Here is a 57671-nt window from a genome sequence, read left to right on the forward strand (position 1 = left end):
GATAAAGAGATCGAGGTGAAGACGGGCAAGTCCATCGCCAGGATTCTCGCTGAGGATGGCGAGGCGCATTTCAGGCATCTTGAGGTGAATAAGATCAGGCAGTCGCTCGAACAAGGGCCAGCGGTGCTCGCAACTGGTGGCGGAGCGTTCATGATCAAGGAAGTCCGGGATCATGTCGGCGAGAAAGCGGTCTCGATCTGGCTCAATACCAGCGAGGACGTGATCCGGCGGAACCTGAAGCACAACACCAGGCGTTCGAAGATGCAAACCGCCGACCAAGACCAGGCCGTCACAGAGCTGATGCACTTGCGCAATCCTACCTATAAGCTTGCCGATCTAACGATTGCCCTGCAGCACCAGCGGGATCTCAAGAGCGCGAATGTTTGCGTGACCGCGCTGCATGCCTACCTTTGCGGCAAGGAGGCGCCGGGCCTTGGCTCTGCCGGACAGATAGCCGATCGGATACTTGTGTCAGGAGCGCGGGACGATGCAGAACAGCGGGCGGAAAATACGGGCAATCAAGCCACGTCGAGCACGCAAGGCGTCAAGGTCCTCACTGATCCTTTCGCTGCGTCGCGCGCAGGTGAAATCCGCCGGTATGCCCTTCAGGATGAACAGATTGGCGATGCTGATCACCAGCAGGAACAGCGCCGAGATGCTGGTCTCGACGCCGCCGTCAATGCTGTGAAAATCCTCGAGGCGACCGGACACGTCCCTATGACACGCTTCTCCACCAACGGTGAGCCCACCTCCACGGCGCGGGAGCCGGACGGGCGCATTCTTCCCACCCCTCACGCTCGAGTTGCCCAGACGGATGAACCGGCCTCTGGCTCGGGCAGCGCACCGCAGGATCGGCCGGCGCTCGGCCCCACCGATTGGCTGACCGACGCCCATATCACTGCGGATTACGGGCTCCTGGGCCAGGAGTTGCAGGGACGTTCTCCGGATCTGGCTGCCCGGACGCGCCTCGTGGATCCCCTCATATCATATCAACTGCGCTTGATCCCCGAGCGCGATGCACTCGGCGAATTCCAGCGCATAGTCCATAATCAGAATGAGGAGGATACGGCCGACTTCCTGTTCCTGCCAGTGAACGATGGCCGTGCTGGCGTTCCTGATAGTGGCAGCCACTGGTCGCTGCTGCTCGTTGATCGCCGCGACCGGGAAAACCCGGTCGGCTATCACTACGACTCGCTGGGAGCGTACCACCGCCCCATTGCAACGGAGTTCGCAGCAAGGCTGGGCGCCAGCCTGCGGCCAGTGCGCATGGCCAAACAGCACAACGGTTATGATTGCGGCGTCTTCATGCTGGAGGCCACGCGGGAGCTGGCTCGACGGTTGGCGCAAGAACCGCGGCTGCGGCGCGAGTCCCTGCACCTCGACAATCTGGTCGCCGATCGCCAGGCACTCCAGGAGCGGCTCGCGCGAATTTGATGACGCGCTCGGGCTGATGGAGCTGGCTGGGGGCGCTCTCGCCGGCACCAGAGCCGGCCCAGAATAGCCTCCTCCTGAGGGAGGCGATTTCTGCGATGAGTTGTCCGGCGATGAAACGAAATCAAGTGGCCACGTCAAACTGTTTGGCGTGCTGTCGGGGATTGAGGTTGGTATGCCCTGTTTTTCTCGTGGCATGGACCGTGGCGCCATTCAGGATTGGCTCCGTCACGCCGTCCAGCCCCAGCATGGCGGCCTCGATGACGCTCGACATCGGCCCCGGGACAGGTCCCGCGCTGGAGCTCGGTCCGGAAACCGGCCCGTTCATACGGGCGCTGCTGTCGCGCGTGGGGCGGGAGAAGGTTCTGACGCTGATCGGATCCGCCCCGGATTTCGCAGCGCTGCTTAAGCGGCGGTTTCCCGCTGCCCGGATCTTCGAAATGGATGCCGTCGGCCTGCGCCATGTATCGCTGTTCCAGAGGCCAGTGTTTGGTGCCGCCGTCACCGGGCTGCCGTTCCGCCGACGCCGTATTGGACCAGCTTGTTCACAATGCCTATCGCATCGAACTCAACGGCGAGAGCTTGCGAAAACAGAAAGCCGTGACCACCAATCAACTACCCTGGCTTGACGCACACAACCGGTTCAGGTCAAAAACCTGCACGATCCAGGGGCACACTAACCGGACCGCATTGAAAGGCTTGAAAGATAAATTCTTGCGGTGGTGAGAAAGGACGACAGCGCTCGCCGCCTGAGAAGAATTCCCGGCGTGGTGCCGAAGCATGAGGGAAGCGATGGCGCTTGTAGCCGGCCGGCGAAGTGTTCATGCACGTGCATATATCGCGACGGCTCCTCACGGTGCGCCACCATGAGATCGCCCCCTCAGCCCAAACGGGGATCAGCCCTAAGCCGCTCCTGGAGTGCCTGGCGATCGGCGACCAGATTGTCGAGGTGCAGGGACCCGTGCCGCAGCCGCGGTTTTTGCGCCAACCGTCGAGTCAGCTCCCGCGTGGCCTCCAGCATGAAGACGCCGCAATCATAACCGTTGTGCTGTTGGGCCATGCGCACTGGCCGCAGGCGGGCGCCCAGGGGCCGAGCGCTAGCCGATCCTGCGGTGCGCTGCCCGAGCCAGAGGCCGGTTCATCCGTCTGGGCAACTCGAGCGTGAGGGGTGGGAAGAATGCGCCCGTCCGGCTCCCGCGCCGTGGAGGTGGGCTCATTCGGTCGAATCCGGCACGTGTGAAGCCGCCGGCCGCCGAGCGACCGAGGTCTTCGTCGACCGTCTCGATGCGAGACAATATTGCAGGGCGCTGCTCTCACGATTGTGGAGGACCTGATGGGCCGAGGATAGCCGAACATACAGGATCGCCTTGCGCTCCAGATGATGCGGCCTGATCTTCTCAGACATCATGGCGCGCCTCCTGTCGTTCCCGAGCGAGGTCGCCGTTGGCGTGGTCGAGGATCAGGCGGATCATCAGCTTCATCAGCGTCCGGCGCGTCTCGGCGGGCAGCGTCTGCCATTGCGGCGTCTTGCTGCGTCTCGACAGCGTGCGGATTGGAGAACAGATCGAACTGGTACCTGGTGAGCTGGCGCGGCATGGACATCTCCCCGATTCGCGTCGTGAGCGCCCAATGCTGCGCTCGAATCTCGCATTTGCGATGGGGTGCCCGAAGCGGGTGCTACATCCTGCAGCAGGGTCGCCAAGGCGCGTAGCGCAGCAATATCGACATGGGAGCGGCGCCAACCTGCCAGGCGGCACTAGCCGCCCGATCAAACATCCAGGCTGGAATCTCCAGCCACCGATCGGATCCCCGACCAGAGAGGCTGCAACGGAAACCCTCTCTACCAGCCTTCTCGACCACCTCATGAATATGGGCCAGGCTCCCGGCCCAAGGATGCCACGGGTAGAAAAGCTCGTGCTCCGCGATCCCGTGGGCGTTCTGTCGTCGTGTTGTCTAACGAGGTGCGCCCGCATGGGGCGATCGGGCACAAGGCCCCGATCTCGTTGCTTAATCCCGATGGCGCCGCCAGCCCGCCATCGTGAGAAAGCCGGGAAACTCTACCTTCCGGCGGTCTAGAGAATGGTATCGGGGTAACGAAAACAAATACTCTAATTGCTGATGGATGAAAGTTCAGCCGCAGGTCATTTTAAGCGAGGCATTATAGACGAGGCACAATTAACCCCAAACCCAAAGCCAGCCAAAGAAGCCACCCTCCGGAAAGTTCGGATGCTTCTTCAGGAGTTAACTCGGTTACTCCATAGGTTGACATAACGGTTTTCATTGTTGTCTCCCTTTCGAATGAGAAGATAAGTCAGTGACGACGGTTGGCAACTCAGGCCGTCGCGCAAAGGGAGTAGCAAGAGTTGCGCCAACGTTAGAGAAATAAAATCTGCATTTATTCAACGGCTTCTGAGAGTGCGGCGGCGCGCCCGCCGAACAAAACCGTGTCGCGGACGCGACAAACCCGACTGTAGAACTGGACGACGCAAGCGTACTCGGGCGAGCGGCAACGAGTAAATGGTACAAGTCCAGAACAATGAAGAGGTAGTGATCCGTCACTTGTCGCCCGCATCATCCGCTCGACCAGGATGGCGGTGTTGGCGCCAATCCCGGCTGCCTGACGGATCAGGTTCGCCGGTTTCGTGTTGGCGTAGCGCTGGTGCGCCTTGGGGATGTGCTCGTTGACGGTGGCCGCAGCGCTGCCGACGAGATCGGCGCCACCCTTGAGACCGCCAATCGCAAGCGAAAGCATCGCGAAGTTGCGGGTCCGCTTCGCCGGCGCTGGGGTTTCCGGCTCTTTCGGTCTGCACCGAGCCAACGTGTTGGCCAATACGGAGGGCGCCGTTCTTCAGCCCACTTCAGGATAAATACGAACGCGTGGACCGCCGTCCGTTTCTACGAACTCGCCCCTGTAGGGCACGCCGCGGATGTTGAAATACGTTGGGCGCCCGGGTTCCGGCATGAGGTGCTCACCCTCTAGTGCTCGAGCAAGGTAGTTCGGAAGCAAGCGTTCGCGGTGCTGCCATCCCCCGCGGATAAGATACCCAAGATCCGCTACACCCTGACTGGATGGCCCAGCTTCATTTATCTGCCGAGAGGATGACGCGGCTTCATCTCCCTGCCTGGCGCGAGGATGATGGATGAGACGAACGTCGCTGCGCCCTGCGGGCCCCAGCGTGACCGAGTACCGCTCACCGTTGATGTCGACCCGCCTTGGGCCGAACTGGTTTGGCAGGAGGTTGACGTTCTCCAAGACGTCTATCAGGATAGCCGAGGCGGATTGAGAGCCGTGGCGCCAGCCCTCGCCCACAACAGGCCCAATATCCGGCACCTCCTGCGGGGGCGTTGGTGGCCCGACGAACGAGGGCTGTCTGGTATGGCCAGGCACATAGTCATGCAGTCCATACGGTGTGGGTGGACTCAGATTAACGAGGGGCTCAAAGTCGCCATAGAAGTCTGACGACGCACCTGCGGCAGACGATGGTGTCGCTGGTTCTTGCATATACTCCCTGAACCAATTCCAGGCTCCCTCGCTTGGTGCGCCTGTGGATGGTGTTGCGGGACGCTCTTGCGAAGAGCTAGGCTGCGGGCCGCGGTGTGGTGCAGGCGACCATGATGCAGGTTCTTGCATATGCCCCCTGAACCAATTCCAAGCGCCCTCGCTTGGCGTGCCTATGGATGGTGTTGCGGGACGCTCTTGCGAAGAGCTAGGCTGAGGGCCGCGGTGTGGTGCAGGCGACCATGATGCAGGTTCTTGCATGTGCTCCCTCAACAAAGTCCAAGCGCCCTCGCTCGGGGAGGCTGGCATTGGGGGAAGCTCTTGCGATGACGCGGGCTGCCGAGCGGGAGTTAACCCCAGCATTTGGTTTGCATCGAGCACCTGTTGGTATCGCTGGAGCCTGAGCAAATCGGGCTTGATTTTGGTGTCCTCCGCTTGTTGCTTATACTCCTCAACATCTTGGGCGAGCCCATGGGTGAAGAGTCTGCCAGCCATGGCGCCCCTGCCATGCCCCTGCAGCCAATCACTCAGTCTGGAAAGACGACGAGCCTGTCTGTCGACGGTGTCCGGCTCAACCCTGCCTGTCGCCTTTTCCGCTGCAGCCCACATGTCGATGAGAGTCGCGTCTGCGGAATAGGGAGCCAGGCGGTGGCTGCTGGTCGACAAGACGTTTCCGGCCTGAACATCCCGAAGTTTGTTTAATGCTGCCTTGGTGCGCCTGGTACCGCTCTTGCAATCCGTCGCGTAGGCTTCCAAATCGCGCTCCAACCCAGGTTCGAGCTGAGGGTTGCCAAGCCTGCCCGCGATTGGCGCCCTCCCGTTCCTGCTAAGCCAGGCGCTGAAATTGCGCACGTCGGCTTGAGCATTTCGAATGGTGCCGTCGCTCATCCGGCCTGTGGCTCGGCTTCGAAACTCTTCCAAGAGCGCCTCGTCTGCGTCAAAGACACCGCGTATGCGGGACGGTTGCTTGGCGTGATACACTCGAACGCTCGTTGAAACGACCTCTTGCTGCACTGGAGCGCCAAACGCCTTGTCGCGGTGGCTCCCGCTGAACGCTTTCCCCACACCTGACTTGATGCGCGACCACAGTCCGCGGTTCTTGCCTTTCTTCGTCTGGACTTCGGGCTGCGCCACAGGTGACGAGGTGTAACGTGCGCTGCTGAACGGATCAGGACGAAGACTGGACTGCGGCGGCACTTGGCTCGTCCCTCCAAGGTGAGCTTGGGGGATGTCGACGCTGTGGCGGCTGCCGCTGAAATAGCTGTCACTCGGCGTAAACCGAGGCGGCGTCCGCATGGAAGCGCCCATGTCACGCCAGGCCCCTCCACCGCGCTTTCCGGAGAGTGCATCAGGCGAGCCATCCTCACCGGAGCTCTCATCAGAGGAACTGAGTTGCAACTCGCCAAGCTGCTCCTCAAAGCTCGTTCGCTGGCGCGCATGTTCCGATTGCTGGCCCGGCGGCCGTTGATAGTACGCTCGCGCGAATGCCTCCACATCAAAATCGAACAGGTTGAAGTTGTTGTTCGTTCGTTCCATGACACCTCACAAATCCGCACGGCAAACTGAAATCTGGCGCACGTCAAAGCGCTGAGTAAGCGGCGAAGCCTTCGGCCGATAATCCGGGTATCGGAATCTGAAACCAGCACAACGATGAATCGTATTCACCGCGACCAAGGCTACCGCCAGCGACCCTTACGCAGCATCGCCGCCTCGCTTCGAGGCTCCCATGCTAGGCGACGTAGCTGTTGACAGGCTGACGAGCCTCAGAAAATTGTCCGGGACGCCTGCGGCATGTCGCCGTTCCCGGCCAGGAATCCCTGTCACGTACGCTCTGATCTGGGTCGGATGGTGCGGCGATTTCTATGAAATCGATGGGTCCTGCAGGTCGTGCCTTTGGGAAAAGTGATGGCGAATCCTGGTGACAAATATGCTTTGCTTTATGCGCTCGTCGATCCGAATTTCACCTTGCCCAAAGAGCCAACGCGCTTCGAAGACGCAGGCAAGGTAATGGCGCTTGCGCCTGTGGGCAGACCGGATCGCCCGACAGCGACGAGCAGAAGCTGATCGATTTCCTGCTTCCAAGCGATGTGCCCCCGCTGCGCAAGGAGGATTTTCGGGATTCGCCCTACTACAACATTGGCGTAACCCATCAGAAGCTTACCAACCTCGCTAGGCGGGTTTCGGACGCCATCTTCCATCCGTTCCACACTTTCGCAAAACAGGAAGCTGGCAAAGGGCTTCCCGCTGCTGATTTCCGGCGGGTGTGGATTAAACTGCGAGTGGAATCGGCGTTGGCTCCGAAACGTATCTTTTTTCCGATGTTTTCATTCCGCTATGTACAAACGATACAGGCTCGGCGATTGGGACCGCGGTCGACGCGATGCGGCATTTCACCGGCAATGCGAAGATCAAATAGACCGTCTCTTCAGGCCAGCCTTTCACACTTGATGAAATTGACCGGGCTCGAGGTCCATCCACTCGACTACGGCCAGGTAGCCTCGGCGTTGCTCAGCGACAAGGTGATCGGCTGGGTGCAGGTGAATTGCGAAATCAGGCCACGGGCGCTCGGCAACCGGTCAATACTCGCGGCGCCTTTCGACTCGCAAAGGCAACCCATGAGCGTTTAAACCGCATCCAGAACCGGGAGGGTTTCCGCCCGATCGCGCCGGTGTGCCTGGAAGGGGACGTTGGGCTCCATTTCGACTTGGCACGCCCCTCGCCCTATATGCTTCTTTTCCACAGGGTTCTCGATAGCCGATTGAGAGCCGTCACGCACGTTGACGGCACAGCGCGGGTCCAGACCGTTTCGCAGGAGCAAAAACACCTGTTTCAGTTGCTAAATTCGTTCAAGGCGAAAAGCGGAGCCGGTGGACTTTGCAACACATCGCTGAACTTCAACGGTGGTGGCTTCATCAATCATGCATGCAAGCGACTTGCTGGCCTATGCCCGGGCATCAGGCCTCGACAGATCGCGATCAACGATGCCTTTTATCTTCTTAAGGAGGCCGCCCCCACGTCGTCGAGTGGACGGAGAAAGACCGTGAAGCGGGGGAAAAACATCCCTCCGAGCTGTCGCGGAAAATGGGTGATTGCGGTTTGAGAAGAGCGGGGTATCGAGGCGGGTGGTTGAAGCTTGCCAGAGCCTCACATGGCGAGGGTTAGGTTAAGTGAATGCATTAGGGCGGTACCGGCCTAATCGTATGACGCGGCCCGTTTCCGAGCTCGGTCAACCTCCATCCGGTCGCCGCTCTTGGCGGCTTCCGGAACCCGTGACGTCCCCGCCGGGACGGTGGTTGCGGCGACTTCGGTCAAACGGCTGACAGCAGTTCATCTGCATCTCGTGGAAACGTTGAGGCCCCCGCCGCGAGCATTATCATGAGGCACTCGACCTCGGAAAGGACCATGACCCCGCGATGGCAGTGCGAGATCGGATTGACAGCTCCGCACTGAAAGGGCCGTTTGACATACAATTCAAACGACGTGACAGCGCCGGGGGTGCAAGTCAGGTGACGGACAGCTTTGACGTGTACGTTGCGGCGGCAAGCGCGCGATGACCGCTCGCCTAGCAGACACAGCTAAGGAGAAAGACATGGCAATAATCCGCGGCACAGAAACCGACGATCATTTGATTGGGACGCCCGAGAGGGACTACATCCGCGGCCTGGGTGGAAACGACTGGATTTCCGGTGCCGCGGGCGCCGATAGTCTGGAAGGCAATCAGGGAGACGACACGCTTTTTGGTAACGCAGGCGACGATGTTCTGTTCGGTGATGAGGGCAACGATGCTCTGTACGGCAATGATGGCAGCGACACCTTCATCTTCAACAGCGGGGGCGGCAAGGATTCCGTGGGCGACTTCACGGTAGGGCAGGACAAACTGTACGTCGCGGAAGGGATCAACGACGTTGGTATTCACACGATTCAAGATCTTGCCAATCGCGTCCAGGAGGATGGCCCGGCCTCCGCGGTCGTTGACCTCGGAAAGGGTAATTCGATTACGCTCACCAATGTAAGTGCTAGCGACGTTCAGCATCACCCGGAAAAATATTTCTCCATCATACATACCGCCGATCTATACATCTGACTTTCTCGGCCAACCTTTCGGCCGAGAAACACGGCCGGGCACGGCGATCGCTATGGCACATCCTTTTTGCCTGCGGGGAGTCGCCGTCGCCCATGGCCAGTGCGATCACGGCTTCAAGGCAGTCCTTGCGGATGAACTCGTGGCGCCCGGTCGGGTGATCCTTTCGACAGAAGAGTAGATGAGTAGATATGGGCGGCTGCATTTCACGACTAAGCATACGGCGCGAGACCTCTCGGGATGATGGACGAGCCCAGGAAGCCGAGTTTGCTGCTCACGTAGATTCCGTGCGATCGAGTCCGCCTCGATCCAGTATTGAACAGGAGCACTCGTCCAGACCATCTCACGACGCCGATGACGGAACCGCATCTTGCCGTATTCGTCCGGCCCGCGTTAACGAGAAGCTCCAGCTGCTTGGGCAAACACTTGAGCGTGCCAGCCAAGCGGGAATTTCGTCCAGTCTAGTGGAATACGGTCGGCAAGTGGCTCGCTATCTGTCTGCCAACCTCCAGCCCGACGAGGAATTGTTGTCCCTTGATGTCGACAATATCGATTGCCTAGCGGATAACTATAATAGGCGCTACCCGGACCTTAATCTTAGGTATATGGGCTCGCCCGCCGAGTTTCTCGGCGCATTGGCGGACCGATCATCGGATGGTGCATGGCGCGCTGTCGTGCGGTTGGCAGACGGCGAAATGCACCACTTTGCTGCTGATGTTCGAACCCGCGCCGCAGCAGGACCGACGGTTATCGTGATGGAGCCGGCCGACCTCTATACCTTCGTCACCCCATACTCCAGATTGCGACGGGAAACGCTACAGCAGCTGGGAACGGAGCAGAAGTGGGCCTTTATCGGGGTTGGCGCGCAGAAATCTTCCAGCGATTGCCTGATGTTCGGCATGCAATTTGCGCTAGCGTCATACCAAAAATCGTCAACCTTCGATAACTGGCATGAAAATCTTCATCGGCATGGAACGATTGCCAACGAGGGGGATGTTTCCAGCGACTACTTTCCCTCACCCGACGCCATGTTGCAATATGCCGAGATAAACCTGTTTCACGGAGAAAAGTTGCTCCCGGCGCTGTTTTATAAGCACTCCCACTCCAGCAGAGTGATCGATGAGGTTGCAAGCAACCAACCTGGTATCAGAGACGAAGATGTGAGCACCAGCAGGCGCGACCCCAAAACGGAGTCGTTGGCCGGACGGCTCGAAGCCTTTGCTGTCCAGCGGGGCTCACGAGAATACAGCACATCTATCGAGACGTCGAGGGCGACCAAGATCCGCACGGCATTGGACAGGATGTTATCCGACTAGGTTCCGTGGACAAAGGTTGCTGACGAATCCGGGTTTTGCTTCAAGGCGCCGATGTGGAGGTAGCCTTGGGCGAACGGATCGGAGTGTCGGTCGAAGAGTAATCGCTGGTTGGGCCGCTTCTATCGTCTGGGCGGGGACGCAGGTGCCGACCGGTCCAAGACAGCCGGCTCTATTTCGAGGGTATGATGTGGATGGCGCGGACGGGATCGCAATGGCGACACCTGCCGGATGAATATGGCAAATGGAACAGCGTGTTTCGCCGCTGCCGACGATGGGTCGAGACCGGGCTTTTCGATGCCATGCTCGAAACGCTGGCCGAGATGGTCGAGCGAGACGTCAGCGCCGATATGATCGACAGCACCATCGTCCGGGCACATCATTGTGCAGTTGGCATAAAAAGGGGACTCAAGAAACCGAGACGCTTGGCCGATCGCGTGGCGGCTTCACCACAAAACTTCATGCCCGATGCGATGCCAAAGGCCGCCCGCTTGGCTTCGTTCTGACGCCCGGGCAGACGCACGATACGCAAGGAGTTGCCCCCTTGTTCCGGATGATCGCCGGCTTGCCGCCCAACCGCCTGATCGCTTCATGTTTCCACCCAAGCACAGCTCCGGGCTCACTCTCATCGAGGGCTTCGTCTCAAAGTTCGCCCGATCCGCCCTTCGTTACATCTGGGTGGCATCGAAGCACCGGCTCTAGCAGCGCATCATGGCAGGCATTGAGGACGTCAATCGCCATCCTGTCATTCACACTTGGTCCTACAAAGTCGCCGAAGCCGCTTGATATGATTCAATTCTTCGAAACGCTGAACTAGGCTTTCCCGCTTGCTCCAAGACCCTCAAGGCATGGAGCAACCTCGCAATCTCCTGGGATAGCCCCAATTGGAAAACATCAGTTTGCATCAAGGAGCGAAACAAATATGCATCGTCGGGATCTGATCAAAGGGTTCCTTGCGCTGAGCGCATGCCCGATCTACGCCCAGGCCGCACGCCCGGCGAGCACCCATTGGGGATATGCGGGCTCGGTCGGACCGGAGCACTGGGCCGATCTGGATAAGGAGAATTTTGTCTGCTCGGCGGGCACGCACCAGTCACCGATCGATATCGCCGGCGCGGTCAAGGCGGATATTCCGCGCATCGTCATCGGTTGGCACAAGGGCAGCGGCGGAATGGTGAACAACGGCCATACCATTCAAATCAATATGCCGGAAGGCAGCACGTTGGCCTGCAGGGATCGCGTCTACGAACTGGTACAGTTCCATTTCCATGCGCCGAGCGAGCATCACGTGGCGGGCAAGAGCTTCCCGATGGAAGCGCATTTCGTACATAAAGACACACAGAGCGATACTCTGGGTGTGCTCAGCGTCTTTCTGACGCCAGGCGCGAATAATGCCAATTTTGCCCGCCTTGCTGCGGCCTTTCCGGTGCGGCCAGGCAAGGAGATAGCAGTCGACGAGGTCGATCCCAACGGGCTTCTGCCGGTTTCGCTCAGCTACTGGATCTATGAGGGATCATTGACGACACCGCCCTGCACCGAGAGCGTCGAGTGGATGGTGGCCATGGAACCGGTCGAGGTGGACGCGGCGGACATCAAGCGCTTTACGACGCTCTACCCGTTGAATGCGCGGCCGATCCGTTCACCCAATCGGCGATTCATCCTGGGCCACAACTAAAGCGGCCCATAGCGGTGCGGCTACGCCACGCAGGGTGTGGTGTGAATTCTGAAAGGACTGCGACGTGACTTCACCTGCGCGTTCCCTCCCAGGCGATCCGCCGCGATTTACCCTCGCAACGGTTTTAGCGTCGTTCCAGCTGGCCTTCGCCGGCATTGGCTTGATGAGCGGTGTCGTCAATATCCTGGCGCTGACCGGCTCGTTTTTCATGTTACAGGTCTACGACCGCGTGATCCCGGGGCGCAGTATGCCGACGCTGGTCGGGCTGGCGTTGTTGGCCGGCATGCTGTACGCGTTCCAAGGTGCTCTTGAGCTAATCCGGTCGCGCCTGCTGGTGCGCATCGGCTTGGCGCTCGACGCCCGGCTTAGCAATCAAGTCTACTTGGCCCTGATGCGTTTGCCGCTTCGGACCAAACTTGATGGCGACGGCCTTCAATCCCTGCGCGACCTCGACCAGGTGAGATCGTTTCTGTCGAGTGCCGGACCGACCGCTTTTTTCGACCTTCCCTGGATGCCGCTCTATATCGGACTCTGTTTTCTGTTTCATTTCTGGATTGGGGTGACGGCGCTCGGCGGTGCAGTTGCCCTTTTCGCGCTGACCATGCTGGCGGAGATGTGGACAAGGGAGCCGACAAAAACGGCCAGCACCTATGCGGCAGTACGTAATGCTCTCGCTGAAGCCTCGCGGAAAAATGTCGAGGTACTCCAGGCGATGGGCTTCAGATCGCGCATTGCCCAGCGCTGGTCTGTCGCCAATACCGCATATCTGAACGCACAGTCCAAGGCGAGTGACGTGGCCGGAACGCTGGGCACGATTTCAAAGATTCTGCGTATGGTGCTGCAATCCGGCATGCTGGCCATCGGCGCCAGGCTCGTCATCCAACAGGAGGCGACCGGCGGCATCATGATCGCCAGTTCGATCATGATGAGTAGAGCGCTTGCGCCGATCGAACTGGCGATCGCGCATTGGAAGGGCTTTGTGTCGGCGCGTCAGAGCTGGAGCCGCCTGGCGAGACTTCTGGGGTTGCTTCCGGAGATGCAGACTACTGTAGTCCTGCCCGCACCCGCAGCTTCCCTGTCTGTCGTGGGTGTGAGCGTCTCCCCGCCCGGCGAGCGCCGTGTGGTCGTGCAGGATGCGAGCCTTGCTTTGATCAAAGGCGCTGGCCTTGGGATCATCGGGCCAAGCGCTTCCGGCAAATCCTCTCTTGCGCGAGCCATCGCCGGCATTTGGATGCCAGTTCGTGGCACCGTCAGGCTCGATGGCGCAACGCTCGATCAGTGGGGGCCGGAAGATCTCGGGAACCACGTTGGCTATTTGCCGCAGGACGTCCAACTCTTCGATGGGACGATTGCCGAGAACATTGCCCGTTTCGATCCGCAAGCAAGCTCTGAAAAGATACTGGCAGCGGCAAGGGCGGCCGGCGTCCACGATCTAGTCGTTCATCTGCCTGAGGGATACGACACCCGCATCGGCGAAGCGGGGTCCGCGCTGTCAGCCGGGCAACGGCAACGCGTCGCATTGGCTCGCGCGCTCTACGGTGACCCGTTCCTCGTTGTTCTCGACGAGCCGAACTCAAATCTCGATGCCGAAGGCGAGTCCGCATTGACTGAGGCGATCCAAGGCATTCGCAACCGAGGTGGCATCGCCATCGTGGTGGCGCATCGGCCGAGCGCCCTGGTCAGCCTTGATCAGATTCTGGTGATGGCGAATGGCCGCGTTCAGGCTTTTGGTCCGAAAAACGACGTACTGAACAAGGTTACCCGTCCGGTCCAAACGCGGGGGCCGCTGAAGGTCGTTTCGGTACCCGAAGAGGCTGGGGCATGATCGCGGACCGGAATGCCACGGCCGGACATGCCATCCGGCGCTATCTGCTCGCGGGTGTCGCGACCTGCATTCTGCTCGTGGGCGGAGTTGGAAGCCTTGCCGCCGTCACAGAAATTTCTGGCGCCGTCATCGCAACGGGAACGCTTGTAGTTGATTCAAACGTAAAAAAGGTGCAGCACCCCACCGGCGGTGTCGTCGGCGAAATCCGCGTCCGGGAAGGCGATGCCGTAAAATCGGGCGACGTATTGGTCCGCCTCGACGCAACGCTTGCCCGCACCAATCTCGCAATCGTCGCAAAGGGCCTTGATGAGTTCGAGGCACGCCTTGCCCGGCTCGAAGCAGAACGGGACGGGCGCGAGACTATCACCTTTCCACAACAGCTCGCATCAAGGGAAAACGATCCGGCCATCGCCCGCATCATGGCCGCAGAGCGATTGCTGTTCGAATTCCGACGGCGGGCGCGGATCGGCCAGAAGGCACAGCTTACGGAGCGCATCGCCCAGCTTGCCGAAGAGATTTCTGGCCTGACCGAGCAAAAGGGCGCAGATCAGCAGGAAATCGAACTGATCGGCACGGAACTCGAAGGCATTCGTAAGCTCTGGGAGAAGAAATACGTCTCGATCCAGCGGATGACCGCGCTTCAGCGCGATGCCATCAAGCTGGAAGGTGAGCATGGCCAACTGACCGCTTCGATTGCACAGGCGAAGGGACGCTGTGCGGAAATCGAGCTTCAGATCGTCCAGATCGACCAAGACCTCCACAGCCAAGTAGCGGCTGAACTCCGCGAGGTCCAAGGACGGATTTCCGAGTTTGTCGAGCGCAAGGTCGCAGCCGAAGACGAACTAAAACGCGTGGATATCCGAAGCCCGCAGGACGGTATTGTGCATCAGCTTGCCGTCCACACGGTCGGCGGCGTCCTCTCCGCAGGAGACCCAATCATGCTCATCGTGCCTGTCGCTGACAAGCTCACCGTTGAGGCACGCATCGCACCCCAGGACATCGATCAGGTTACGTCGGGCCAGAAGGCAGTCCTACGGCTTTCCGCCTTTAATCAGCAAACTACACCGCAGCTCACCGGCGTGCTTACCAGAATATCCGCCGATCTGACCATCGACGAGCGATCGGGTCTGGGTTTCTACACGGCGCGTGTCATGCTGCCACAGGAGGAACTCGCCAAGCTGAATGGCTTGACGCTGGCTCCAGGCATGCCCTCGGAGGTCTTCTTTCCAACCGCTGATCGCACCATGCTGTCGTATCTGGTTAAGCCTCTTTCCGATCAAGTACAGAGGGCTTTCCGCGAGGAGTAGATAGTGGAAAAGCAGGTCCCGACCTAAGAGGCGCTTCAGGCTTAAGCGCGAACAGCGGTTTTTTCACCGTCAGCTTAAGACGCTGGAGGGTGTTGTCACGGTAAGTTCCCTCTGCGTGAGAAGCCTTGAGGCGTCTTAGTTTTCAGGCGACGCAGGCCGCAATTTTCCAGGAATCGAAAGCCTCGAGGCGATGGTAGCGAACTGTATGTGCAGCACGGCGGCGGGACGGAACTGAAAAGCAGTTGCCGGTAGCTGAGTGCTGGAGGCGAAACGTTGCAACGCTCCCGGCGATCGGTGGTCTTGCATGTTTCGTTCCCGTTTTCGAAACGACAGATGGCTAGCGGGCATCCACGACCGCCTGCAGCCACTCCAGGGAAGCCGACCCCTGGTACCGGATCAGTGCTTCCACCACGGCACGTCCGACAGCCTAGCGTCGAAGATGGTTATCACGCGCCCGCCAAGAAGCGTAAGGAACCGCTGGCAGCCCGCTCGACCATACCGGCGGCGCTGTCCAAGGCATCAGCCCAGGTTTCGGCATCTAACTGGCAGTAGTCCTGTAAGAAACGCAGTGACCGCAGGTGCTGGACTACCACAAGCCACCGCAGGGAATTGCCCAGCTCGGCGTCGCCTTCCGCCTGGCCATAGCCAGCGAGGAACGCTCGCCACAACTCGGCGGCGCTGTCGCCCGCAGCCAGTTCCAGCCACCAGCCGATGGTGGCCAGATCGAGCTGCTGTGGACCAAGGCCGCAATCGTCGAAATCGAACATCACAATCTGATCGCCAGCCCTGTGCAGGTTGGCCATCCGGAAATCGCCGTGGCAGAACCCTGCAGGCCCACCCGCCCGGCTCACCCCTTGACCCCGCAAATCGGCCACCGCAGCCACCAGCCTGGCGCGCTCAGCGGCGAAGCCGTCCTCAATCTGGGCGATAGTCCGATCAACCTCCGCCTCGGACACCAGCTCGCGTTGGAGCGCGCGCGCGGCCAGCTGCGTCTGACCATGCAGGTCGGCCAGCGCCGCGCCCGCGGCCCGCAGATCGTCGGGTCGCTCGCGCATTGGCCGGCCCGCCGCCACCTGAAACACGGCCATTGGCCGGGTGCCGAACCCTGGTACCTGCAACTGCGTTAGCAAGCGCCCCTTCTGATTAGCCACCGCCCTCGCCACGTCCAATCGGTCAGTGGCCACTACCGCATCGAGCACCGCAAGCTCGGCCGCTATCTCGGCTTCCAGCCGACCTTCGGGCCGGTACAGGCGAACATAGGCCACTGGCGCTCCCTCCGGCCCTACAGCAAGCGTCCAATTGACGCCACGGACAACCGTGCGGACCTCGGCCGAAAGGCGGTAATCCGCCTCCAAAGAGGCGGCAACGACCGGTTCCACTGTTGCCCTATCGTCCGTCGCCACCGTCACGTCGCCTGCCGCACAAATCGTTCCAGCCACAGGAAGAAAGCCAGCGGCGCGCAGGGCGCTTCCGCGCGGGTTGCCGTGACCTCCGCCAACAGGTCCAGTACCGCCCGTTGATCGACCAGGCCGAAATCCGCGAGCGCGCAGTCTTTCAGCTGCGACGCAATACGGTCAGCCTCTTGGGCGATCAATTCCGGAAGAACACGAGCGAAAGTCTCCTTTGCGTAGTTGCAGGGGAATATGCCAGCATTTAGGCTCAAATTCAGGTAGTTGCGCATTGTCGTTCGCTGGAACCGGGCCGCCAGTGGGAGCGTGTGGCAGTATTCCATCAGCCGCGGATCACTCAGCGGATTGATTGGCCACAACCCACGCCGCAGCAGGTACGGAGCTCTGCACACATGCGCCAGTAGCGTCGGCATGGAAACCAGGCTCGTGGGCGCATCGAACAACCGCATCGAGCGTGCTGCCGTTAGGGCGCGTGGTGTAAGAATGCTTTCGGCGTAGGAACCGACTTCGGCGATCATCGTCTCGCTCGCCACGCGGGTGTGGGCCATTTCGCCGGCGAACAGCGGGAACAGTTCATCGCCCCCTATCCCCGTCAGCACGTACTGCGCGCCTTCGCTTCGCGCATCGGCCCAAATCGCCTCGAAGGCTTCCAGGTAGAACTCGCTCAACGGGTGCTCCTTCGGCCGAGCGTCTGGCCGCAGATCGAGGCAGGGCAGGAAATCGGACATGTTCACGGTGCTATCCCGCAGCTCAAGCAGCGCGATGATCGCGTTGCGCCTTTCGACCTGGGCATGCCGGTGCTGGCCATCCAGTAGGATGCCTTTGCTGGACTGCCTGCCCATCGTGTGACGCGCTGCGGCTGCGACTGCCGCCGAGTCCATTCCGCCACTCAGCTCAATTGCAGCCCGGCCTGCTTTGATCGGCCTCATGGCCATGACCTCATGCAACAGCTGGCGGAATCCGTGGTCAGGATCGAATGCGCTCTGCGCTTCCGTGGGCCCGACCACTTCCACGGCTTCCGGATAGCAGTACCTTGCCATTCTGGGAGCAACGTAGATCGAAGCGCGTTCCGTCAGCATGGTGACGCCGGCGCAGATTTGCCGCGCCGAGTAGAAGGTGCCGAGCGTCAGGTAATGCGCTGCGATTTCGGCATCGAGCGCGAATGGCACACCCAGGAAGTCGGCAAAATCCCATGACAATAGTACCGCATCGTCCTGGGCTCGAAAGTAGATCGGCGCAGACCCCAGAACGCCGGCGCGAATGCGCATCCGGCATTCTTCTTTCACCACTTCGACCATCACATAGTCCAGCGGCCAGGCCACACATTCCTGGTAGAGCTCGACATAGGCGTCGAAACCGACGGCCTGGGCTGGCGCCGGTGTGGTCACTCCGGTTGCTCGCTCACGTACAACGGCGAACCATCGGCCGTCGGTCGTGACCAGCACCATTTCCAACGCTGGATGCTCAAAAGCCTCGATCCAGCTCCCGCCGAATTCCACTCGGCCCGCGCGTAGCAACACGCTGCCTCTCAGATCCTGTAGCCTGATTTCCGCCTTCAACACGGTCGTTACTGTCGTTCTCCCAAAATAGTACCGTCCGGAAGGGGCGGCCTTGAAGCGGCGCTTAGAGGTAGTACATTAGGGTCGCGCTGTCGCCTGGCAGGCGGACCTTCGGTAGCAGCGCCTGGACGGCGATGGACTTCTTCATCGGAAGATCGAGGTTCTGTTCGTTCATGGCGACTTTCCATCTGGTAAGCCGCCGGGATGGCGGTAGGTTCTGTTTGTTCATGGCAAATCTCCATCTGGAAAGCCGCCGGGATGGCGGCATGTGTACATACCTCGGCGGCAGGGCGGGCCGTGCGAAACTTTTGTTACGTTTCCACGACGGCGGAAGATGGTTTTGTTGCAACGGCTGAATAGGAGCGCAGAGAGGCCCGATGCGCGGTCAATCAGGCGGCGGGGATTTCGAACTGCTCGGCCAGGGATGGACCGGATTGAAGCCGCGCGGCGCCTTCAATCCAGTCCGGCGTACGGTAAGCATCGCGATAGTCGGAGAGGACGATCGGAGCGCTGGCATAGTTGAAGATAGACGGCCCCATGGATCCCCATGGGGTATTCTGAGCCACCACGGGTCCGTCCAGCTTCATGAACCGGACAAGGTTGCTGTTGCGAAGAACGGGCAGCCATTGAGGCGTTCCCTGATTTCGCGCGTCGCTGATCGAACGCCAGCCCGGCTTTCAAATGGCGGTCCGCTCCACAGCGCACCGCTGATTGGGCCGTCCAGGATCTCGAACAGGCCCGTCGATCTTTCCGAATTCATCGCGCCAAGGCTAAGCCCGTGCAGATAGAGTTCAGGACGCGAACCTTTGGGCAAGCTCGTCCAGTAGCCATAGATCTCCGTGTAGAGGGCGCGCGCCGTTTCGGCGCCGTACTCCGGTTGCACTAGAAGCGACAGCGGGCTGCTCAGGTAGGAATACTGGACCGCAACGCTGGCGACGTCACCGTGGCAAAGGTATTCTAAGGCTTCCATTGAGGCGGGGTCGATCCAGCCCGTACGAGTCGGCATTATGATAATGAGCGAAGCGCAATTGAAGCCGCCAACGCGTTTCAGCTCATCCAGGGCAAGCTTCGCACGGGCTTGAGGATCGGCGGTGGCGCCCAGGGCCAACATACAAGCGAACCGGTTCCTGCGAGGAACTCGCGGCCGGCTCGGCCGAGTTGATCCCATTTCACCAACGGGGCCGTACTACCGGTCTTGTCGCTATCGACGGGCTGAGGCCGGTCAAGCTCGAGTAGTGCATCGAGTTTGCTTCACGACGAATCCAGAATGCGGAACACGGCACGGAGCAGATCGTCGCTTGCAAGCGACCCGACCACGAGGGCTGCAATGCCGAAGCCGACCACATTTGCCACGCGCCGGGTTACGAAACGCCTTGAGGGCCGGACTTCTGGAATTTCGAGATATCGCCAGAGCCAACGCCCCGCGACACCCAACCCAAAGCCCAAGGCGAAGCAACCGCCGGCACCCGTTGCGTCAGATATGTCCGAGGGATCAAAGTGGGCATCAGGGAAGCGGCAACAAGGTGCCAAGCACCAATCCCCGGCCGGCTAGTGACTGAACAGTCTTGGTGATCATCTGGACCAACGGTCTGCGGAATGTCTATACCGATCAATAACCCGTACCAGTCCCCGAAGCCAATCCGGTGACGTGGTGAAACTGACCGCTGACGGTCTCGGCACCCTGCCCAACCAGGTTCTTCGCCGGACATTCGAATGATTATTGAGGAGGAACTCCATGACCCGCCGTATCATCGATCTCTCCATCGCTCTCGACAATGAAACGCCAGCGGACCCGCTGCCGATCCGCCCCGCGATCACTTATATCGGGCATCGCGAAAGCGCTGAAGGCATGGTGAAGTTCTTTCCCGGACTCGGCGTGGATCAGCTGCCCGGTGGCTATGGCTGGGCGGTGGAAGAGTGCAAGGTCAACACGCACAACGGCACCCACCTCGATGCGCCATGGCACTATCACCCCACCATGAACGGTGGAGAACGGGCAATGACCATCGACGAAGTACCACTGGACTGGTGTATGCAGCCGGGTGTGAAGCTGGACTTCCGTCATCTGCCAGACGGTTATGTGGTGACCGCCGCCGACGTTGAGGCCGAGCTTGCCCGCATAGACCACACGTTGAGCCCGCTGGAAATTGTGCTGGTCAACACTTCGGCCGCAGCCGCTTATGGCAGCCCGGCCTATCTGGGCAAGGGATGCGGCATGGGCCGCGAGGCCACGCTTTTCCTGACCTCACGCGGCGTGCGCGTGACCGGCACGGACGCATGGAGCTGGGATGCCCCCTTTCCCTTCACCGCCAAACGTTACGCTGAAACCGGCGACGCCAGCATCATCTGGGAAGGACACAAGGCGGGAACCGAGATCGGTTATTGCCACCTCGAAAAACTGACCAACCTCGACCAGCTTCCGGCCAAGGGCTTTACGATTACCTGCTTTCCAGTAAAGATCAAAGGTGCCTCTGCCGGATGGACGCGCGCGGTGGCCCTTCTCAAAGAGGGTCCGGCCATGGCGCCGCAGGGCACTCCGTAAGAAAATTCGACCATGTGACGTTTGACCATGGCGCGCGGCCCGAGTCCGGAAGCGTATCGTTGTCCACGATTTGAAGGTTGCACCGTATATACGTGCCCTTTAAGGATCGGGGTAGAGCCCTGTTCAGACTGGCGCTTCAAATCGAATCGATGGCCGTCTCGGTCGGAATACGCAGCAGGTCATCGCCCGAAAAGGATTGAACCAAAGCATAGGGAGACCGAGCTGATTCTCACTCAAACCCACACTAATGATTTCGCGTCATCTGATACTCTAGGGGGACGTATTTCGTTCGCTCGCGAGCTTACCAAACTTACAATGGCGCAGGCTGCAACTCGACTTGGTGTCGAGACGGCATGCTGGAAGGCCTGGGAATGCGACCGCGCCGCGCCGCAATCCAATCGCCTTGCCACAATGGCGGGCATCCTGGGCGTGAGCCCCTCATGGCTGTTATCGGGAATGGGCGCCGGTCCATTAGAGCTGGAGTCGAATGACGATGCCGCCCTGCTGCGAGAGCTGCAAATCGCCTCTGCTGACGCAGTGACCCAGCAAAGACGTGTGCAAGAAATCGTTGCGTTACTCGGGTCGGTGCGGGCGAAGGGAAAAGGTGCGGGCGGCGTAATCTTTGTCTGATTTGCAGCTGCCGCGACAGTTGGTCTGATGCCGAACCATACCATGACGAGCAGCCATCTTTTCCGGTTGACGGAGCTGCCATTGATGCGTTGGAACGTTATGATCAGCTTGACGACGACGTCTGCACTCAATTGATCGAGATTGGCTCCGCGAGCCCAGATCATGCCTTGAGGGTGCAAGCCTTTGGAGTCGCAGCGGCAAGGGTAGCGCCGTAGCCCGACGAGCACTTTGGACATTCTCTGAGGCAGTTCCGCGTAGCTGGCGAAATGTTGACGCCATTGATGCCTTGGCGAGAGTTCCCTTTGTTGAGCCGGACATCGTTTCGTCCGTCACCCTAGACGATCTCGTGCGGCAACCGGCGCCTATCGCAGCGTCGAAAACGAGCGCGTCGTCGTTCAGCAATCGACCGTTGACGGTGTCCGCCCCCTTGGCCCTGAGTTTTGGGGCGACGGCGAGCAACCGGTCCCGCGCGGCGTTCGAGCCCCGCCGAGAGATCGATGGCGCGCAGCGCCCCGCGCGCCTGGGCAGAAAGCAGAGCTTTCGCACGCTCGGTTTCTGTCTCAATGCCCGTCACCGGAGAGCTCGTTGCCGATCGACGCGGGCGAGCGCTCATGCCTAGAACGCCTCGGTGCCCAGGAGCGGGACGGCATACTGCCAGCCCAGTTTTTGGGCGAGTAGCGCGTCGGCAAGCCAGGGTCCCATGGCGCGTGGCAGGCCGTGGCCCTCGACGACCGCGTAGGCGCCGGTCAGCATCCCGACCGCGCCTTCGGTCGTGGCGAGCCGCCGCAGCGCGTCCGCCAGATCGCTGACCGCCGCTTCGTCGCGGGCGAAAGAACCGAATTCCTCCAACACTGCGGCGAGATTTTTCTTCGTCAGAAGCTCCTCTGCGGGCCGCGCCGCCACCACGGCCGGCGCGTCACGCCGGCCCTTTTTTCGTCGCGGCGGACAACCGTATCCAGCATGGCGATGGCCGCGCCGGTGGCAAGGGCAGCATCCTAAACGGTTTGCGTCGCCTCGACCGCCTTGCGCAGCCGGCTCGGCACGGCGACAGCCGGGTGGCGGGCTGCGTGACGTGACGGCGCCGGGGCGATTTCGGGCGCAGAATCATCGTTGGCATGATGGTTCATTGCGGAGGTTAGTACACCACAAATGGCAGCAATCCGCCGCACCTGTCGCGGCACAATCGGCGCAGGGGAACACGAAGAAAAAGAACCGGCGGACGGTGTGGCTGCTCGTACATCGCGAAGGAATTCCTTTGTCGGAGAACGTCGGGTAGCCGACAACTGCTGTCGGGTTTTGAAGATTGTTACACGATCAGCCTTCGATGATGTCGTGTTGTACTCCATTGTATACTCCGTGGATAATGTGCTCCGGCTCTCTCCGCGCAATTGGCACGATTGTTGAAGCTCCCAAGTCGCAACGCTAGACGAAAATGGGATTGGCGGCGTTCCGGCGAAGTGTCCAAGTGATTTCTGAGCACCGCAGGGCGGTTGACCGAAAACTGCAGTGGAGACCTACGATGCAAACGCTCACATCGATCCTGTCAGGTCCGCGCCGGCCGTTACGTTTTGGCGGCGACAAGCTAGCCGATGCTATCGCCAAGACTCTGGAAGAATTTCCGTCGAACACCGCTGTGCACACGAACGAGAATGGCGACATAAGCTATAAGGAGTTGGGCATATCCGCGGCCAGTCTTATGGGTCGATTCGAGACCGTCGGCGTCCGTCCCGGTGACGCGGTGATTGTCAGACTTCCTCGATCAGTTGATCTTGTCACCGTCATTCTTGCAACCCAAATGCTGGGCGTTGCCTTCGTGCCCGTTGATCCATCGAATTCAGACGAACGGTTGGACCATATAATCCGCAACACCGACGCCAAAGCGATCGCTAGTTCGGATCCAAGCGGTTCGATGCGCGTTGAGCGTCTTCCGACACGCGGTGGCATCAACTCAGCGTTCTCGAACATAGCATATATCATGCACACTTCGGGAAGCACGGGGATCCCGAAAGGGGTACCTGTCTCCCAGGCAGCCCTCCTGAATTTGCTCGATTGGTATATCGAAATGATCGACTTTTCGGAGGGCAGCAGCATTTCGCAACTTACGCCACCAGCATTCGACGTCTCAATCCCCGAGTTCTTTGTACCGTTTGTGACAGGCGGGACAATTGTCTTGCCTAGTACGCAACTGCGAGCGCAGATCATTCAAACAATAGAATTCCTAACTCATAGCCGCACGAACGTCATTCAGATGGTACCAACACTGCTACGACGCTTCGTCGGAACCCTTGAACGTCTCCCCTCTTTGGCGGAGCGGTTCACCGATCTCAGATATGTGGTATGTAATGGTGAAGCCTTGCCGGACTCGGTTAGACGGCGTTTTTACTCGATTCTTCCTGACGCTACGCTTGTAAACACCTATGGGCCAACGGAGTGCTGTGTCGCGGTTAGCTATCACTACTGCCGTCGTGATGATACAGAGCTTCCGATGTTCATCGGAAAACCAACATGTAACGTTGATTTCTATGTTCTTGACGAAAGCAACTCCAACGTTGGTTTTGAAGTTGAGGGCGAACTCTTGGTGGGTGGTGTGCAAACGTCCCAACGTTATGTGGCGGACGAAGCACAGTCGAAACTTCGCTTTATGCCATTTATGACCGCTAACGGTGAACAAGTGCTGTACCGCACTGGTGATTATGTCGTGGCATCAGAGGAAAATGGATTGAGGTTTATCGGTAGAAAGGATGATCAGATCACCTATCGAGGAATCCGGCTGGAAAAAGGGGAGATTGCCAGCGCGATTGATCGGACCGGCCTTTGCTCAGATTCAGCGGTGGTCGTGGTAGATAGAAACGATGACACGGGGCAGGATCTGGTCTGCATGGTGACACCTGTCAGCGCCAATGTGGATGAAGTTCGCCAGCGGCTGTCGGATACCCTGCCGAATGATCGTGTTCCGAGGCTCGTTGTGCCTCTTGCCGAGCTTCCGTTAACTGCCAATGGAAAACTGGACCAGCGCGCGCTTGACAGAACAGCAAAGGAGGCGCTGAGGGCAGCCTTGGGTTGTGCGGTACCCCAGAAAGAACATGCAACGAGGTCACCATTAGACCATTTGCTGGAGGCGGTACACGCCGTCACGCGAAAATGGGTATTACCCAGCTCGATAGTGCGGGAGTGCAATATTGATTCACTGGATTTTCTCGAAGTGCAGATCAAGTTGGCTGAAACTGGCCTTATGTTCTCCGACGACGTGTATCGCGAGCAAGACCTGTCGCTTGAGGAGTGGGCAAGGCGAATTCAACCGGTCGATCACCGTGTCAAGCGAAGTGAGGATTTGACCCCTCCTATTGCCTCAGCGAGGAATGTTACCGAGCGCCGTGGGGCCAGCGATTCATCGAACCGCGATCGAGGATGATGTCCAGCCATTTTCCATGCGCCAGGCCTTCACAAGCCGCTGCACCATTCTCAGGTACTTTCCTTGAAGCGCGAAGGGTCGATCTTTGTCAGGGGCATTGGCCGCCTCGATCGTACTGATGTCGCGCAGGTGCAGTTCCTTCACAAGCCGGTCCTGGAGGTTTGGTTGGCCTGTGGGGTGCCCGAGTTCATGGCGGACTTCAACACACGCTTCGGCAGGGAGCCCCGCAATCCGAAGATGACCGCCATTGTTGTAGCCAGCCTCTAACGTGCCCGAGCAATCGTGCCAATCCAATGTCAGGCGAATCTTGGTTAGCGGTGCGCATTGCCTCAAGGAAAATGTTACCGCGCGGGTTCGTTGCCTCACCTAAAATGTTACCCGTGAAGGCGCGGGTCGCCATGATGCCTTCACCAGGAGGGAGGCATCATGAAGACGAAGTTGACACATGCCATGTGTATGGAACGCGCCAATGCAGTCAGGGATCGCTATGCGGCCGAAATGACTCGGGACAAGCGCAGGATCTTGGAGGAGTTCATCGCCGCGACGCGGTATCACGAAAAGTCCGGAATCTGTGCCCTGAGCACCTACCCGGAGCCGAGGCATCGCCAGACCCGTCAACGCCCGTCGCTCTATGATGAAGCTGCTCGGGGCGCCTTGATTGCGCTATGAGAAGCTTCCGATCGAGGTTGCGGCAAGCGGCTCAAGGCACTGCTGCTCATTCGGTACCGTCGGCTTAACTCGGTTGAAGCGTGCGGAGGCTCGAGGGCCGTTTTCACCCCGCCGTCGGCATAATCCGACTCCATGTTTCCATGGAGGCCGTTCGAAGTTTGCGTTACTGGGCTGAGGTGAGAAGGTTGCGCGGATAGTGGAAGAGATTTGCTATCGGTTCAACCTTTGTGGGAGCGATGTTCCACGTCGGGCATGAGTTCGTTCTTTGCCGCGCCATATCAACGAAGCTTGTCTGTAGTGGCGCGATGCCATGTTGCTTGAGCAGCTTGTGCAGCAGCCTCAGCGCACCTTACGGTCTCTTCGGCTTTGCACAAGAGCGTCGAGAACATGGCCGTTTGCATCGAACGCTCGCCACAGCCAGTGTTTCCTGCCCTTGATGGAAACGACCATCTCATCAAGGTGCCATTTGTCGGCCAAGGCGCCTTGGACATCCGATGGATCTGGCGGGTATATGCGGCTCCGAACTTGCCTGCCCATTCGCCCACGGTCTGGAAGGAGACCGTGATGCCGCGAACGGCGAGCATTCGACATGGCGAGGGCTGAGCGGAAAGCGGAAGTAGAGCCACACCGCATGGCTGATGATTTCAGCCCGAAAACGATGGCCTTGTAAAGATGACTGGCGGGGTCGGCAGGACGTTCCGTCATGGCGCGACCTACGACGCCAACCTTCGCGCCGAGTTAAGGCGACGGTACCGGCCTCCCCTATTGGGGCACACGGTCAGGTGGCCTGCCATCATGCCAGGACAGGACAACCGATAAAGAAGGTGTCGCCAGTCTGACGTCAGACGACGGTACTTATCCGACACTGTTCTGTCGCCTTTGTTGGGTCCGCGACACCGGCCTATTTCGCCGAGCTCTTGTGGCCTCAGCTAATCCGCTGAAAAGCAATCACAATGTTTTTCTTCTGCTGGGTCGGCCAGATTGGCACGAGTTTTGCGGCTCCTTCGTTGCGAGCCGGGAGCCGCCGACCGACCTTCATTCGTGGATGACACCCCGATCGATGGAACGAAGAAAGAAAAGCAAAATGTCAAATCCGCATCAGATAGATGGGACGGGGGCCTCGGCGAAACCGCCCCCGACAAAAGGCTCACCGCCCTTGTCGACCCTTGCGCAGGAAATCGTGATGGCCGGCTGCGAAGGCCCACCACACTCGCCTTATCCTGAACTCGAAGGCGTAGATAAGTTCGGCATCTCGCCGCGCGGTATGCCTAGGCAGTTACACGTTGGCCGATCTTGATAATCAAGTCGGGCTACGCCGCGGAGGACGTCGTCTACATGCCGTCTTACGTCATTCGCTGCCCGCAGCGCCTGCCGGTCACCTTCCGCCCTTCCATCGCTTAGAGAGTGAAGTGCCACCATGTCCGAACAACCCTTGCCGACGCTGCCCATGTGGCGCGTCGATCACATCGAGCCCTCGCCCGAGATGTTGGCGCTAAGCGCCAACGGTCCAATCCACCGCGTGCGCTTCCCGTCCGGGCACGAAGGCTGGTGGGTGACAGGCTACGACGAGGCCAAGGCGGTGCTGTCCAACGCGGCGTTCCGGCCCGCGGGAATGCCGCCGGCGGCATTCACCCCGGATTCGGTGATTCTCGGTTCGCCGGGGTGGCTGGTCTCGCACGAGGGGGGCGAGCATGCCCGGTTACGCACGATCGTGGCGCCGGCCTTCAGCAACGGCAGGGTGAAGCAGCTCGCGCAGCAGGTCGAGGCGATCGCCGCGCAGTTGTTTGAGACGCTGGCGGCCCAGCCCCAGCCCGCCGACCTGCGGTGCCACCTCTCCTTTCCGCTTCCGGCCATGGTCATCAGCGCGCTGATGGGCGTGCTCTACGAGGATCACGCCTTTTTCGCCGGGCTGTCCGACGAGGTGATGACGCACCAGCATGAAAGCGGCCCGCGCAGCGCGTCGCGCCTGGCCTGGGAAGAACTGCGCGCCTACATTCGCGGCAAGATGCGGGACAAGCGCCAGGACCCGGGCGACAACCTGCTGACGGATCTGCTCGCGGCGGTCGACGAAGGCAAGGCGACCGAGGAAGAGGCGATCGGCCTGGCGGCGGGCATGCTGGTGGCGGGGCACGAAAGCACCGTCGCGCAGATCGAATTCGGCCTGCTGGCCATGTTCCGCCATCCGCAACAGCGCGAACGCCTGGTCGGCGATCCATCCCTGTTGGACAAGGCGGTGGAGGAAATCCTGCGCATGTATCCGCCGGGCGCGGGCTGGGACGGCATCATGCGCTATCCGAGGACCGACGTGACCATCGCGGGCGTGCATATTCCCGCGGAGAGCAAGGTGCTAGTCGGCCTGCCGGCGACGTCGTTCGATCCGCGCCATTTCGAGAACCCGGAAATCTTCGACATCGGACGCGATGAAAAGCCGCACCTGGCGTTCTCCTACGGGCCGCACTACTGCATCGGCATGGCGCTGGCCAGGCTGGAACTCAAGGTGGTGTTCGGTTCGATCTTCCAGCGCTTTCCCGAGCTGCGCCTGGCCGTGGCGCCGGAAGAACTGAAGTTGCGCAAGGAGATCATCACTGGCGGGTTCGAAGAGTTCCCGGTGCTCTGGTGATGCGCGGACGCCGCCGAGAATCGCGATCTTCTCCACAATTTGCCGGCGCGCCTAGCGCACGCCGGTCAGATCAGCCAGCCAACAGGTAACCAGATGGACGTGCAAGAAGCCACGGCAGCATGCCGGGACGCCTTCGCCGAACTGGCATCGCCAGCGTGCATCCACGACCCGTATCCGTTCATGCGGTGGTTGCGCGAGCACGATCCGGTGCATCGTGCGGCGTCGGGCCTCTTTCTGTTGAGCCGCCACGCCGACATCTACTGGGCGCTCAAGGCCACGGGCGATGCGTTTCGGGGACCGGCGCCGGGCGAACTGGCGCGCTATTTCCCGCGTGCGGCCACCAGCCTGTCACTCAATCTGCTGGCGTCCACCCTAGCGATGAAGGAACCACCGACGCATACGCGTCTGCGCCGGCTGATCTCGCGCGATTTCACCATGTGCCAGATCGACAACCTGCGGCCGAGCATCGCGCTCATCGTCGCAGCGCGCCTGGACGGCATCGCGCCCGCGCTTGAGCGCGGGGAGGCGGTGGACCTGCATCGGGAATTCGCGCTGGCCTTGCCCATGCTGGTTTTCGCCGAACTGTTCGGCATGCCCCAGGACGACATGTTCGGGCTCGCCGCCGGCATCGGCGCCATTCTGGAAGGCCTGAGCCCGCACGCCAGCGATCCACAGCTCGCCGCGGCGGACGCGGCCAGCGCCAGGGTGCAGGCCTACTTCGGCGACCTCATACAGCGCAAGCGCACCGATCCCCGCCACGACATCGTGTCGATGCTGGTCGGCGCACACGACGACGATGCCGACACGCTGTCGGATGCGGAGTTGATCAGCATGCTGTGGGGCATGCTGCTGGGCGGCTTCGCCACCACTGCTGCGAGCATCGACCATGCGGTCCTGGCGATGCTGGCGTATCCCGAACAGCGGCACTGGCTGCAGGGAGACGCCGTGGGGGTGAAGGCATTCGTCGAAGAAGTCCTGCGCTGCGACGCGCCCGCCATGTTCAGCTCCATTCCGCGTATCGCCCAGCGCGACATCGAACTGGACGGCGTGGTGATCCCGAAGAACGCGGACGTGCGCGTGCTGCTCGCGGCCGGCAATCGCGACCCGGACGCCTTCGCCGATCCCGACCGCTTCGATCCCGCGCGGTTCTACGGCACCAGTCCTGGCATGTCGACCGACGGGAAGATCATGCTGAGCTTCGGCCACGGCATCCACTTCTGCCTCGGTGCGCAACTGGCCCGGGTGCAGTTGGCCGAGAGCCTGCCGCGGATCCAGGCGCGCTTCCCCACGCTGGCATTGGCCGAGCAGCCGACCCGGGAGCCCTCCGCGTTCCTTAGGACCTTCCGCGCGCTGCCGGTGCGGCTGCATGCGCAGGGGGGCTGAGATGCGCGTCGTGGTCGACCAGGATCTGTGCGGAACCACCGGGCAGTGCGTGCTGACGCTGCCGGGCACCTTTCGCCAGCGCGAACCGGACGGCGTGGCCGAAGTGTGCGTGGCGACGGTCCCGCAGGCGCTGCACGCCGCCGTGCGGCTGGCGGCCAGCCAGTGCCCGGTCGCCGCCATTCGGGTCATCGAAAGCAACGCTGGCGATGACGAGCGCGCCAGCGCCGACCCTGCGCCTTCTCCGGCGGAGGCCGAGCGGCATGCCGCGAAAGACCAACGCAATCCAGGAGGACACGATGGGACGGTTTGAAGGCAAGGTGGCCGTGGTAACCGGCGCCGGCGCCGGCATCGGCAAGGCATGCGCCCTCGCCATCGCGCGCGAGGGCGGCAGAGTGGTGGTGGCCGACATTGATGGCTCGGGGGCCATCGCCTGCACCGCGCAGATCAAGGCCGAAGCGGGCCACGCGCTGGCCCTGGCCATGGACATCGCCGATGCGCAGGCGGTGGCCGCGCTGTTCGAGACGGCGGAGCGGCACTTCGGTGGGGTCGACCTGCTGGTGAACAACGCGAGCGCCATGCATCTGACCCCGCGCGACTGCGCGATCCTCGACTTGGACTTGGCGGTCTGGGATCAGACCATAGCGACCAATCTGCGCGGCACGCTGCTCTGCTGCCGGCAGGCCATTCCACGGATGATCGCCCGCGGCGGTGGCGCGATCGTCAACATGTCGTCGTGCCAGGGGCTCAGCGGTGACACCGCGCAGACGTCCTACGCCGCGTCGAAGGCGGCGACGAACATGCTGTCGGCCTCGCTCGCCACCCAGTACGGTCATGCGCAGATCCGCTGCAACGCGGTTGCGCCGGGTCTCATCATGACCGAGCGTCTCCTCGCCAAGCTGGACGAGTGCATGCAGCGGCATCTGCGCCGGCACCAGCTCCTGCCGCGCGTCGGCCGCCCCGAGGACGTGGCCTCGCTGGTGGCGTTCCTGCTCTCCGACGATGCCGCGTTCATCACCGGCCAGGTCGTGTGCATCGACGGCGGCATGCTGGCGCATGTGCCGACGTACGCCGACGGTGGCAACAGCCGCGCCGCGCGGCCTGCCGGCGACACCGCCGAAGCGGCCGCGGCGCCGCGCTGCTGATGGAGCTGGATGGACATGCTGCTTAACCCGCTGAACCGTCGCCACCGGCTGCGGTACGACATCCCGGTCGTGCCCGGCGCTTTCCCCCTGGTCGGGCATCTTCCCGCCATCGTCGGCGACCTGCCGCGCCTGCTGCGGCGCGCGGAACGGACGCTGGGCAGCCACTTCTGGCTGGATTTCGGCCCTGCCGGACAGCTGATGACCTGCGTGGATCCGGCTGCGTTCGCACTGCTCCGGCACAAGGATGTGTCCTCGGCGCTGATCGAAGAGATCGCGCCCGAATTGCTCGGCGGAACGTTGGTCGCCCAGGACGGCGGCGCGCACCGGCAGGCGCGCGATGCGATCAAGGCGGCGTTCCTGCCCAAGGGGCTGACCCAGGCCGGCATCGGCGACCTGTTCGCGCCCGTCATCCGGGCGCGGGTGCAGGCGTGGCGCGACCGCGGCGACGTAACCATCCTGCGCGAAACCGGCGACCTGATGCTCAAGCTCATCTTCAGCCTCATGGGAATCCCCGCGCAGGACCTGCCGGGATGGCATCGGAAGTACCGGCAACTGCTGCAGTTGATCGTCGCGCCCCCGATCGACCTGCCCGGGCTGCCCTTGCGGCGCGGCCGCGCCGCCCGCGACTGGATCGACGCGCAGTTGCGCCAGTTCGTCCGCGACGCGCGCGCGCATGCCGCGCGCACCGGGTTGATCAACGACATGGTGAGCGCCTTCGATCGCAGCGACGATGCGCTCTCCGATGACGTCCTGGTCGCCAATATCCGCTTGCTGCTGCTTGGCGGTCACGAGACCACCGCCTCGACGATGGCCTGGATGGTGATCGAGCTGGCGCGGCAGCCTGTGCTGTGGGACGCCCTGGTCGAAGAGGCGCAACGCGTGGGCGCCGTGCCGACCCGGCACGCGGACCTGGCGCAGTGTCCGGTCGCCGAGGCGCTGTTCCGAGAGACGCTGCGCCTCCATCCGGCGGTCACGCTCCTGCCGCGTCGCGCGCTGCAGGAATTGCAACTCGGCCAACGGCGCATTCCCGCGGGCACACATCTGTGCATCCCGCTGCTGCATTTCTCGACCTCGGCGCTGCTGCATGAGGCGCCTGATCAGTTCCGCCTGGCGCGGTGGCTGCAACGCACGGAGCCGATCCGGCCGGTGGACATGCTGCAGTTCGGTACCGGCCCACACGTCTGCATCGGCTACCACTTGGTATGGTTGGAACTGGTGCAGTTCTGCATCGCCTTGGCGCTGACCATGCACAAGGCCGGGGTGCGGCCGCGGTTGCTGAGCGGCGTCGAAAAAGGCCGGCGCTATTACCCGACCGCACAGCCGTCCATGACAATCCGCATCGGATTCTCATGAGCTGGCATCGCATGCCCCGTGTGGCGATGCAGCGGCGCCGGTGAGGCGTGCGGCATTGCTGCACTCGGCGCGCTCGGTGTGACGCCGGCAACACCGCGGTGGCTCGGCGCTCGCCGGGGCCGTGTCAGGTACAAGGACATGAACAACATGCAGACCGGTTCCACACTATACGACGACCGAACTGGCGTTTCCGCGCTCGGCGGATTGGGCGCGCCGGCGCGCGGCGCATCCGGCAGGCCGCTCCCGGAGATCTGGATGCAGGACGGCGCAAAGCGGATCGAACAGGCACTGGCGCGTCTTCTCTGCGCCGAAGACGACGGTGAGACCGAGCTGATGGCGGCGATGCGCTACGCCACCTTGCATGGCGGGAAGCGCACCCGCGCCTTGCTCTGTCTGGCCGCCGGCGCACTGGCCGACACGCCGGCGCACATGCTCGACGACGTCGGCGCCGCCATCGAGATGATGCACGCCTGTACCCTGGTCCACGACGACCTGCCCGCGATGGACGACGACGTGCTTCGCCGCGGCCTTCCGACCGTGCACGTCAAGTTCGGCGAAGCCACTGCGATCCTGGTCGGCGATGCGCTGCAGGCGCACGCCTTCCTGACCCTGACGAGCCTGGATGCGCCGGGCGACAACCGTATCGCGCTCGTGCGCGAACTGGCGCAGGCGGTGTCCGCCGAGGGTGCCGCAGGCGGGCAGGCCATCGATCTGTCGCTGGGCGGAAAGCACGTCGGGCTGGACAGGATCGTGGCGATGCACCGGATGAAGACCGGAGCGCTAGTGCGCGCGTCCGTTCGGATGGGCGCGCTATGCGCCATCGCGGAGGATGCCGCGCACGCTGCGCTGTACTGTGCGCTTGATCGCTACACCGCCTGTTTCGGCCTGGCGTTGCAGGTGGTCGACGACATTCTCGACGCGACAGCGGATACCGCGACGCTGGGCAAGACCCCCGGCAAGGACGCAGCGGCGCAGAAGCCGACCTGCGCGTCGATCATGGGGCTGCAGGCAGCGCGCCAGTTCGCGCTGGATTTGTTGCGCGACGCCGGAGAGGCCATCGCCCCGCTGGGGCCGCGTGCGGAACGGTTGGCGCAGATGCTGCAGCGGGCCAACGCGTATCTGTTCAAGCACGCGCCATGCGCATGAGGGCGCCGGTCCGCATGGAGTCGCCCCCGTGCCGCTGCGATCGGCCGGTGGCAGCGGTGCATGCTGCACTGTGTCCCAGTCCGCGGCGCCGATCGCAGCGGTTGCCCAGCACGGCCGCGGCGCACGCGGCGCGCTGCGCGCAAGCCTATGCGGCGGACCGGCGCCAGCATCGGGGCGCGTCGCCGCGCCGGAACAGGGCGGCCGTCCGGCGCTGCCCATGCGCCTGGCCGCGACGGGCCTGCGGCGACGTGCGCGGCGTCTGCCCGATCCTGGTTCTCGTCAACCGTCTGCGGAAGGAACATCCCGCGTGAACGCGCTGTCCGAACAGGTCCTTTCCGAATTGCGCCACCTGCTGGGCGAGATGAGCGACGGCGGCAGCGTCGGTCCGTCAGTCTACGACACGGCGCGAGCTCTGCAGTTCCACGGCAACGTCACGGGTAGGCGGGACGCATATGCGTGGCTCATCGCGCAGCAACAGGCCGATGGCGGATGGGGAAGCGCGGACTTCCCGCTGTTTCGCCATGCGCCCACGTGGGCGGCGTTGCTGGCATTGCAGCGTGCCGATCCTCTTCCCGGCGCTGCCGACGCAGTCCAGGCTGCAACCCGGTTCCTCGAGCGCCAGCCCGATCCCTACGCGAACGCGGTGCCGGAAGACGCGCCGATCGGCGCGGAGCTGATCCTGCCGCAGTTGTGCGGCGAGGCCGCATCCTTTCTGGGCGGCGTGGCGTTTCCGCGCCACCCGGCGCTGTTGCCGCTGCGACAAGCATGCCTGGTCAAGCTGGGGGCGGTGGCGACGTTGCCGAGCGGCCATCCATTGCTGCACTCCTGGGAAGCTTGGGGGACGTCGCCGACCACCGCATGCCCGGATGACGACGGCAGCATCGGCCTCAGTCCGGCGGCCACCGCCGCGTGGCGTGCGCACGCCGTGACACAGGGGAGCACGCCGCAGGTCGGGCGCGCCGACGCGTATCTGCAGGCGGCATCGCGGGCGACGCGCAGCGGCATCGAAGGTGTCGTTCCCAACGTCTGGCCGATCAGTGTGTTCGAGCCATGCTGGTCGCTGTACACCCTGCATCTGGCCGGGCTGTTCGCGCATCCCGCGCTCGCCGAGGCGGTGCGCGTGATCGTCGCGCAGCTCGACGCCCGCCTGGGCGTGCGCGGTCTGGGCCCCACCTTGCACTTCGCGGCCGATGCGGACGACACCGCCGTTGCGTTGTGCGTCCTGCGCCTTGCAGGACGCGACCCGGCGGTCGATGCGTTGCGCCATTTCGAAATCGGCGAGCTGTTCGTCACCTTCCCCGGCGAGCGCAATGCCTCGGTGTCGACCAACATCCATGCCCTGCATGCGTTGCGACTGTTGGGAAAGCCCACCGCCGGCACCAGCGCCTACGTCGAGGCCAATCGCAACCAGCACAGTCTATGGGACAACGAAAAATGGCACGTTTCCTGGCTATATCCCACCGCGCATGCGGTCGCGGCGCTGGCGCAAGGCAAGCCCCAGTGGCGCGACGAGCGCGCGCTGGCGGCGCTGCTGCAGGCCCAGCGCGACGACGGCGGCTGGGGCGCCGGTCGCGCATCCACATTCGAGGAAACCGCCTATGCGCTGTTTGCCTTGAACGTGCTGGACGGGAGGGAAGAGCCGACAGTGCGCCGGCGCATCGCGCAGGCTGTGGCGCGTGCGCGGGAGTGGATGCTCGCCCGCCATGCGGCGCATGCATTGCCGCAGACGCCGCTGTGGATTGGCAAGGAACTGTATTGCCCCACCCGGGTCGTGCGCGTGGCCGAACTCGCCGGGTTGTGGCTGGCGATTCGTTGGCAGCGGCGCGTCCTGGCCGAGGGAGCGGGAGCGGCGCCATGATCCGGACCGAACGCGCGCTGCAGCAGGTGCTGGAGTGGGGGCGTTCGCTGACCGGGTTCGCCGACGAGCATGCCGTGGAAGCGGTCAGGGGCGGCCAGTACATCCTGCAGCGCATCCACCCGAGCCTGCGCGACACCAGCGCCCGCACCGGTCGCGATCCGCAGGACGAAACGCTGATCGTGGCGTTCTATCGCGAACTGGCGCTGCTGTTCTGGCTCGACGATTGCAACGACCTTGGCCTGATCGCGCCGGAGCAACTTACCGCGGTGGAGCAGGCGCTGGGGCTGGGCGTGCCGTGCGCGCTCCCCGGATTCGAGGGCTGCGCTGTGCTGCGCGCTTCGCTGGCCGCGCTCGCCTACGATCGTCGCGACTATGCTCAGCTTCTCGACGATACCCGGTGCTACTGCGCGGCGCTGCGCGCCGGACATGCGCAGGCGGCAGGGGCGGAACTCTGGTCCTACGCCGAGTACCTGCACAACGGCATCGATTCGATCGCCTACACAAACGTGTTCTGTTGCCTGTCGTTGCTGTGGGGGCTGGACATGGCGATCTTGCGCGCGCGTCCGGCGTTTCGCCAGGTCCTGCGGCTCCTCTCCGCGATAGGGCGCCTGCAGAACGATCTGCATGGACGCGACAAGGACAGGTCGGCCGGCGAGGCCGACAACGCAGCGATCCTGCTGCTGCAGCGCTATCCGGCTATGCCTGTGGTGGAGTTCCTCAACGACGAGCTGGCCGGCCATACGCGCATGCTGCACCGGGTGATGGCGGAAGAACGCTTTCCCGCGCCGTGGGGACCGTTGATCGAGGCCATGGCGGCCATCCGCGCGCAGTACTACCAGACTTCGACCAGCCGCTACGGCAGCGACGCTGTGGGGGGAGGCCAGCGTGTGCCGGCATGAACGCGCGGGAGGCGGCGGCGTGCGCGCGCCGTCGGTCCGATCCGACGCAACGCCGTCGCGCGATGCGACGGATGGAGCCAGCATGAGCGACACCGCCCTGAGCCGGCGCAAGGACGACCATCTGGACATCGTGGTGGATCAGCGAACGGCGCTGGCCGCGGTCGCCGCCGGCTGGGAGTACATCCGTTTCGAACACTGCGCATTGCCCGAGTTGGACCTGACGCAGATCGACCTGCGCGCCTCGCTGCTGGGCAAGACCATGCGCGCGCCGCTGCTGATCAGCTCCATGACCGGCGGCATGCCACGCGCCGAGGCCATCAACCGGCATCTGAGCGAGGCAGCGCAAGCCTTGGGGATCGCCATGTGCGTCGGTTCGCAGCGCGTGAGCCTGCAATCCCGCAACTCCCAGGGGCTGACGCGCGCGCTGCGCCGCCTGGCCCCGGACATTCCCTTGCTGGCCAATATCGGCGCCGCGCAACTGCGCGAGGCCGACGGCCTGGGCCTGGCGCGCCGGGCGGTGGATGCGCTGGAGGCCGATGGACTCATCGTCCATCTCAATCCGCTGCAGGAAGCGGTACAGCCGGAGGGCGACCGCGACTGGCGCGGCGTCCTGGCGCAGATTGCTCGCGCCGCGCGGAGCGTGGGCGTGCCGATCGTGGCCAAGGAAGTGGGGTCGGGCCTGTCCGCCTCGGTGGCCTGTGCGCTCGTCGAGGCGGGCGTGGCGGTGATCGATATCGCCGGCGCCGGTGGCACCAGTTGGGCCGCGGTAGAGGCCGAGCGCGCCCGCAATGCCGCCGACCGTGCAGTGGCGATGGCGTTCGCCGATTGGGGGATTCCGACCCCGGCCAGCGTGCAGGCGGTACGTCGGGCGCTGCCAACGGTGAAGCTGATCGCGTCGGGCGGGATCCGCGACGGTGTCGACGTGGCCAAGGCCATCCGCCTGGGCGCGGACGTCGTCGGGCAGGCGGCCGGCGTGCTGCGCGCGGCTACGGTATCCACCGAGGCGGTTGTCGCGCATTTCGAGATCGTCATCCGCCAGTTGGCCGTCGCCTGCTTCTGCACCGGCTCGGCCGATCTGGCGGCGTTGCGTCAGGCGCGCTTGTTGCCCTCGGCGCATCTGCCCGCCGGTTGATGCCGGCGTCGCCCGCACGTGGCGGCGGGCGCCTAGTCTTACTGAGTCAGAAAGTCGCGGCGTCCCCAGAAATCACGAGAAGCAAGCAAACTCAGTTCGCTTCGTTCGACCTTAGCGTACGATTTTGAGCGGCTCTTGTTCTGACCCCATGGACGCACATCTTCATCAGCCGTCAGTTGACTTTACGGTGCCAGACGGTGGAGCGCGTCAGCTTCTCGAAAGCTTGCCCGAGTAGTTTTGAGTCTCCGGTGATCTACAACCGTGAGGCTAGCGTGGACGTATCTAATTTCAGTCCAATGGATCCCGCATGGCGGAGACGTTCTACGCCATGCAACGGCAGCCGGTGGGACACGCCGGGCGCGATGGCTTTGAGCAGCACGCTGCGCGAGGCACGCCGCACCGATGCCGACCCCGTCGCTGGGGTCCATGCGCCTCGAGACCGCTTTTATCCTAACTGCAGAACGCCTTCTGCACTGGCCCAATAGCGTCGGCATGCCCTCGCTTCTGAACGTCGCTCCAAATAGGATCACCTATGAAATCTATGCTACCCGCCCTGCTCGGGATACTTTTGGCTACGACTGCCAATGCTGCCAATGATAGTCATTTACTAGCAACCTTTCCCCAGATTGAGCTGGCGCTGAATGCCGGCAAGCAAGTGGGTGTTATGGTCGATTTAAGTTTGTGTACTCCGGCGAACGCCGATACGCCGCCGACGAAGACGCGAGGAGGCCTTCGCATAGATGGGTATAGAATCACTTCTGACGGCACCCTCGCTTTTGCGGATCAGCACTTTACGATTGATCGTGACGGTAAGCCCATTCTTCAATTTCTTCGCTACCAAATCCGGTTGGACGGTGACGCCGAACTCACCATGGTGGTATTCAACATGCCAAGCTATGAGAGAAAAGGTACCAGCTTGGCCTACAAGTGCGCGATCAGTCACGGGTTGAGTTTCTTCGCTCCACAGTGATCGCTGGCGGCGATGTCACGTTGTCTGAATATAAACGCGTTGAGACCTGCGGCGGCACTGTAAAGTTATCAGCGGATTGATGCAGCGATAGCTGGCCGGGACGGCTGTGATGCGTGACGATGATGCCGCGGGCTGCCAGCATGTCCTCAACCATGCGCAGACTGAGCGGAAAGCGAAAGCAGAGCCATACCGCTTGCGCAATGATAAGCGGTGGCGACGATAGAGCGGATCACAAGCAACTTCTGACATGGCCCCATGCTCTGAGGATGTGTTGCAAAGTTTTTGGTAATCAGACGCATGACATTAGGCTCCGGTGTTCCCAGAGAGTTGAGATGTTCAAAGGTCGCCATTTCGACCAAATCTGTGATCTTGCTTTGCATTCGCTGGTATCTGGCCTACGGACTGAACCTACGCGACCTTAGAGAAATGATGACGGAGCGTGGCATTAGTGTCGATCATCAACGATCCATCGCTGGGTCGTTCATTTCGCGCGACTACCGGATTACCCGATTGATTTACATGCGAGCCAATGCATCGCGAATGAGACCTTTCGGGAGCCGGCGCCTTGGATGCCGAGATGAAGCGCCAAATGGGATGACTTCGAAAAGAAAGCGACAAACTCACCGGGCGCTGACGATCAATTAAAGAACCTACATCAAGGTCTGCGGGCGATGGATGCACCTCTATCGCGCCATCGACAGCGTCAGCGACACCGTCGAGTTCTGGCTCAGTGAATACCGGGATTTGCCGACCGCCAAGCGTTTCTTCACAAAAGCGTTGGCACGCCATGGCCGTACCGATCGCATCGTCATCGACGGCAGTCAGACCAACGGGGAAGCCATCGTTTCCTGCGATGCCACAAGTCGATTGCAGGATTGCTCCCGGCGCCGGTCGAAGCCGATCCGCATCCGCCAAAGCCAATACCTCAATAACAGTATCGAGCAGGATCATCGGCGCATCAAGCGCCGCGTGCGGCCGATGCTCAGTTTCAAATCGACGGACGCCGCCGGGGTGTCACCCTGTCCGGCATCGAGATAGTCCACATGATGCGCGAACGACAGGCGCGGTACGCCTTCAATCCGAACCCGTCTCTCGCCGAGCAGTTCGAAAGCCTCGCTGCCGCATGAGGTTGCCACCACTCTGGCAAATTCTCTGACCAGACAAAACTTTGCAACGGAACCCTCGACACGTGGCTATCTGAGCCTCGTAGAGTTCGATGAACGAGCTATGTTGGCTTAACTGCGGGTCCGAAAAACCGGCAGCATGCCGTTGCGTCGCTTTGCCAGAGAATGGCAGCCATAGAAGCTCAAAGCGTAACTAGTCATGACAGCTTAACCGGCAAATTGATCGGCCCTCGAAAGCCGAAGCCGCGCCATTGCACCACCTGAGGATCCGGCAGCGTCATATTCGGAAAACGCTCGAATAGCATGGGCAGCATGATTGCCCCTACGGTTTGACGCGAGATTTGCGCGCCTGCACAGTGATGCGGCCCCGAGCCGAAGGACTGATGCGGAATCTTTTGGCGGAAGACGTTGAACCGCTCTCCGTCTTCGAAGACCTCTTCATCGCGATTGGCCGAAGCTTGGATGGTCATCACGGTATCGCCCTTCGGAATAAGAAAACCGCGAATCTCCGTGTCCTCCCGCACGAGGCGCGAACTCGCCTGGATCGGAGCAATCCACCGCACGCCCTCCTCGAAGGCCTGCCCCCAGCATTGCTGCCTCTGGACCTCCTCGAACTGCTCGGGATTGGTCAGCAACCCGTAGACGATCGTGCCGAGAGCGTCGCGGGGCTCGTTAATTCCCCCGCCAATGGCGATCTTGATGTTGGCATACATCTGACTCATGGGTATCGGATCAGGCGCGTTCACCATGATCGCGAAAGCCGAGGGGTTCGGTTCCGCCCGGTGCTTTTCGATTAGGTTGTCGAAGAGCCTGTTCATCTCGGCATTGGCTTCGTCCGATCGCTCGAATGGCTCCGGCTGCCATCCAAAATTGCCCGCCCCGTCGATCAGCCGCTGCGACCAGCGTATCATCTCTGCGTCGGATGCTCCGCAAATCCCGAGGATATGGGCTAGAATGCGGGCGGCCACCGGGCCGCAGATCTCTGCAAACAGATCCACTGTGCCGCCGCGCGGAAGGCGATCCAGATACTCGTTCACGATGTCGCGATAGATTGGCGCCCAATGTTCCGCGATAGTCTTGGGGGCGAAAGCCTTGGCCATGGCCATTCTTTCGCGGGCGTGTTCCGCGCCATCCTTTCGCATCAGAGTATGGGCCTGAAAGGCCGGCTTCATCGGTGTGTTGGGATCATCCGAACTGAAGCGCTCGGGCTGGTCCTTCACCATTTTCGTGTCGGAGGCCTTAGTGAGAAACGTCCGCTGCACGGAGGCAACGTGCACCACGGGGGTCTGCGCGCGCATCCGGCGATAGATCGGATATGGGTCGAATGTAAGCTCGTCGATCGTGGATACCCGATCTACTGGCACCAGTCGCATTGCGGGACTTCTCCTCTTAGTTCATTTGATATCAGCCGACGTACGCTCCATCCGCGGACGAAGACGCTTGAAAGATCGTGCGGCGGTGCTGTCAGCCGGCTTCTTCTGGTCTTCGATGCCCCGGGCCCGCGGGCTGTCTAAGCGAGGACATGGGCTATCGCAATGACCCAGACCGGTTCTGTCGCAAACTTTTCGGAAAGATCATTTGCTGCATGACGCTTGCTCTTTTTTCCGGGAGTTTGTCATGTTCAAAGGCCGCCATTTCGATCGATCCGTGATCCTGCTGTGCGTTCGCTGGTATGTTGCCTACAATCTCAGCCTACGTGATCTGGAAGAGATGGATGGCCGAGCGCGGCATTCACGTCGACCATTCCACTGTCCACCGCTGGGTCGTGCATTTTTCGCCTCTGCTGCTTGAACGCTTCAATCGGAGAAAACGTCCGGTCACCGGCAAGTGGCACGTTGATGAAACTTATGTCCGGGTGCGCGGTCGCTGGATCGACGGCAGCCAGACCAATCACGAGGCCATCGGATCTTGCGATCTGACAATCGCCTGCGGGATCGATCGCGACGAGCACTGAAACCGATCAGAATCCGCAAGAGCCAGTATTTAACAACCGCATCGAACAGGATCATCGGCGGATCAAGTGCCGCGTCCGGTCAATGCTCGGCTTCAAGTCAACGACAACCGCCGAAATTATCCTCTCGGGCATCGAGATGGTCCATATGATGCGAAAGCGACAGGTAAGGTTTGCGCACGATCCAACGCCCCCCATTGCCAAGCAGTTCGAAATCCTCGCCGCATAAGCGCCGCCTGACGCTCAACCTGCCCTTGCGACTTCATCTGGAGTTTGCGACGGAACCTCCAAAGGTGCGTCCGAAGCCATGGCGTTCGGCGGCCATGAACGCGCCGGTCACCATGCCGACCATTCCGATCCTGGCAGCAAGTCGAAGCTCGCCAGCAAGGTCGCTCACGCTCTCGTCGTCACGCGCGAGACCGAGGTGATCCCGCGCGGCACCGACGCTCGCCTCGGACAGCAGTTTTTCCGCCGGCGTTCCGGCCAGCCTGCGCCAGGCCAAAAACATCCGGCCGGCGGGGCCGACATTGTCGCCAGGTCGTGTGAGCAGCACGGCGTCGCGCAACGCCGCTTCATCCTCGACGCGTCCGGCCTGCTTCGCCGTTGCTGCGGCCGCCGCAAGCGCCAGCCGCTGCCGCCAGGCGCCGGCCCACCGCTGCTGCCGGCGGACCACCGCATCGAGCGCGCCGATGATGGCGCCTGCGATGAGCGCGACGTCCTTAACATCTTTCCCCGCAAGGCTTTGCGCGTCCGGGATGGTCCGTCGCAGCCAGGCCGGCACCGTTGCCATTGGCGCGGTGGAAGGGGCACCGGCAAGCGTGGCGTAGTGGGGAGCATGAGAAAGTATGGGGCAGTTATGCGGCGAGAGCTGTTTCGTCTGGTTCGTGATTAGCCAATCCGGGATAGCATTGCTGGAAGGTCGAGCGCAGGGAGTCGTCGAGGGTTCTGCGTGGGGGGTTGCAGCAGAAGATGCGCGCCGATCCTACTCCACTGCATCTGCTGTTGGCGAACCGCTTGCTGGATGACGGCATTGACGGTTGCCTCGACGAAGGCCGAGGATATCCGCTCACCGGACCGGTAGCGTTCGCCGTAGTTGATCAGGCTTGCGCTATTGGGCGCCATCTGGGATCGGAACTCGCCGGCGGCCTTCAGGAATTTGCGCGTGTTCGAGTAGTCCGTTTCGAGCGCTTCCGCATCGAATTGCAGGTCGTCGATTTCCTCACGGGCACGGTATGCATTCCCATGCCAGAGATGCCATTTGATCCTGCGGAGGGTTTCAAGGATGTCCTGCCCGGCCTGCATTATGGTTTTCGAGACCCTGGGCGAATTGGCGCAGTACCGTGATGTGCATGGTGATGTGGAACCGGTCGAGGACATGCTCGCTTGCCGGAGCGATCATCTCGGCAAGCGAGCGGACCTCTTCTCCTCCGTCGGTGATGAAGGTGATGTTCTAATTGGCCTGAACGCCCTGCTTTAAGCGGCCCTGTCGGTATAAGGACTACCGCTTTCATCCACAAGGCGCCGGATGCTTTCGAGCGAGCGCTCAATCGCATATCCAATGGGCAAAGGTCAGTTTTCGTGAATGTGTCCGCGCGTTGCGGCCCTATGGCGCTCACGGCGATGTCTAAGTCTCGGATCGGCGAACGTTAGACCGCAGCCGTCGCCCGGCTTGATCACTCCAACGACACCTTGCCGCGGTAGAAAACGGGTTAAGTAGGATTTTCTGGCAGGGTTCCACACTGCCCTTTTATGCGACTTTTTCAGCACAAATAGTGAACCCTGACACGCATCTGAACGCTGATACGTAATGAAGCGTGAAGAGACAAGGACATCTCAGCCTCCGGAGAGCCGCACGATGACCTGGATGCGAAGGTGTCGATCAGGCTGGGCTGCAACAAAGGCAGCCCTACAAGAGGTCCCAGACTACTGGTCACTAGGGATGAACGTGGCTTGGTAGATACCTTCTTGTTTTACCCAAACAAGAAACTGTTTCATGACGGAAGTTGGCTGACAATAAGCGGCATGGAATTTGGTAGCGGCTCTCAATATTGAGACTACTACGTCGAGCTCGCTGATCCCAATCTCTTCGGGTTCCTTGTGATGTTTAAGCCAATTTCTTATTCGGTTAATGTCAATTTTCTTGTCCGCACCTTCAGCACGCATTGCGCCGAGCAAGAAAGGCTTCTCGCTTTTCGGATTCGGAATCTGATCTTCAGCGGCAAGCGCCAGCGTGATCGCGCAGGTAGAATTGCGATCGTCGTCGAATAGCTTGATAGCCATTTCGATTTGTTGAACTGCCGCCATCCTGCGACTCACCAGTTGCTTCGCGGCTACATTCCTAGGCTCACCCATTTTGTAAGGATCGCATGTCAGGCACAAAATTCAAATGAGTAAGGATTCTGGATCCGCTACGAGCACCCAGTTTCCGAGGCGCTCCAAGAGGGAAGCCGGTCCTAAAGACGCGGTGATCCTTTCTTGGTTGCTTCGTACCGGTCACCTCAACACACCTCCGCATGGATGTTCACTAACATCCATTCCCCTTCCGTTATGAACATATTCATTGACGTTGATGATCTTTTGCGCCTAGATGAGCTCACACTCGTGCCAGGAGCTAGTCCCATGACAAACGAAATCCCAACAGTTGTTCTGCGCACCGCGCGTGAAAATGCCGGCTATACGCAATCGTCGCTGGCCCCCCGACTAGGGATTACGCCAAGCGTAGTCAGCCGCATGGAGAAGGCTGAGTTCACCGAACGGAACGTTGCCTGGCGATATCTAGACGCCGTGGAGAGCACTGAGGGCACGGAGATAAAGGAATTCTACGATCGGCGGTGGACTCAATCCGAGCGTCCAAGTTTCCTTCACCCCGACCGCGATACCTTGTGGCAGATCGAACAGAGCCTGCACTCTTTGGCGGCGTTCGAAGCCAAGCCGGATTTCGACCCGATCCTTGGTCGGCCCTTAAACTCCTTGCGATCGCGCCTGTTAGCGACAGCCCAATATCTGTTGCGCACTGATCATACGATCGCCTGGGTTGGGCAGATCGGTTTTGGCAAGACGACCGCCCTATCCTACGCAACCGGCCTAACGCTGCCGTCAGATACAGGGCGGCAGAGCGTTTTCCCTACAGGAAGCGGCCGAATGACCCTATGCGAGGTAGTCATCAAGGTCGCGCCAGCGTTCGGACTGGCCGTTGATTGCCTCAGCGTCGACGAAGTTCGGGAACTGGTCAGCGACATGGTCAACGGACTGGCGAAGCGGGAAACCGGAATTTCGACGGAAATGGACCGCGTGCTGCGCGCCATGGCGGGCATCCACCGGGAGGCGGTCGTCGATAACGGCAAGAAGCGCTTCGTGGATCCGCTCAAAGTGATGCTCGATGCTGGCGACAAGCCCTACGACATTATCAACCGCGTCATGGCGCGGCTAAATCTCGAAGCACGAACGGGTAACACCATGATCCTATCCGAAGACAAGGTGGGTGGGCTGGAATGGCTTGCAGGAAACGTCGCAAAGATCAACTCGGGACAACACTCGGATTTCGGCGTTCCTAACCGGATTACCGTCCTACTCCCTTCCAAGGTTTTGGCAGGGTCGCCCTACGACATCAGCATCCTGGATACGAAGGGGATCGAGGGCACGACGCAACGACGCGACCTTCGCTTACAGATTGACGATATTCGTACCCTAACGGTGCTTTGTTCAAGGTTCAACGACGCCCCAGGCGACAAACCAATGGCGCTCCTGCGCGAGGTTAGCGACACGCGCTCGGACGCCGCAGAGCGAGGGCGCCTTTGCATCGTCGTTCTGCCCTGGCTCGATGAAGCGCTTGGCGTGCGCGGCGATGACGGCGCAACGCCAACAACGATCGAGGACGGTTACCTGATCCGAGAGGATCAAGCCCTCGATGCCTTGAGCCGTGAAGGACTCCCGGAGGTACCAATCTATTTCTACAACGCACTGAAGGAAAATCCGGCAGTCATCTGGAAAAACCTGAACGACCAGATCGGAAAACTTCGCGGACGCTATCACGACCGCGCCCAGCAATTGGCGGCAGGTGCAGACGCGCTCGTAAATGACGCACATGCTGCGGCTTCCCTGGAAGCGCGCCAGCAGATCTCAGAGGCGATCGACCGGTTTGTCGAGCGGAAGGCTGAATTGCCGATGCTGGTACAGGCGGCACACCAGAACCTTATCGAGCAGACCCGCTGGGGGACCGCCAGCTCCATCGCCGCATCCATGAACCGGCGCGGAGGCTGGTCGCAGTTTTCGGTCCACCATCTGCTCGGCGTCGGCGTCCGCGCGGACGCCGCGGCCCGCAGCATGAAAGCCTTCATTGGGATCGATGAAATCGTCAAGGATTTAGAGGATCAGTTCCAGCATCTGCCTGACGTCACCCAGTCGTTGGCGGCCCTTCGCGACGAAATGAAGGACTGGGAACAAGAATTCCTGGCCCAGGCCCTGGCGCTCGGGCGCGCCGCATTTAAACCGCAACTTGATGAAGCCAATGACCTCTGGCGCGCCTGTGTCGAGCGATGGGGCGGCGGCCCCGGATATCGGGAGGCGGTGGCGGACATGATCGAGGAATGGTTCAAATCAAATGAGGAACTGGATGGCGCTCGTCGAGCAGTGGAAAGCGGGCTGAACCAGATTTGGCGGGAACTTGTGCTCAACGCTTTGATCGCCGCGACGCGCATCGATGTGCCGGACAATCTCGGAGACCCCACATGATAGGTGATGACGCAACGAAGATTGACGTGGATCGGCCAGTCGCGAAAGCCGTGGTTCGATGAGCTGGGCCCTATTTATCGATGAATCGGGCCAGGACCAGCGCCAATCGCCTTATGAGGTGTTGGCTGGAGTGGCGATTGAAGACCGCCAGATATGGCCTTTGATCCGGCAGCTTTCAGATGCGCAGGAGCACTTTTTTGGCCTGCGGCTCTATGAAGCTTACGGGCAAGAGGCCAAGGCGAAAGAGTTGCTGCCGAGGAAAACCTTTCGTCTCGCGGCACAACTAGATCCGATAGAAGCCGGGCTGCGCACTACCTTGGCCAAGGAGATCCTACTGGACGGAACCGCCGTCACCAAGCAGCGGCTCACGGCCTTGGCGCAAGCCAAGATCGCTTATTGTGAGTTTGCGCTCGAGCTGGCGCGCCGACATGGCGCCCAGGCATTTGCGACTATGGCCCCACAAGAGGCGATGCGGCCGCCCAACGACGATGCCATGCGCAAAGACTATGCGTTCCTGTTCGAGCGGTTTTACTATTTCCTCAACAGTTCACCTGGTGACCCGATGGGCTACCTGATTTTCGATGAACTGGACAAAGCGAAGAGTCATGTCCTGCTTGGTCAGGTCTCCAGCTACTTCATCAAAACAAGGAATGGGCGGGTGCGATCGCGGCTCATCATTCCCGAGCCATTTTTTGTTCACAGCGACCTTACGACTCTGATTCAGCTAACAGATATTGTCGCTTATGTGATCAGTTGGGGGCTGCGGCTGAAGGGCATGAACGCCCCCAATCGCGCGGACCTCCTACCGTTGGTAAATCGGGTAAAGCGACTACGCTTCAGCAGAGAAACTGAAGGTGGGGAGAAAATATGGGGTTTCAAGCATATTTTGGATTTGCGCCCAACGGGGCTTAAGCCGGCATAAAAAAAGGCAATGCCAGCGTTTCCGCTTACAAAGCCTCCAACAGGATAAATATGTCGGGTCACCGCAGATGTCAATGGATGAACCCAAGCGAGCACAGCCTGTAAGCGCCCACTGGCTCGGCGGCGCCAGAATGGATCATCCCTTGAGGTCAAGTATCCTATTTCGCCTCGCGGTTGAAGCTTTACCCAGTTCAGGGCTTCAGGGGTGGTGGGCGGGAGTTTGTCCCGTTGGCTCGTAGCGATTCTTCCCCGAATTCAAGAAGAAGTCGCCAAGGCCATCGATATTAACGCGGCTTCGGGGGGAGTCGCCGTTGACCAAATGCTTGCCAATTCCCATTGCGACGAATTCGTGGCACTGGATGTCTGCGCGCTCCAGTGGCGCGAGTGGGGGATGAACGGTTGAGCGAACAATCTGGCTGGTCCTATCTCATCGCTGAATTGAAGGACCGAGCGGTCGGCCCGACGAAGCATGTCGCTTTCTGGGGGTTCTTCATTTTGGGCGCCCTCGGTTTCGGCGGGTTCGGGATTTGGTTCGAAATCTGGCGCTTGTTCGCAGGTCAGACCGGCGGTTCGGCCAACGGCGTCCATACGGCGATGTTCACATACTTCACTGCTTTGGCGGGGTCATCCGCACTGCATCTGATCCTGGTAGACGCCGAGAAACCCCTGCGGGTATTCGCAATGTTCTGCGCGGCCGTGTTCGTCGTGCTCGCTGTCTGGCAGAGTATGATGAAACCCACTGATGCGTTTTGGGCCTTTGGGGGAGTGACGCTCGGCTCGTTGCTCGCCGTGGCGATGTGGTGGCTCACCAGTGGCCAGGACGACGCCTTAAAGGACAACATCAAGCCTGACAGCGCCGTAGGCGGCGACACCAGCAAGCAGCCTCACGGCGATCTGGGTGGTTTCAAGTCATGACACGAGCAACATTCCCCCTCACCCGCAAAGCGGTTCTGGTCGAACAGCCGATGTACAAATTCTTTGCGACCTCGATCCCTGCCGAAGTTCTCCTGCAGGTCGCTTTCAGCGATGTGATGTCAGCGGCGATAAAGCCCGATGGAAAGGGTTACACGGTCAACGCGACGCAACGCGCGAGGCGCGATGATCGGTTGAGGCAGATTGCTGCATACATCGATCGAGAGGATTCGGGCTTTCCAAATTCAATAATCCTTGCGGCGAACTATCGCGAGGACGGGCTGATCGAGCAAGACGACGATCCTAGCGTGGCTGTCAGGCGCTGGAGTGTGGAAGAGGATGGCTGCGGCGGCTACACAATCACGATCCCGACCGCGGACAAGCTCGCCGCGGTGATTGATGGCCAGCACCGTCTTTTCGCCTTCGCCAAATCCGGGCGCGAGGAAAGACTGGATATGAATCTGCTCTGCTCCGTCTTCCTCGATTTGCAGAAGCCGTACCAAGCGCAGTTGTTCGCGACGATCAACTCGACGCAGAAGCCGGTCGACAAAAGCCTCACTTATGAGCTGTTCGGCTACAACATTGAGGAGGAGCCTGATCAGATGTGGTCACCCGACAAGCTGGCGGTCTTCCTGACCCGAAAGCTGGCGACCGAAGAGGGATCTCCCTTGAGAGGGCGGATCATCGTTGCCCCGCAGCTTGACGAAACGCTCCAGGCAATGGCCGGCGAAGGCAATTGGAAGGTCTCAACCGCAGTGATCGTCGAAGGTATCATGCGGCTCTTCTCGAGCAATCCGAAGCGCGACACGCAGTTAATGCTGACGCCTACGAGGCAATCGCGCGCCGTCCTGCTGAAGGGTCCCAAGGACAGCACGCCGTTGCGCTCGTACTTTATAGCGGTCAATGACAACCTCATCTACACGATGGTCATGAATTTCCTCATGGCGTGCGAAGACCTATTCTGGTCAAAAGCGAAGCCCGACTCCTTCATAACCCGGGCCGTAGGCGTCCAAGCCCTATTCGATGTTTTCAGGAAACAACTGGTGGCGCGTTCGCTGGCCAACAAGGATCTGAGAAAGGATTTCTTCATCGAGGCCCTTGCTCCGGCGAGCGAAATCGATTTCGCCGACGAAGAGTTCAAGAAGGCTTCCAGTACGGGCCGGACGCTTATCCGAAAGGCGATAGAGGCTGCCCTGGCTCCGCCGGAACTGTTTTAAGCCGCTTGCATGCGCAGACCGTTGGCACGAGACCCGCTTGCCTGGTCTCAGAGCAAGCTGCCTAGGGAGCTATGTTTTGAGGTAGACGGGACAGGAGTTGGGAGTCACTCAGCCTGGACATCAATTGGATTCGCCGCGCCATGATGTCAGTCCTTGATTTGGGTCTTCTCGAACAGGTGTATACGAAAATCTGTCGCATAGGCGCTCGCCGCGACCTCCTTGACCAAATGGCCCTGCCAGGTGGGCTTCAAGCCGAAAACGCTTTGGATCTTAGCCAGTGCCATCTTCCCGTCGGCCAACCTGCGCCGTGCTTTTTTGCGAGAAGCAGGGGATAGAGACTGGAGGTACGTCTCGGTTCCGCCACGGAGTTTCTTCAAGCGAGACTTGAAAGTCTTCCAGTCGCCCTTTTGGCCGATCACGCCGCTCTTGATCAACTTCATCGATCGGCACAAAGAAGCATCTGCGTAGAACGTGTTGCCCAACACGCCTTCCATCTGCTTCTCCTTGTGCATCTCGTAGCTCACGTACTTGCACATTGCGGCCCAGAATTGGCGATCGACTACGGCTTCCACCTTTGTCTCGATCTCGACGGGCGAACGCTTGCCCAATCCGTGCAATGACACGTCGTGCTCAATATAGGTCTCGATATCGGCATGATTGATCAGGATGTTCTCGGCCTCGTGCTCGGCCAAGAACATCAAGCCATCCAATCCATGCATCTCGAAAATCGGATCGGTACACTCTCGGAACTTGTCATAGCCGTCGTGCGAGACCGAGACTTCGCCGTCCAGCAATCCGTAGACCCGCTTGTTCTTCTCCCTCTGAACCTTGACGCTGTGCTTGACGGCACCGCACCCCGTTCCCTTCTCATGAGGGACTTGGAACTCGAGAAACTCACCCTTGCCCGGACCGATCAGGCGTTGGTAAAGCTCGGCATCGCTATCATCCTCGACGACCACGATGACCTTACCCAAGTACAGGCTTTCAAGCTCGTTCTTGCTGCGCAGCTGGTTGAAGTCGGGCATCAGTCCATCTCGTCCGTGATGATGTAACCGCCTTTCACCAACCCATTCTCTTCGGTTTCGAAGTCGTAGGCAGCGATCAGTTCGCGATTGTGCGTGGTGAGGATCATCGACAGTGCAGGGTAGCGTCGAAGCAGGCTCTTGATCGCCTCGAACATTCGGTTCATCCACCTCGAATGCAGATGAATGTCGATCTCGTCGACGAGGACGACCGTGTTCGTCGTCATATGGGTTAGCACCCGAGCGATGATCTGAAGAATGGCCCGTTCACCGTGGCTCAAAGCCGACAGGCCATGGTTCCCATGAGCCGTACGCACGAAGGTTTTCAATAGTTCGCGGGTCGGTGGCAGAATCTCTTTGGTAGGGTCCTCCCGGAAGATGAGCTCGTTCACGAAGGCAAGCAGCTCGTCCACGCGTCTGTCTCCACCTTCTCTATCCCTGACCGCGAGCCACTCGAGCCACACGAGGACGTTGTCGATCGAAGTCCCCCAATCCGGCCCATCGGATCCGAAAAGCTGCGCGGGCTGATAGCCCCACCCGATGGGCCTGGTGACTGACTGCGCGGCGGAGGGTGGCACCATTCGTCGGTCTGCCGGGAAGTAGAGTATCGAGGGCATTAACTGGGAGAGCCCGAAGAGCTCGCTCGGTGGTAGATCGCGCATAGCCAAGATGTTGCCGAACAGAAGACGCCCTAGCTCATCGGTCTCTTCCAACGTGACGAGACCGGTGGTCGTCATCTTCAGGCCGAGCCTCGCCCAGACGCCAGCCTGGGCGTCTGTTTCAAGTTTGTCGGCGTCCCATGTCTGCAGCGGATACTCTTGCCCGGTCCAGATAGAGAGCAGAACAGTCTGGGTGCGTCCATCGATGGTCCAAGTGGACCTAATGTCCAGCTGCGCCAAGCCCTCGGCGTTCGGCTCGGAGAAACGTCCGGTTGCCGGATAGTTCATCAAACCGAACAAACTGTAGATCGTATCCAGCACCGTCGTCTTGCCGTGGGCATTGGCGGCCAGCAGCATGTACAGGTTGGCCGGCCCTGCATCCCGTGGATCGTGGCCCTCGTGACTCACGCCGTAGAAGTCGAAGCGCTTGCTCCCCTGACGAAAGGGGCCGAGACCGTCCAGCTCCAGACCGATCAGTCTCCAGTCAGAGATCTCCACCAAAACCATGTTCACCTCACTGCCGCGATGATGTCGGCCGGCGTGACGCGCCCGCCATGTACGCGAACGATCTGTTTGCCTGCGAATTTCACAAGCATGTCTCCCTTGCCCAGCAAATCCTCAGCACCGCCATCGTCCAGAATGATGCGGGATTCCGATGCTTTTTGAACCGTGAGAGCAATGCGGCTCGGCACGTTCGAGCGAAGCATGCCAGGGAAAGTGGCGGCCTCGGGTCGCTGGGTGGCGAGGACGAGATGAATGCCCACGCTGCGGGCTTTCTGCGCAAGCCTGATCAGTGGAACGTCCACCTCAGGGCGCGTCATCAGCAGATCGCCCAGTTCGTCGATCACGGCCACGATGCGACGCAGGCCCGCTCCATTGGCATTCGCTTCAGCAATATCCCGGGCCTTGAAGCGTTCGAGCACGTCTCGCCGATTGTCCATAGCCTCAACTAGGCCCTCAAGCGCATGGAGAGACGCCTCGGGAGACACTACAGTACCGCCGCCAATCAGATTCGGAAGATCACGATAGCCGGCAAACTCCACCGCCTTGGGATCGATCAGTAGAAGTTCAGGGCGATGCTCCTGCCGCATCAGCAATGACAGCATGATGGTGTGGAGGCACATGCTCTTGCCGCTGCCCGTCGTGCCGCCGACGAAGAGATGCGGCGCCTCCGCTAGATCAAGCAGAAAAGGTTCGCCCATCACGTCCGTGCCGACGCAGATCGGAAGGCTCATGGCCACGGCAGCCTGGCTGGATAGCCCCGCAGCCAACTCCGACCAACCCACGGTGCGCCAGGCAGAGGAAGGGCGAGGGATGTCGAGTATGACCGTGCGAGCCGATGACCCCAGAGACACGGATACGGCCGCATCGCCTAGGCCGAGCGCAAATGCAATCTTGGAAGTACCCCGGCGGAGGCGATCCAAATCGTCCAGCAGTCCAAGCTCGAATGTGTACCTCGTCAGGCGGGGGCCCTCGAAACTTGAGACGAGCTTGGCGCCCACGCCGATCTGACCCAATACCTTGGTTACGCGCTCGCCCAGGGCAACGGAGTCGGATTCGACGCTTTCGGATGAGCCGGTTCGCTCCGCGAACAGCTCGTCCACGATATAACGATTGATGTCAGCACCGCTGGAGAGATCGGCACTGATGACCGCGATACCACGTCGTACATGACGCTGAAGGCAGTCATGAAAAACGTCCTCGTCCTGGAACAGGTCTCTTCCTTCGTAGATGGACAACAGGCCGCGATAGAGGTCCGTAAAATCCTCCTGCTCGCCTTTGCCTTCGCCGGTGAGCTGCTGCGAATGGAGCTCTGCACCTCCAGGCCTTGCCGAGACGGTAGCATAGGTCTCGGGATCGGGGGCCTCGGCTATTTGCAGGGACCGCGTCAAGGCTATGCGGGCGATGGTCCACCACTCGAGGTCGCGATTCCAACCCTCCTTCATGATCCGAGAAAGCTGGTCCTTCTCCTTCGGAGTGATTCTGACACGAGCAACCATTAGCGCAATTCCACCAAAGCTTCTTCGACGACACGAGCTGCGTCGCCGGTATCGTTCTGGATCGTGTAGTGGCGCCGGACGTGTGGCTCCAACAGGCCGCGCTTCCGCGTATCAAGCTCCGCGTTCGTCGGCAGGATCAGCACTTGGTGCGAAAGTACTGGATAATAGGCGATCAGAAGATGGTCCTGGTTCTCGCGATCGATGCGGCCCAGAGGAGTGTCGATAATCACCGGCATCTTCACGCCGGCGCTGTCCTTGAGAGCCCAAAGGAGCGCTGTCGCTACGAGCTGCTTCATGCCGCTCGACAGGCTCGTACGACCCAGCTGCCGTCCGCCCTTCTCGAAGTATGTCATGACATAAGTATCGTCGATACCGATGCGATCTATCAAAGGATGATCGATGATCCGTTTGAATCGATCGTTGATCGTCTCCTCCAGACTGGCTCGGGTCGCAGACTTGAGACTTTCGCCGATATCGTTCAACGCCTTCACCAGCTTCAGCAGATAGCGCGTGCGAGCCTGATCGGCGGTGGCCTGCGTCTGCGAGGCAAGAAGCGACTCGATCCTCTTCTTGAGGTCGGTTTGGGCGGCGACGGCCGCAGCGACCTCGTTACTCAGCACGCCTTTGCGTTGATTGTAGTTGGCGACAGCACCCTCGAGCTCTTCAATGCGATTGGTGACCGCTCGGTATTCCTCAACGTTGGCCTGCGACCCCACCTCGAGATGCAGCAAGGCTTCGGTCACGTCGTGCAGTTGTAGCTTTTCGCGATGGACGTCCAGCATGTCGCGGACTAGGTTCTCGCGCTCGCCTTCGCCCACCGAGAGCCAATGGTCGAGCGTTCGGCGCAGGCGCTCCATCACTAGCGGATCGGTGGTGACGAACAATCCGGAGGGCTGAACTTCTGCAACCGCGCTCTGCAATTGCTCGGCGATATGCCCCGAGATCTTCTCCGCTCGTTCGGGAGACAGAGCTGAGTCGGCTTCCTTCACCCATTCCAACAGTTGACCGGAAACGGCCCGAACGAACCTATGCTCGGACGAGCTTCCCGCCGCGAGTTTGGCCTCCACCTGCGAAGCGAGCTGCCGGAGGAGCCGCAGGTTGCCAAGCAACGGAACGGAAAAAGGGACCTTCGCGACGATGCCGTCGGTGAGCTCGCCGATCCTTTCGAGCAGTTCTTTCTTTCGCGCCTCCAGGGCCTTGCGTTGAACCTCTGATGCCCCAGAGCTCAGATTGGCCTTCCGCAGATGAAGACGTCTGAGTTCGATACCGTCATTGCTCAGAGACACTTCGATCTCCGCAAGTTCGTCCTCTGCGTTCAACTGGGTAGTCTGCGCCTTTGCCAAGGCCGCCTGGGCTTCGTTGACTCTTTGCCGCAGCTCATTGCGCGCGTTTCGTTCTCGCCGTTCACTCGCCAGAACCTCTATCTCCTTGGCGAGGTCCTCGACGAAGGTGATGCGGAGGAGCTTGTCGAAATCGGATTGCAGGCTGCCGGTTGACTCGGCTAAGCTCTTGATGTCTTCGCCGTCGAAGAAGAAGAAGCGCACCAGGTCCGGAGGCAGCACGCCGGCGAGGAATTCTTCGGCGGTGGACGCTGCAATGCGTTCACCCGCACGGTCCACATAGACACCGTAGGATAGGTCTTCGCCTTCCAGCGTCCACCACCGCACGCCGGTGCAGACTTCCCCGGTGTCGTCGATCCATTCGATGTTGACCCTCGCTTCGACTGGTTCCCCCTGGCTCGCTTTTCTCAGACGTGCCCTGCGATTGATCACCCCCGTCCAACGAGCGTTGTCCCCGAGAACGAACTGCTTATGTGGCAGGATATGACCAGGGAAACCGACGGTACGGTACTTGGTGTCGTCCATACCGGTGAAGAACAGCTTCACGGCATTCAGGAAGCTCGTCTTGCCCATGCCGTTCCTGCCCCAGATAAGCACGACATTTCGTTCCGCGGTCGTGTCGGACAGATTAAAGGCGACCTCGCCGTCGTATGCGAACACGTTCGCAAGAGTGATGCGATTGAACTTCATGGCCTAGGCTTTGATCTTTTCGAGCTCTGGCTCGACCAACGCCGATATTTCACGACGCAGGCCCGGACGTGCGCCCCAAGCCAAGAGGTCCTTATGCTTGGACTCGAGCTCGATCAGTCGGCGAACGATCTGCGGGTCAACATCCGATGCCTTACAAACAGCATCGATTATTTTGTCTTTTAGATTTCGGTCCAGCATGCGCCCCCCACAGGAGCATCTATAAAGCCGGATACGGGAAACGCCAAACTATTCTACAGCCTTGCATCGCTCAGCAGTGTCTGGGCCAGCAGTTCGGGATGCTGGTCTAGATCGTCGGAAATCTCGGACAGGCCTGTCATTCCTCGATGCCAATGGGAACCTACCAGTTCTTGGAAGGAACGGCGCGACATGGGGATCGCATGGCTGTGCTGAACAACCAAAGCCACCCACAGGGCCAATTCTGCTTCGTCCGATCCGAAAAGGATGTCGCCCTTAATCGGTTTTCCCGCCCCGTCCGGCATATCCTTGGGAAGGGCGGGGATGCGAAGCGAAAGTGCAATGGCCAGGCGTGCCGGCTGATACCGGTACTGAAAGCCAAATTTCTTCATCAGTGTCGTGTTGAGGCCGTCCGCGTCGCGCGAGGTTCGGAAGTCCGCGCGGATGATGTCGCCTAGCTGGAAAGCATCCGGGGAGGAAGTCATGCCGCATGTCTCTCGAAGTATCCCAGGGCGATCCGCGTGCCTCCGATCCCTGTCTCGGATGGCACGTATTCGAGATGGAACTCGTCGTGGACCTTCGGGGAGATCAAGCGATAGTAAGCGCTGCCCACCTCCTCCGGCTGCGATAGCAGGACCGCCTGAACTGATCGACCGGAGAGGAAACGCAGTATCCTTTCGCGGTGCTGAGTGTCGAGGCGTCCGAGCGGAGTGTCGATTATGAGTGGCAGCGGGCCGTCGAGGAGCTCCGAGATCGCTGCCGTCAGGGACATCGCGAAAATCTGGTTCTCACCGGCCGACGCGTCGTTCTCGCGTAGATCCCTTCCCTGTCGATCTAGGAGTGATACCATCCCGCGGCTATCGATGGCGATGCGCTCGACCACCCCTTTGTGGGCGAGCTGCCGATAGATGGCCGTGACTCTCTCTGCGAGAATCCCGTAATACTCCGGGACGATGCGTTCGATTGCCCGGTTGACGATCATGACGACCTCATTGGCTAGCTCAACCGAAACGAGCATGGGAGAGGACACCTTGCGAAGGGCTCTGCGCTTTTCCCACTCGGCATTGATCGGCACCATTCTGCCCTCGATGCTGCCCAGGGCCTGATCGATCCGACGCCTTTCGGCATCAAGAACAGCGATGGAGCTATTGATGGTGGACAGCTCCCCTGCCAGACGCTCACGTTCCTGGTCGGCGGATGCTCGCGCGGACAACAGCGTGTTCCGAGCTGAAATGCTCGCCTTGAGTTGCTCGATGGCCGCCAGGCTGTCTCTGATGAATTCCATACCTTCTTTGCGCACATCGGCCATCGTCTGCACGATAGGCCCGATGCGATGCCCTTCCAAATAGGCATGGCCGATTGGAAGTTTTTTCTCGCTTAATGCGGCCCATGCCTTTTCAACTCGATCGACGACGAGCTTTTCCGCGTCGAAGTCCAATCGCGGCTCGAGGCTGCGAAGTTGTCCCACCAGCGCGCTTAACCCCTCCGGTGCAGCAAGGGATTCGCCAAGTCCTTGCTTGAGGGAACGTTCCGTGGCGGCAAGCAGGGATTTGCCCACGAGTGCTATTGGCAAATGTTTGGTAAGCGACAGTCGCAGGTCGTCGCGCAGCTTGCGCAGTTGCGCCTCCTCGCCATGCCTGAGATGGAGTTCTTCCTGCTTGTCGTTGTAGGTGCCGTTGCCCAGCGCGCCCAAACCCTGAACAATCTCGTCGCGATGAACTTGTAGAGGATGCAGCTTCGCCTCGACTTCGATCAAATCGCCCAACGCGCGCTCCCGCTCCGCACTGATAGCCTGCCACTTCAGAGCAGCAGCAGCTTCCGCGTCGTCTGCCTGTATATCCCGCGCCCTGTCCCTGGCGTAGTCCTTCAGGTCGTCGACGAGACCTTTCAAGGTCGAAATGCCCAATGCGCTTTCGATGCCGAACCGAACCTGTTCGGAGAGATCCCTCTCGGCGAGACGGCGGACATGTTCGCCATCGAACAGGAAAAACGGCATCATGCTCGGCGGAGCGATTAGGCGCGAGATCGTTTCCTCGTAGTATTCGGCGAGCTCCCGATCCGCTGGAACAGGGACGATGTCACGGTCCTCTCCAGTTCGCAGGACAAGTTCCTCGTCCTCTTCCAGAAACCGGCCAGCATCGTCCAAGTACCAGTGGCGTTCGATCTCCAAAAGCCCTTGGCGAGTCACAAATTCGATCGTCACCTGAATCATGCGTTCGCCGGCCTCAAAGGCGGGCCTGTGCATGGCCCGCTCAATGAAAAGGCGGTATTCTGTCCGACGGCCCCCTCCTTCACCGGCTCCCAGCCCTTCGCCCTCGATGCTGCATCTGCTGCCGTACAGCCCCATGGTTAGGGCTTGCAGGATGCTGGTCTTTCCATTGCCATTGTTGCCACCGATCAGGGTCAACGGACGGTTAGTGTCATGGATGCCGAGCTGCACTGTTCCGGAGCGAAAAGCCTTCCAGTTCGTCATGGTCAGACTTCGCAGGCGAAAGCCACCTCCCGCCGGCCCGAGCGACCTGGCCGCAGACGTTGGAAGATCGAGCACGTCCCCAACGCCCTCGGCAAATATCTGATCGAACTGGGCGAAAAGGCGTCGCCTGTTGCCGACTCCCTCGCAGGAACGTCGAGCATCCATCAACTGAGAAATCGGATCACCCATTGGATGAAGTCGCGCTGTCGATCATGCGTGCTCCTGCTCGAGGAGCAGGACGGTGTCCTCGGCCCATATCTTTCGAATTGCGCCTATTTCCTCGGTGGATATTAGCCCTATGCCGACTTCTTCCTGGATCGCCAGAAGGCGGTCAAGGATCTCGCGCCGAGCATCCAGCGTGAAAGGCCCCGGTATCAAGCGCCCTTCGCCCACGAAGTTAAGGGTACCGTTGCGGCGCGTCGCCGAGCGCTTTGAACCATCCTCGCGGATAGCCTTCAGCCAATCTCGAAACTCCAACAGCGGCTCGAGATCGCCGTAACCCGCTTCGATGAAGGATTCCGCGCTCTTGTCCTTCTCCACGACGGTGCACGTCCAGCAACCGAAGCGGGACGAGGCGGTTC

Annotated in this window: 48 protein-coding genes and 13 pseudogenes (2 of these 61 cut by a window edge); 35 read left to right on the plus strand and 26 right to left on the minus strand. The window is 60.7% G+C overall.

Annotation, left to right across the window (positions count from 1 at the left end; all coding sequences use genetic code 11):
* Positions 1-330: pseudogene (xopAD, locus tag A6B35_RS37285) on the plus strand (XopAD/skwp family type III secretion system effector); its annotated part reaches 5481 nt to the left of the window's first position; the annotation flags it as partial.
* Positions 331-471: 141 nt separating this feature from the next.
* On the opposite strand, the gene A6B35_RS37290 reads toward xopAD, so the two are convergent.
* The gene (locus A6B35_RS37290) at positions 472-894 is read right to left on the minus strand and encodes a HoxN/HupN/NixA family nickel/cobalt transporter (RefSeq protein ID WP_156788653.1); all 423 of its coding nucleotides are present in this window, start codon (positions 892-894) and stop codon (positions 472-474) included.
* Between the two features lie 195 nt (positions 895-1089).
* Between A6B35_RS37290 and A6B35_RS37445 the strand changes: the two genes are divergently transcribed.
* Positions 1090-1434: a Ulp1 family isopeptidase gene (locus tag A6B35_RS37445; protein ID WP_342342500.1), complete on the plus strand. Its 345-nt coding sequence runs from the start codon at positions 1090-1092 to the stop codon at positions 1432-1434.
* Between the two features lie 121 nt (positions 1435-1555).
* Here A6B35_RS37445 and A6B35_RS36980 read toward each other — a convergent pair whose 3' ends face one another.
* Positions 1556-1705 (minus strand): hypothetical protein, encoded by a 150-nt coding sequence (locus A6B35_RS36980; RefSeq protein ID WP_006206560.1) that lies wholly within the window; start codon positions 1703-1705, stop codon positions 1556-1558.
* A 245-nt stretch (positions 1706-1950) separates the two neighbouring features.
* Here A6B35_RS36980 and A6B35_RS36985 point away from each other — a divergent pair.
* Positions 1951-2157 (plus strand): annotated as a pseudogene (locus A6B35_RS36985) (hypothetical protein); the annotation flags it as partial.
* Positions 2158-2311: 154 nt separating this feature from the next.
* On the opposite strand, the gene A6B35_RS35185 reads toward A6B35_RS36985, so the two are convergent.
* The 3 genes and pseudogenes from A6B35_RS35185 to A6B35_RS33000 form a co-directional block, all read right to left on the minus strand.
* Positions 2312-2491 carry a Ulp1 family isopeptidase gene (locus A6B35_RS35185; protein ID WP_081482321.1) on the minus strand — a complete coding sequence of 60 codons (180 nt, stop codon included), beginning with the start codon at positions 2489-2491 and terminating at the stop codon, positions 2312-2314.
* A 154-nt stretch (positions 2492-2645) separates the two neighbouring features.
* Positions 2646-2839, minus strand: a pseudogene (locus A6B35_RS37670) (recombinase family protein); the annotation flags it as partial.
* Between the two features lie 987 nt (positions 2840-3826).
* Positions 3827-4183: a hypothetical protein gene (locus A6B35_RS33000; RefSeq protein ID WP_040583823.1), complete on the minus strand. Its 357-nt coding sequence runs from the start codon at positions 4181-4183 to the stop codon at positions 3827-3829.
* A 2139-nt stretch (positions 4184-6322) separates the two neighbouring features.
* Here A6B35_RS33000 and A6B35_RS36025 point away from each other — a divergent pair.
* From A6B35_RS36025 to A6B35_RS33045, 11 genes and pseudogenes are all read left to right on the plus strand, one after another.
* Complete coding sequence (locus A6B35_RS36025; RefSeq protein WP_156788644.1) at positions 6323-6496, plus strand: hypothetical protein; 174 nt, start codon at positions 6323-6325, stop codon at positions 6494-6496.
* A gap of 339 nt (positions 6497-6835) precedes the next feature.
* Positions 6836-6994 (plus strand): hypothetical protein, encoded by a 159-nt coding sequence (locus A6B35_RS36030; RefSeq protein ID WP_156788645.1) that lies wholly within the window; start codon positions 6836-6838, stop codon positions 6992-6994.
* Between the two features lie 383 nt (positions 6995-7377).
* The gene (locus tag A6B35_RS37675) at positions 7378-7557 is read left to right on the plus strand and encodes a carbamoyltransferase C-terminal domain-containing protein (protein WP_050900869.1); all 180 of its coding nucleotides are present in this window, start codon (positions 7378-7380) and stop codon (positions 7555-7557) included.
* The gene (locus A6B35_RS35210; protein WP_157999230.1) at positions 7473-8030 is read left to right on the plus strand and encodes a carbamoyltransferase C-terminal domain-containing protein; all 558 of its coding nucleotides are present in this window, start codon (positions 7473-7475) and stop codon (positions 8028-8030) included. Before A6B35_RS37675 ends, A6B35_RS35210 begins: the two co-directional genes overlap by 85 nt.
* A 489-nt stretch (positions 8031-8519) precedes the next feature.
* A complete protein-coding gene (locus A6B35_RS33020; protein WP_006205558.1) occupies positions 8520-9014 on the plus strand; it encodes a calcium-binding protein in 495 nt (164 codons plus the stop codon).
* 479 nt (positions 9015-9493) lie between these two features.
* On the plus strand, positions 9494-10327 hold the full coding sequence (locus tag A6B35_RS33025; protein WP_006205559.1) for a YopJ family acetyltransferase: 834 nt from the start codon (positions 9494-9496) through the stop codon (positions 10325-10327).
* 104 nt (positions 10328-10431) lie between these two features.
* A pseudogene (locus A6B35_RS37680) lies at positions 10432-10569 on the plus strand (transposase); the annotation flags it as partial.
* A 29-nt stretch (positions 10570-10598) separates the two neighbouring features.
* Positions 10599-11141, plus strand: a complete 543-nt coding sequence (locus tag A6B35_RS37685; protein ID WP_354494741.1) for a transposase — start codon at positions 10599-10601, stop codon at positions 11139-11141.
* 105 nt (positions 11142-11246) lie between these two features.
* Positions 11247-11999, plus strand: a complete 753-nt coding sequence (locus tag A6B35_RS33035) for a carbonic anhydrase (protein WP_006205561.1) — start codon at positions 11247-11249, stop codon at positions 11997-11999.
* Positions 12000-12063: 64 nt separating this feature from the next.
* Complete coding sequence (locus A6B35_RS33040) at positions 12064-13824, plus strand: type I secretion system permease/ATPase (protein WP_006205562.1); 1761 nt, start codon at positions 12064-12066, stop codon at positions 13822-13824.
* A complete protein-coding gene (locus tag A6B35_RS33045; protein WP_006205563.1) occupies positions 13821-15131 on the plus strand; it encodes an HlyD family type I secretion periplasmic adaptor subunit in 1311 nt (436 codons plus the stop codon). The genes A6B35_RS33040 and A6B35_RS33045 overlap by 4 nt, the downstream gene beginning before the upstream one ends.
* Positions 15132-15273: 142 nt before the next feature.
* Here the strand turns inward: A6B35_RS33045 and A6B35_RS37000 are convergent.
* From A6B35_RS37000 to A6B35_RS37690, 5 genes and pseudogenes are all read right to left on the minus strand, one after another.
* Positions 15274-15470, minus strand: a pseudogene (locus A6B35_RS37000) (IS6 family transposase); the annotation flags it as partial.
* Between the two features lie 107 nt (positions 15471-15577).
* The gene (locus tag A6B35_RS33050) at positions 15578-16396 is read right to left on the minus strand and encodes a phosphotransferase enzyme family protein (protein ID WP_167361638.1); all 819 of its coding nucleotides are present in this window, start codon (positions 16394-16396) and stop codon (positions 15578-15580) included.
* Between the two features lie 140 nt (positions 16397-16536).
* Positions 16537-18099 carry an asparagine synthase-related protein gene (locus A6B35_RS36385; RefSeq protein ID WP_050900815.1) on the minus strand — a complete coding sequence of 521 codons (1563 nt, stop codon included), beginning with the start codon at positions 18097-18099 and terminating at the stop codon, positions 16537-16539.
* Positions 18100-18488: 389 nt separating this feature from the next.
* A pseudogene (locus A6B35_RS37455) lies at positions 18489-19210 on the minus strand (alpha/beta-hydrolase family protein).
* Positions 19147-19290, minus strand: a pseudogene (locus A6B35_RS37690) (hypothetical protein); the annotation flags it as partial. The pseudogenes A6B35_RS37455 and A6B35_RS37690, both read right to left, overlap by 64 nt.
* A 544-nt stretch (positions 19291-19834) precedes the next feature.
* Here A6B35_RS37690 and A6B35_RS33065 point away from each other — a divergent pair.
* Together A6B35_RS33065 and A6B35_RS36390 are read left to right on the plus strand one after the other, a co-directional pair.
* Positions 19835-20641: a cyclase family protein gene (locus A6B35_RS33065; RefSeq protein ID WP_006204689.1), complete on the plus strand. Its 807-nt coding sequence runs from the start codon at positions 19835-19837 to the stop codon at positions 20639-20641.
* Between the two features lie 315 nt (positions 20642-20956).
* Complete coding sequence (locus tag A6B35_RS36390; protein WP_006204690.1) at positions 20957-21271, plus strand: hypothetical protein; 315 nt, start codon at positions 20957-20959, stop codon at positions 21269-21271.
* 615 nt (positions 21272-21886) lie between these two features.
* On the opposite strand, the gene A6B35_RS37460 is transcribed toward A6B35_RS36390, so the two are convergent.
* The gene (locus tag A6B35_RS37460; protein ID WP_050900817.1) at positions 21887-22177 is read right to left on the minus strand and encodes a DUF1403 family protein; all 291 of its coding nucleotides are present in this window, start codon (positions 22175-22177) and stop codon (positions 21887-21889) included.
* A gap of 613 nt (positions 22178-22790) precedes the next feature.
* On the opposite strand from A6B35_RS37460, the gene A6B35_RS33080 reads away from it, so the two are divergent.
* Positions 22791-24683: an amino acid adenylation domain-containing protein gene (locus A6B35_RS33080; RefSeq protein WP_006204692.1), complete on the plus strand. Its 1893-nt coding sequence runs from the start codon at positions 22791-22793 to the stop codon at positions 24681-24683.
* On the opposite strand, the gene A6B35_RS36050 is transcribed toward A6B35_RS33080, so the two are convergent.
* Positions 24660-24827 (minus strand): hypothetical protein, encoded by a 168-nt coding sequence (locus A6B35_RS36050; RefSeq protein ID WP_156788646.1) that lies wholly within the window; start codon positions 24825-24827, stop codon positions 24660-24662. The genes A6B35_RS33080 and A6B35_RS36050 overlap by 24 nt on opposite strands.
* A 282-nt stretch (positions 24828-25109) precedes the next feature.
* Between A6B35_RS36050 and A6B35_RS33090 the strand changes: the two genes are divergently transcribed.
* Positions 25110-25352: a hypothetical protein gene (locus A6B35_RS33090; RefSeq protein ID WP_006204694.1), complete on the plus strand. Its 243-nt coding sequence runs from the start codon at positions 25110-25112 to the stop codon at positions 25350-25352.
* A gap of 163 nt (positions 25353-25515) precedes the next feature.
* Here the strand turns inward: A6B35_RS33090 and A6B35_RS35235 are convergent.
* Positions 25516-26057, minus strand: a pseudogene (locus A6B35_RS35235) (IS6 family transposase).
* A gap of 609 nt (positions 26058-26666) precedes the next feature.
* Here A6B35_RS35235 and A6B35_RS37010 point away from each other — a divergent pair.
* From A6B35_RS37010 to A6B35_RS33145, 11 genes and pseudogenes are all read left to right on the plus strand, one after another.
* Positions 26667-26753: pseudogene (locus A6B35_RS37010) on the plus strand (cytochrome P450); the annotation flags it as partial.
* A gap of 16 nt (positions 26754-26769) precedes the next feature.
* Positions 26770-27972, plus strand: a complete 1203-nt coding sequence (locus tag A6B35_RS33100) for a cytochrome P450 (protein WP_006204696.1) — start codon at positions 26770-26772, stop codon at positions 27970-27972.
* Positions 27973-28065: 93 nt separating this feature from the next.
* Positions 28066-29355, plus strand: a complete 1290-nt coding sequence (locus A6B35_RS33105) for a cytochrome P450 (RefSeq protein ID WP_006204697.1) — start codon at positions 28066-28068, stop codon at positions 29353-29355.
* 1 nt (position 29356) lies between these two features.
* Positions 29357-29665 (plus strand): ferredoxin, encoded by a 309-nt coding sequence (locus A6B35_RS33110; protein WP_006204698.1) that lies wholly within the window; start codon positions 29357-29359, stop codon positions 29663-29665.
* Positions 29652-30497: an SDR family oxidoreductase gene (locus tag A6B35_RS33115; RefSeq protein ID WP_006204699.1), complete on the plus strand. Its 846-nt coding sequence runs from the start codon at positions 29652-29654 to the stop codon at positions 30495-30497. The genes A6B35_RS33110 and A6B35_RS33115 overlap by 14 nt, the downstream gene beginning before the upstream one ends.
* 9 nt (positions 30498-30506) lie before the next feature.
* Entirely contained in the window at positions 30507-31850 is a 1344-nt protein-coding gene (locus A6B35_RS33120) for a cytochrome P450 (RefSeq protein ID WP_006204700.1), read from the plus strand.
* 147 nt (positions 31851-31997) lie between these two features.
* A complete protein-coding gene (locus tag A6B35_RS33125) occupies positions 31998-32996 on the plus strand; it encodes a polyprenyl synthetase family protein (RefSeq protein ID WP_040583538.1) in 999 nt (332 codons plus the stop codon).
* A 307-nt stretch (positions 32997-33303) separates the two neighbouring features.
* Positions 33304-34854, plus strand: a complete 1551-nt coding sequence (locus tag A6B35_RS33130) for a hypothetical protein (protein ID WP_006204702.1) — start codon at positions 33304-33306, stop codon at positions 34852-34854.
* A complete protein-coding gene (locus A6B35_RS33135) occupies positions 34851-35753 on the plus strand; it encodes a terpene synthase family protein (RefSeq protein WP_006204703.1) in 903 nt (300 codons plus the stop codon). The genes A6B35_RS33130 and A6B35_RS33135 overlap by 4 nt, the downstream gene beginning before the upstream one ends.
* A gap of 82 nt (positions 35754-35835) precedes the next feature.
* Complete coding sequence (fni, locus tag A6B35_RS33140) at positions 35836-36885, plus strand: type 2 isopentenyl-diphosphate Delta-isomerase (RefSeq protein WP_040583539.1); 1050 nt, start codon at positions 35836-35838, stop codon at positions 36883-36885.
* Between the two features lie 532 nt (positions 36886-37417).
* Positions 37418-37855, plus strand: a complete 438-nt coding sequence (locus A6B35_RS33145) for a VirK family protein (RefSeq protein WP_006204705.1) — start codon at positions 37418-37420, stop codon at positions 37853-37855.
* 103 nt (positions 37856-37958) lie between these two features.
* On the opposite strand, the pseudogene A6B35_RS36055 reads toward A6B35_RS33145, so the two are convergent.
* A pseudogene (locus A6B35_RS36055) lies at positions 37959-38060 on the minus strand (IS6 family transposase); the annotation flags it as partial.
* 127 nt (positions 38061-38187) lie between these two features.
* Between A6B35_RS36055 and A6B35_RS35250 the strand changes: the two are divergent.
* Positions 38188-38982, plus strand: a pseudogene (locus A6B35_RS35250) (IS6 family transposase).
* 194 nt (positions 38983-39176) lie between these two features.
* On the opposite strand, the gene A6B35_RS33155 reads toward A6B35_RS35250, so the two are convergent.
* On the minus strand, positions 39177-40352 hold the full coding sequence (locus tag A6B35_RS33155) for a cytochrome P450 (RefSeq protein ID WP_006204707.1): 1176 nt from the start codon (positions 40350-40352) through the stop codon (positions 39177-39179).
* A gap of 244 nt (positions 40353-40596) precedes the next feature.
* On the opposite strand from A6B35_RS33155, the pseudogene A6B35_RS33160 reads away from it, so the two are divergent.
* A pseudogene (locus tag A6B35_RS33160) lies at positions 40597-41159 on the plus strand (IS6 family transposase).
* Positions 41160-41192: 33 nt separating this feature from the next.
* On the opposite strand, the gene A6B35_RS33165 reads toward A6B35_RS33160, so the two are convergent.
* From A6B35_RS33165 to A6B35_RS33175, 3 genes and pseudogenes are all read right to left on the minus strand, one after another.
* A complete protein-coding gene (locus A6B35_RS33165; protein ID WP_006204708.1) occupies positions 41193-41720 on the minus strand; it encodes a DUF1403 family protein in 528 nt (175 codons plus the stop codon).
* A gap of 64 nt (positions 41721-41784) precedes the next feature.
* Positions 41785-42404: pseudogene (locus A6B35_RS33170) on the minus strand (ISKra4 family transposase); the annotation flags it as partial.
* Between the two features lie 449 nt (positions 42405-42853).
* A complete protein-coding gene (locus A6B35_RS33175) occupies positions 42854-43234 on the minus strand; it encodes a hypothetical protein (RefSeq protein WP_006204711.1) in 381 nt (126 codons plus the stop codon).
* A 315-nt stretch (positions 43235-43549) separates the two neighbouring features.
* Here A6B35_RS33175 and A6B35_RS33180 point away from each other — a divergent pair, with 315 nt between their 5' ends.
* From A6B35_RS33180 to A6B35_RS33195, 4 genes are all read left to right on the plus strand, one after another.
* Positions 43550-45661: a helix-turn-helix domain-containing protein gene (locus tag A6B35_RS33180; RefSeq protein WP_157999225.1), complete on the plus strand. Its 2112-nt coding sequence runs from the start codon at positions 43550-43552 to the stop codon at positions 45659-45661.
* Positions 45662-45719: 58 nt separating this feature from the next.
* Positions 45720-46583, plus strand: coding sequence for a DUF3800 domain-containing protein (locus tag A6B35_RS33185; protein ID WP_006204713.1), 864 nt, complete (start codon positions 45720-45722; stop codon positions 46581-46583).
* A 398-nt stretch (positions 46584-46981) separates the two neighbouring features.
* Positions 46982-47497 carry a hypothetical protein gene (locus A6B35_RS33190; RefSeq protein ID WP_006204714.1) on the plus strand — a complete coding sequence of 172 codons (516 nt, stop codon included), beginning with the start codon at positions 46982-46984 and terminating at the stop codon, positions 47495-47497.
* On the plus strand, positions 47494-48711 hold the full coding sequence (locus A6B35_RS33195; RefSeq protein ID WP_040583532.1) for a DNA phosphorothioation-associated DGQHR protein 1: 1218 nt from the start codon (positions 47494-47496) through the stop codon (positions 48709-48711). The genes A6B35_RS33190 and A6B35_RS33195 overlap by 4 nt, the downstream gene beginning before the upstream one ends.
* Before the next feature lie 146 nt (positions 48712-48857).
* Here A6B35_RS33195 and A6B35_RS33200 read toward each other — a convergent pair whose 3' ends face one another.
* The 8 genes in view from A6B35_RS33200 to dndC are tightly spaced (at most 53 nt apart) and all read right to left on the minus strand, a layout consistent with a single transcriptional unit that may run on beyond the window.
* Complete coding sequence (locus tag A6B35_RS33200; RefSeq protein WP_006204716.1) at positions 48858-49736, minus strand: hypothetical protein; 879 nt, start codon at positions 49734-49736, stop codon at positions 48858-48860.
* The gene (locus A6B35_RS33205) at positions 49736-50899 is read right to left on the minus strand and encodes an AAA family ATPase (RefSeq protein WP_006204717.1); all 1164 of its coding nucleotides are present in this window, start codon (positions 50897-50899) and stop codon (positions 49736-49738) included. The genes A6B35_RS33200 and A6B35_RS33205 overlap by 1 nt, the downstream gene beginning before the upstream one ends.
* 2 nt (positions 50900-50901) lie before the next feature.
* Complete coding sequence (locus A6B35_RS33210; RefSeq protein WP_006204718.1) at positions 50902-52392, minus strand: FtsK/SpoIIIE domain-containing protein; 1491 nt, start codon at positions 52390-52392, stop codon at positions 50902-50904.
* Positions 52392-54422, minus strand: coding sequence for an AAA family ATPase (locus tag A6B35_RS33215; RefSeq protein ID WP_006204719.1), 2031 nt, complete (start codon positions 54420-54422; stop codon positions 52392-52394). The genes A6B35_RS33210 and A6B35_RS33215 overlap by 1 nt, the downstream gene beginning before the upstream one ends.
* A 3-nt stretch (positions 54423-54425) precedes the next feature.
* Positions 54426-54620, minus strand: a complete 195-nt coding sequence (locus tag A6B35_RS33220; RefSeq protein ID WP_065518404.1) for a DNA modification system-associated small protein — start codon at positions 54618-54620, stop codon at positions 54426-54428.
* A gap of 53 nt (positions 54621-54673) precedes the next feature.
* Positions 54674-55102 (minus strand): DndE family protein, encoded by a 429-nt coding sequence (locus A6B35_RS33225; protein WP_006204720.1) that lies wholly within the window; start codon positions 55100-55102, stop codon positions 54674-54676.
* The gene (locus A6B35_RS33230; RefSeq protein WP_006204721.1) at positions 55099-57279 is read right to left on the minus strand and encodes an AAA family ATPase; all 2181 of its coding nucleotides are present in this window, start codon (positions 57277-57279) and stop codon (positions 55099-55101) included. The genes A6B35_RS33225 and A6B35_RS33230 overlap by 4 nt, the downstream gene beginning before the upstream one ends.
* A 21-nt stretch (positions 57280-57300) precedes the next feature.
* On the minus strand, positions 57301-57671 hold the 3' end of the coding sequence (gene dndC / locus A6B35_RS33235) for a DNA phosphorothioation system sulfurtransferase DndC (RefSeq protein ID WP_202799462.1). The gene runs 697 nt beyond the window's last position; 371 of the gene's 1068 nt are visible here — the last part of the coding sequence; the start codon falls outside the window, past its right edge; its stop codon occupies positions 57301-57303.

Origin of the sequence: Mesorhizobium amorphae CCNWGS0123 (genome assembly GCF_001686985.1) — a bacterium.
GTDB lineage: Bacteria > Pseudomonadota > Alphaproteobacteria > Rhizobiales > Rhizobiaceae > Mesorhizobium > Mesorhizobium amorphae.

Coding starts and splice junctions, on each gene's coding strand:
- A6B35_RS33185 (WP_006204713.1), top strand. CDS start 45,720: ATGAGCTGGGCCCTATTTATCGATGAATCGGGCCAGGACCAGCGCCAA.
- A6B35_RS33230 (WP_006204721.1), bottom strand. CDS start 57,279: ATGGGTGATCCGATTTCTCAGTTGATGGATGCTCGACGTTCCTGCGAG.
- A6B35_RS33120 (WP_006204700.1), top strand. CDS start 30,507: ATGGACATGCTGCTTAACCCGCTGAACCGTCGCCACCGGCTGCGGTAC.
- fni (WP_040583539.1), top strand. CDS start 35,836: ATGAGCGACACCGCCCTGAGCCGGCGCAAGGACGACCATCTGGACATC.
- A6B35_RS33000 (WP_040583823.1), bottom strand. CDS start 4,183: ATGCTTTCGCTTGCGATTGGCGGTCTCAAGGGTGGCGCCGATCTCGTC.
- A6B35_RS33200 (WP_006204716.1), bottom strand. CDS start 49,736: ATGCCCGACTTCAACCAGCTGCGCAGCAAGAACGAGCTTGAAAGCCTG.
- A6B35_RS33135 (WP_006204703.1), top strand. CDS start 34,851: ATGATCCGGACCGAACGCGCGCTGCAGCAGGTGCTGGAGTGGGGGCGT.
- A6B35_RS33205 (WP_006204717.1), bottom strand. CDS start 50,899: ATGGTTTTGGTGGAGATCTCTGACTGGAGACTGATCGGTCTGGAGCTG.
- A6B35_RS36030 (WP_156788645.1), top strand. CDS start 6,836: ATGGCGAATCCTGGTGACAAATATGCTTTGCTTTATGCGCTCGTCGAT.
- A6B35_RS33210 (WP_006204718.1), bottom strand. CDS start 52,392: ATGGTTGCTCGTGTCAGAATCACTCCGAAGGAGAAGGACCAGCTTTCT.
- A6B35_RS33035 (WP_006205561.1), top strand. CDS start 11,247: ATGCATCGTCGGGATCTGATCAAAGGGTTCCTTGCGCTGAGCGCATGC.
- A6B35_RS36390 (WP_006204690.1), top strand. CDS start 20,957: ATGGCGCAGGCTGCAACTCGACTTGGTGTCGAGACGGCATGCTGGAAG.
- A6B35_RS33180 (WP_157999225.1), top strand. CDS start 43,550: ATGACAAACGAAATCCCAACAGTTGTTCTGCGCACCGCGCGTGAAAAT.
- A6B35_RS33080 (WP_006204692.1), top strand. CDS start 22,791: ATGCAAACGCTCACATCGATCCTGTCAGGTCCGCGCCGGCCGTTACGT.
- A6B35_RS33225 (WP_006204720.1), bottom strand. CDS start 55,102: ATGACTTCCTCCCCGGATGCTTTCCAGCTAGGCGACATCATCCGCGCG.
- A6B35_RS37290 (WP_156788653.1), bottom strand. CDS start 894: ATGGGCGTCGGTCAGCCAATCGGTGGGGCCGAGCGCCGGCCGATCCTG.
- A6B35_RS33175 (WP_006204711.1), bottom strand. CDS start 43,234: ATGGCGGCAGTTCAACAAATCGAAATGGCTATCAAGCTATTCGACGAC.
- A6B35_RS33020 (WP_006205558.1), top strand. CDS start 8,520: ATGGCAATAATCCGCGGCACAGAAACCGACGATCATTTGATTGGGACG.
- A6B35_RS35185 (WP_081482321.1), bottom strand. CDS start 2,491: ATGGCCCAACAGCACAACGGTTATGATTGCGGCGTCTTCATGCTGGAG.
- A6B35_RS33220 (WP_065518404.1), bottom strand. CDS start 54,620: ATGCTGGACCGAAATCTAAAAGACAAAATAATCGATGCTGTTTGTAAG.
- A6B35_RS33195 (WP_040583532.1), top strand. CDS start 47,494: ATGACACGAGCAACATTCCCCCTCACCCGCAAAGCGGTTCTGGTCGAA.
- A6B35_RS33100 (WP_006204696.1), top strand. CDS start 26,770: ATGTCCGAACAACCCTTGCCGACGCTGCCCATGTGGCGCGTCGATCAC.
- A6B35_RS33115 (WP_006204699.1), top strand. CDS start 29,652: ATGGGACGGTTTGAAGGCAAGGTGGCCGTGGTAACCGGCGCCGGCGCC.
- A6B35_RS33165 (WP_006204708.1), bottom strand. CDS start 41,720: ATGGCAACGGTGCCGGCCTGGCTGCGACGGACCATCCCGGACGCGCAA.
- A6B35_RS33110 (WP_006204698.1), top strand. CDS start 29,357: ATGCGCGTCGTGGTCGACCAGGATCTGTGCGGAACCACCGGGCAGTGC.
- A6B35_RS33145 (WP_006204705.1), top strand. CDS start 37,418: ATGAAATCTATGCTACCCGCCCTGCTCGGGATACTTTTGGCTACGACT.
- A6B35_RS36980 (WP_006206560.1), bottom strand. CDS start 1,705: ATGTCGAGCGTCATCGAGGCCGCCATGCTGGGGCTGGACGGCGTGACG.
- A6B35_RS33065 (WP_006204689.1), top strand. CDS start 19,835: ATGACCCGCCGTATCATCGATCTCTCCATCGCTCTCGACAATGAAACG.
- A6B35_RS33215 (WP_006204719.1), bottom strand. CDS start 54,422: ATGAAGTTCAATCGCATCACTCTTGCGAACGTGTTCGCATACGACGGC.
- A6B35_RS37675 (WP_050900869.1), top strand. CDS start 7,378: ATGAAATTGACCGGGCTCGAGGTCCATCCACTCGACTACGGCCAGGTA.
- A6B35_RS33155 (WP_006204707.1), bottom strand. CDS start 40,352: ATGCGACTGGTGCCAGTAGATCGGGTATCCACGATCGACGAGCTTACA.
- A6B35_RS33125 (WP_040583538.1), top strand. CDS start 31,998: ATGCAGACCGGTTCCACACTATACGACGACCGAACTGGCGTTTCCGCG.
- A6B35_RS33105 (WP_006204697.1), top strand. CDS start 28,066: ATGGACGTGCAAGAAGCCACGGCAGCATGCCGGGACGCCTTCGCCGAA.
- A6B35_RS33090 (WP_006204694.1), top strand. CDS start 25,110: ATGAAGACGAAGTTGACACATGCCATGTGTATGGAACGCGCCAATGCA.
- A6B35_RS37685 (WP_354494741.1), top strand. CDS start 10,599: ATGGGTCGAGACCGGGCTTTTCGATGCCATGCTCGAAACGCTGGCCGA.
- A6B35_RS33045 (WP_006205563.1), top strand. CDS start 13,821: ATGATCGCGGACCGGAATGCCACGGCCGGACATGCCATCCGGCGCTAT.